The organism is Pseudonocardia hierapolitana (assembly GCF_007994075.1).
Taxonomy (GTDB): Bacteria; Actinomycetota; Actinomycetes; order Mycobacteriales; family Pseudonocardiaceae; genus Pseudonocardia; species Pseudonocardia hierapolitana.
Genome location: NZ_VIWU01000001.1, coordinates 340,167 through 397,837, shown reverse-complemented (window position 1 = coordinate 397,837; position 57,671 = coordinate 340,167). Strand labels below are relative to the sequence as shown.

Annotated in this window: 50 protein-coding genes (2 of these 50 cut by a window edge); 34 read left to right on the top strand and 16 right to left on the bottom strand. The window is 73.9% G+C overall.

Annotation, left to right across the window (positions count from 1 at the left end; genetic code table 11):
* The 3 genes in view from FHX44_RS01880 to FHX44_RS01870 are tightly spaced (at most 46 nt apart) and all read right to left on the bottom strand, a layout consistent with a single transcriptional unit that may run on beyond the window.
* A protein-coding gene (locus FHX44_RS01880; protein WP_147253861.1) for an acyl-CoA desaturase crosses the window boundary here: on the bottom strand, positions 1 to 856 show its 5' portion. 89 nt of this gene lie to the left of the window's left edge; 856 of the gene's 945 nt are visible here — the first part of the coding sequence; its start codon is at positions 854 to 856; its stop codon lies off the left edge, out of view.
* 46 nt (positions 857 to 902) lie between these two features.
* Positions 903 to 2,282, bottom strand: coding sequence for a mycothione reductase (locus FHX44_RS01875; protein ID WP_147253860.1), 1,380 nt, complete (start codon positions 2,280 to 2,282; stop codon positions 903 to 905).
* Positions 2,283 to 2,292: 10 nt separating this feature from the next.
* Complete coding sequence (locus FHX44_RS01870; protein ID WP_246170895.1) at positions 2,293 to 3,021, bottom strand: M15 family metallopeptidase; 729 nt, start codon at positions 3,019 to 3,021, stop codon at positions 2,293 to 2,295.
* Between the two features lie 99 nt (positions 3,022 to 3,120).
* Between FHX44_RS01870 and FHX44_RS01865 the strand changes: the two genes are divergently transcribed.
* Both FHX44_RS01865 and FHX44_RS01860 read left to right on the top strand, forming a co-directional pair.
* Complete coding sequence (locus FHX44_RS01865; protein WP_147253859.1) at positions 3,121 to 3,579, top strand: GNAT family N-acetyltransferase; 459 nt, start codon at positions 3,121 to 3,123, stop codon at positions 3,577 to 3,579.
* A gap of 103 nt (positions 3,580 to 3,682) precedes the next feature.
* A complete protein-coding gene (locus tag FHX44_RS01860) occupies positions 3,683 to 4,105 on the top strand; it encodes a lipopolysaccharide assembly protein LapA domain-containing protein (RefSeq protein ID WP_246170156.1) in 423 nt (140 codons plus the stop codon).
* 50 nt (positions 4,106 to 4,155) lie between these two features.
* On the opposite strand, the gene FHX44_RS01855 is transcribed toward FHX44_RS01860, so the two are convergent.
* From FHX44_RS01855 to yaaA, 4 genes are all read right to left on the bottom strand, one after another.
* Positions 4,156 to 5,511: a glycoside hydrolase family protein gene (locus FHX44_RS01855; protein WP_147253858.1), complete on the bottom strand. Its 1,356-nt coding sequence runs from the start codon at positions 5,509 to 5,511 to the stop codon at positions 4,156 to 4,158.
* Between the two features lie 106 nt (positions 5,512 to 5,617).
* On the bottom strand, positions 5,618 to 6,910 hold the full coding sequence (locus tag FHX44_RS01850) for a DEAD/DEAH box helicase (RefSeq protein WP_147260859.1): 1,293 nt from the start codon (positions 6,908 to 6,910) through the stop codon (positions 5,618 to 5,620).
* A 396-nt stretch (positions 6,911 to 7,306) separates the two neighbouring features.
* Complete coding sequence (locus tag FHX44_RS01845) at positions 7,307 to 8,269, bottom strand: serine protein kinase RIO (protein ID WP_212612294.1); 963 nt, start codon at positions 8,267 to 8,269, stop codon at positions 7,307 to 7,309.
* A gap of 179 nt (positions 8,270 to 8,448) precedes the next feature.
* On the bottom strand, positions 8,449 to 9,195 hold the full coding sequence (gene yaaA / locus FHX44_RS01840) for a peroxide stress protein YaaA (RefSeq protein WP_147253857.1): 747 nt from the start codon (positions 9,193 to 9,195) through the stop codon (positions 8,449 to 8,451).
* 87 nt (positions 9,196 to 9,282) lie between these two features.
* Between yaaA and metX the strand changes: the two genes are divergently transcribed.
* Positions 9,283 to 10,425, top strand: a complete 1,143-nt coding sequence (metX, locus tag FHX44_RS01835; RefSeq protein WP_147253856.1) for a homoserine O-acetyltransferase MetX — start codon at positions 9,283 to 9,285, stop codon at positions 10,423 to 10,425.
* Here metX and FHX44_RS01830 read toward each other — a convergent pair.
* Positions 10,403 to 10,789 (bottom strand): VOC family protein, encoded by a 387-nt coding sequence (locus FHX44_RS01830; RefSeq protein ID WP_147253855.1) that lies wholly within the window; start codon positions 10,787 to 10,789, stop codon positions 10,403 to 10,405. The genes metX and FHX44_RS01830 overlap by 23 nt on opposite strands.
* Positions 10,790 to 11,536: 747 nt before the next feature.
* Here FHX44_RS01830 and FHX44_RS43020 point away from each other — a divergent pair.
* The 5 genes from FHX44_RS43020 (at position 11,537) to FHX44_RS01805 (ending at position 17,643) form a co-directional block, all read left to right on the top strand.
* Entirely contained in the window at positions 11,537 to 12,223 is a 687-nt protein-coding gene (locus FHX44_RS43020; RefSeq protein WP_147253854.1) for a RibD family protein, read from the top strand.
* Entirely contained in the window at positions 12,216 to 12,665 is a 450-nt protein-coding gene (locus FHX44_RS43015; RefSeq protein ID WP_246170155.1) for a cytidine/deoxycytidylate deaminase family protein, read from the top strand. Before FHX44_RS43020 ends, FHX44_RS43015 begins: the two co-directional genes overlap by 8 nt.
* Before the next feature lie 119 nt (positions 12,666 to 12,784).
* Positions 12,785 to 14,536 (top strand): proline--tRNA ligase, encoded by a 1,752-nt coding sequence (locus tag FHX44_RS01815; protein ID WP_147253852.1) that lies wholly within the window; start codon positions 12,785 to 12,787, stop codon positions 14,534 to 14,536.
* A 272-nt stretch (positions 14,537 to 14,808) separates the two neighbouring features.
* Positions 14,809 to 16,794 (top strand): FHA domain-containing protein, encoded by a 1,986-nt coding sequence (locus FHX44_RS01810; protein ID WP_147253851.1) that lies wholly within the window; start codon positions 14,809 to 14,811, stop codon positions 16,792 to 16,794.
* A 15-nt stretch (positions 16,795 to 16,809) separates the two neighbouring features.
* Positions 16,810 to 17,643: a protein kinase domain-containing protein gene (locus FHX44_RS01805; RefSeq protein WP_212612293.1), complete on the top strand. Its 834-nt coding sequence runs from the start codon at positions 16,810 to 16,812 to the stop codon at positions 17,641 to 17,643.
* A 190-nt stretch (positions 17,644 to 17,833) separates the two neighbouring features.
* Here the strand turns inward: FHX44_RS01805 and FHX44_RS01800 are convergent, their stop codons facing one another.
* Complete coding sequence (locus FHX44_RS01800; protein WP_147253850.1) at positions 17,834 to 18,244, bottom strand: secondary thiamine-phosphate synthase enzyme YjbQ; 411 nt, start codon at positions 18,242 to 18,244, stop codon at positions 17,834 to 17,836.
* An 18-nt stretch (positions 18,245 to 18,262) separates the two neighbouring features.
* Between FHX44_RS01800 and FHX44_RS01795 the strand changes: the two genes are divergently transcribed.
* Positions 18,263 to 19,282 carry an aminotransferase class V-fold PLP-dependent enzyme gene (locus FHX44_RS01795; protein ID WP_147253849.1) on the top strand — a complete coding sequence of 340 codons (1,020 nt, stop codon included), beginning with the start codon at positions 18,263 to 18,265 and terminating at the stop codon, positions 19,280 to 19,282.
* Between the two features lie 6 nt (positions 19,283 to 19,288).
* Here FHX44_RS01795 and FHX44_RS01790 read toward each other — a convergent pair whose 3' ends face one another.
* Both FHX44_RS01790 and FHX44_RS01785 read right to left on the bottom strand, forming a co-directional pair.
* Complete coding sequence (locus tag FHX44_RS01790) at positions 19,289 to 19,744, bottom strand: ferritin-like domain-containing protein (RefSeq protein WP_147253848.1); 456 nt, start codon at positions 19,742 to 19,744, stop codon at positions 19,289 to 19,291.
* Positions 19,741 to 20,199, bottom strand: a complete 459-nt coding sequence (locus tag FHX44_RS01785; RefSeq protein ID WP_147253847.1) for a hypothetical protein — start codon at positions 20,197 to 20,199, stop codon at positions 19,741 to 19,743. The genes FHX44_RS01790 and FHX44_RS01785 overlap by 4 nt, the downstream gene beginning before the upstream one ends.
* A gap of 237 nt (positions 20,200 to 20,436) precedes the next feature.
* On the opposite strand from FHX44_RS01785, the gene rimP reads away from it, so the two are divergent.
* The 11 genes from rimP to FHX44_RS01730 all read left to right on the top strand — a co-directional run bounded on the left by rimP (position 20,437) and on the right by FHX44_RS01730 (position 32,638).
* A complete protein-coding gene (rimP, locus tag FHX44_RS01780) occupies positions 20,437 to 20,961 on the top strand; it encodes a ribosome maturation factor RimP (RefSeq protein WP_147253846.1) in 525 nt (174 codons plus the stop codon).
* Positions 20,958 to 21,977: a transcription termination factor NusA gene (nusA, locus tag FHX44_RS01775; protein ID WP_147253845.1), complete on the top strand. Its 1,020-nt coding sequence runs from the start codon at positions 20,958 to 20,960 to the stop codon at positions 21,975 to 21,977. The genes rimP and nusA overlap by 4 nt, the downstream gene beginning before the upstream one ends.
* Positions 21,978 to 22,138: 161 nt before the next feature.
* A complete protein-coding gene (locus FHX44_RS44110; protein WP_425469102.1) occupies positions 22,139 to 22,408 on the top strand; it encodes a YlxR family protein in 270 nt (89 codons plus the stop codon).
* A gap of 93 nt (positions 22,409 to 22,501) precedes the next feature.
* Positions 22,502 to 25,657, top strand: a complete 3,156-nt coding sequence (infB, locus tag FHX44_RS01765) for a translation initiation factor IF-2 (RefSeq protein ID WP_147253844.1) — start codon at positions 22,502 to 22,504, stop codon at positions 25,655 to 25,657.
* Between the two features lie 51 nt (positions 25,658 to 25,708).
* A complete protein-coding gene (locus tag FHX44_RS01760; RefSeq protein ID WP_147253843.1) occupies positions 25,709 to 26,002 on the top strand; it encodes a DUF503 domain-containing protein in 294 nt (97 codons plus the stop codon).
* A 24-nt stretch (positions 26,003 to 26,026) separates the two neighbouring features.
* Entirely contained in the window at positions 26,027 to 26,479 is a 453-nt protein-coding gene (gene rbfA, locus FHX44_RS01755; RefSeq protein WP_147253842.1) for a 30S ribosome-binding factor RbfA, read from the top strand.
* Positions 26,480 to 26,555: 76 nt separating this feature from the next.
* Positions 26,556 to 27,524, top strand: coding sequence for a DHH family phosphoesterase (locus FHX44_RS01750; RefSeq protein ID WP_246170153.1), 969 nt, complete (start codon positions 26,556 to 26,558; stop codon positions 27,522 to 27,524).
* Between the two features lie 1,430 nt (positions 27,525 to 28,954).
* On the top strand, positions 28,955 to 29,581 hold the full coding sequence (locus FHX44_RS01745; RefSeq protein ID WP_212612292.1) for a class I SAM-dependent methyltransferase: 627 nt from the start codon (positions 28,955 to 28,957) through the stop codon (positions 29,579 to 29,581).
* The gene (locus tag FHX44_RS01740; RefSeq protein WP_147253841.1) at positions 29,578 to 30,921 is read left to right on the top strand and encodes an MATE family efflux transporter; all 1,344 of its coding nucleotides are present in this window, start codon (positions 29,578 to 29,580) and stop codon (positions 30,919 to 30,921) included. The genes FHX44_RS01745 and FHX44_RS01740 overlap by 4 nt, the downstream gene beginning before the upstream one ends.
* 82 nt (positions 30,922 to 31,003) lie before the next feature.
* The gene (locus tag FHX44_RS01735) at positions 31,004 to 31,156 is read left to right on the top strand and encodes a hypothetical protein (protein ID WP_246170152.1); all 153 of its coding nucleotides are present in this window, start codon (positions 31,004 to 31,006) and stop codon (positions 31,154 to 31,156) included.
* Positions 31,157 to 31,225: 69 nt separating this feature from the next.
* Complete coding sequence (locus tag FHX44_RS01730) at positions 31,226 to 32,638, top strand: MFS transporter (RefSeq protein WP_147253839.1); 1,413 nt, start codon at positions 31,226 to 31,228, stop codon at positions 32,636 to 32,638.
* 3 nt (positions 32,639 to 32,641) lie between these two features.
* Here FHX44_RS01730 and FHX44_RS01725 read toward each other — a convergent pair whose 3' ends face one another.
* Complete coding sequence (locus FHX44_RS01725) at positions 32,642 to 34,375, bottom strand: ABC-F family ATP-binding cassette domain-containing protein (protein WP_147253838.1); 1,734 nt, start codon at positions 34,373 to 34,375, stop codon at positions 32,642 to 32,644.
* A 56-nt stretch (positions 34,376 to 34,431) separates the two neighbouring features.
* Positions 34,432 to 35,217: a DUF5995 family protein gene (locus tag FHX44_RS01720; RefSeq protein ID WP_147253837.1), complete on the bottom strand. Its 786-nt coding sequence runs from the start codon at positions 35,215 to 35,217 to the stop codon at positions 34,432 to 34,434.
* A gap of 138 nt (positions 35,218 to 35,355) precedes the next feature.
* On the opposite strand from FHX44_RS01720, the gene FHX44_RS43735 reads away from it, so the two are divergent.
* Positions 35,356 to 38,322: a helix-turn-helix transcriptional regulator gene (locus FHX44_RS43735; RefSeq protein WP_170308731.1), complete on the top strand. Its 2,967-nt coding sequence runs from the start codon at positions 35,356 to 35,358 to the stop codon at positions 38,320 to 38,322.
* Positions 38,323 to 38,332: 10 nt separating this feature from the next.
* On the opposite strand, the gene FHX44_RS01710 is transcribed toward FHX44_RS43735, so the two are convergent.
* The gene (locus tag FHX44_RS01710; RefSeq protein ID WP_147253835.1) at positions 38,333 to 38,914 is read right to left on the bottom strand and encodes an RNA polymerase sigma factor; all 582 of its coding nucleotides are present in this window, start codon (positions 38,912 to 38,914) and stop codon (positions 38,333 to 38,335) included.
* Between the two features lie 215 nt (positions 38,915 to 39,129).
* On the opposite strand from FHX44_RS01710, the gene FHX44_RS01705 reads away from it, so the two are divergent.
* The gene (locus tag FHX44_RS01705; protein ID WP_147253834.1) at positions 39,130 to 39,795 is read left to right on the top strand and encodes a DUF5995 family protein; all 666 of its coding nucleotides are present in this window, start codon (positions 39,130 to 39,132) and stop codon (positions 39,793 to 39,795) included.
* Between the two features lie 49 nt (positions 39,796 to 39,844).
* On the opposite strand, the gene FHX44_RS01700 is transcribed toward FHX44_RS01705, so the two are convergent.
* A complete protein-coding gene (locus tag FHX44_RS01700; protein ID WP_147253833.1) occupies positions 39,845 to 41,569 on the bottom strand; it encodes an ABC transporter ATP-binding protein in 1,725 nt (574 codons plus the stop codon).
* A complete protein-coding gene (locus FHX44_RS01695) occupies positions 41,566 to 43,197 on the bottom strand; it encodes an ABC transporter transmembrane domain-containing protein (protein ID WP_147253832.1) in 1,632 nt (543 codons plus the stop codon). Before FHX44_RS01695 ends, FHX44_RS01700 begins: the two co-directional genes overlap by 4 nt.
* An 82-nt stretch (positions 43,198 to 43,279) precedes the next feature.
* On the opposite strand from FHX44_RS01695, the gene truB reads away from it, so the two are divergent.
* The 12 genes from truB to FHX44_RS01635 form a co-directional block, all read left to right on the top strand.
* Positions 43,280 to 44,155: a tRNA pseudouridine(55) synthase TruB gene (gene truB / locus FHX44_RS01690; RefSeq protein ID WP_147253831.1), complete on the top strand. Its 876-nt coding sequence runs from the start codon at positions 43,280 to 43,282 to the stop codon at positions 44,153 to 44,155.
* 324 nt (positions 44,156 to 44,479) lie between these two features.
* On the top strand, positions 44,480 to 44,917 hold the full coding sequence (locus FHX44_RS01685) for an IS110 family transposase (protein ID WP_147253724.1): 438 nt from the start codon (positions 44,480 to 44,482) through the stop codon (positions 44,915 to 44,917).
* Positions 44,918 to 44,933: 16 nt separating this feature from the next.
* Positions 44,934 to 45,614, top strand: coding sequence for a transposase (locus FHX44_RS01680; protein ID WP_147253830.1), 681 nt, complete (start codon positions 44,934 to 44,936; stop codon positions 45,612 to 45,614).
* A gap of 986 nt (positions 45,615 to 46,600) precedes the next feature.
* Positions 46,601 to 47,524 (top strand): bifunctional riboflavin kinase/FAD synthetase, encoded by a 924-nt coding sequence (locus tag FHX44_RS01675; RefSeq protein ID WP_147253829.1) that lies wholly within the window; start codon positions 46,601 to 46,603, stop codon positions 47,522 to 47,524.
* An 81-nt stretch (positions 47,525 to 47,605) separates the two neighbouring features.
* Positions 47,606 to 48,145 (top strand): helix-turn-helix domain-containing protein, encoded by a 540-nt coding sequence (locus FHX44_RS01670; protein ID WP_147253828.1) that lies wholly within the window; start codon positions 47,606 to 47,608, stop codon positions 48,143 to 48,145.
* A gap of 133 nt (positions 48,146 to 48,278) precedes the next feature.
* On the top strand, positions 48,279 to 48,548 hold the full coding sequence (gene rpsO / locus FHX44_RS01665) for a 30S ribosomal protein S15 (protein WP_075942153.1): 270 nt from the start codon (positions 48,279 to 48,281) through the stop codon (positions 48,546 to 48,548).
* A gap of 200 nt (positions 48,549 to 48,748) precedes the next feature.
* Complete coding sequence (locus FHX44_RS01660; protein WP_147253827.1) at positions 48,749 to 51,037, top strand: polyribonucleotide nucleotidyltransferase; 2,289 nt, start codon at positions 48,749 to 48,751, stop codon at positions 51,035 to 51,037.
* A 73-nt stretch (positions 51,038 to 51,110) separates the two neighbouring features.
* A complete protein-coding gene (locus FHX44_RS01655; RefSeq protein ID WP_147253826.1) occupies positions 51,111 to 52,448 on the top strand; it encodes a M16 family metallopeptidase in 1,338 nt (445 codons plus the stop codon).
* A gap of 128 nt (positions 52,449 to 52,576) precedes the next feature.
* Positions 52,577 to 53,806 carry a hypothetical protein gene (locus FHX44_RS01650; RefSeq protein ID WP_147253825.1) on the top strand — a complete coding sequence of 410 codons (1,230 nt, stop codon included), beginning with the start codon at positions 52,577 to 52,579 and terminating at the stop codon, positions 53,804 to 53,806.
* Positions 53,803 to 54,945: a hypothetical protein gene (locus tag FHX44_RS01645; protein WP_147253824.1), complete on the top strand. Its 1,143-nt coding sequence runs from the start codon at positions 53,803 to 53,805 to the stop codon at positions 54,943 to 54,945. Before FHX44_RS01650 ends, FHX44_RS01645 begins: the two co-directional genes overlap by 4 nt.
* Positions 54,942 to 56,366, top strand: a complete 1,425-nt coding sequence (locus tag FHX44_RS01640; RefSeq protein ID WP_147253823.1) for a hypothetical protein — start codon at positions 54,942 to 54,944, stop codon at positions 56,364 to 56,366. Before FHX44_RS01645 ends, FHX44_RS01640 begins: the two co-directional genes overlap by 4 nt.
* On the top strand, positions 56,366 to 57,671 hold the 5' portion of the coding sequence (locus tag FHX44_RS01635) for a tetratricopeptide repeat protein (protein ID WP_147253822.1). Its footprint extends 1,877 nt past the window's final position; 1,306 of the gene's 3,183 nt are visible here — the first part of the coding sequence; its start codon is at positions 56,366 to 56,368; its stop codon lies beyond the right edge, outside the window. The genes FHX44_RS01640 and FHX44_RS01635 overlap by 1 nt, the downstream gene beginning before the upstream one ends.

Genomic DNA, 57,671 nt, shown 5'->3' with positions numbered 1-57,671 from the left:
CCCGGGCGGAGATGTCGACCTGTCCGCGCTGGACGCCGTGGCGGGCGCAGGTGGGGTCGGCGTGGTGCAGGTTGTGCCAGGACTCACCGAAGCTGAGCACGGCGAGCGGCCAGACGTTGCGGGAGTGGTCGCGGGCGGCGAACGGCTGGTCGCCGATCATGTGGCAGATCGAGTTGATCGACCACGTGACGTGGTGCAGCAGGCCCACGCGCACCAGCCCGGCCCAGAAGAACGCGGTGAGGGCGCCCCACCACGACAGGGTCAGCAGCCCGCCGAGCGCGGCCGGCACGATCAGCGTGAGCACGGACCAGAGCACGAAGAGGCGGTCGACGCGCCGGATGTCGGTGTCGGCGAGCAGGTCGGGGGTGAAGCGCTCGCGGTTGGTCGTGTCGCGGTCGAACAGCCAGCCCATGTGGGAGTGCCAGAAGCCTTTGGCGAGCGCCACGGGTCCGGTGCCGAACAGCCAGGGCGAGTGCGGGTCGCCCTCCTTGTCGGAGAAGGCGTGATGACGGCGGTGGTCGGCGACCCACGTGATGACCGGCCCCTGCATGGCGAGGCTGCCGGCCAGCGCGAGCGCGATCCGCAGCGGCCGCTTCGCCTTGAACGAGCCGTGCGTGAAGTAGCGGTGGTAGCCGACCGTGATGCCGAGCCCGCTCGCGACGTAGAAGACCAGGGCGATCGCGACGTCGGTCCAGGCGAGACCCCAACCCCAGGCGAAGGGGATCGCGGCGACGAGCGCGACGAGGGGGAGGATCACGAAGACGTAGACGCCGATCTGCGGCGCGATCCCCCGCCGGCCGTCGAGGATCGGCTTGGCCGACCCGGCCGGGCGGGTGGGGTGTTCGGCAACGGTCATGGGCATGCTCCAAGGAGACGGCGGACTTAGGATTACCTTACTCACATCAGATCTCAAGGTCGAGACCGAGCAGGGCGTTCTCCACCACCTCGGCCAGGGCCGGGTGGATCCAGTACTGGCCGGTGGCCATCTCCCGCGCCCCCAGCCCGAACGACATCGCCTGGATCAGCGGCTGGATCACCGTCGACGCCTGCGCGCCCATCACGTGCGCGCCGATGATCCGACCGGTCCCGCGTTCGGCGATCACCTTGCAGAACCCCGTCGTGTCCTCCATCGCCCACCCGTAGGCGACGTCGCCGTACTCCTGCACGGCGGCGGTGTAGTCGAGGTGGCCTGCGCGGCACTCGGCCTCGGTGAGCCCGACGGCGGCTATCTGCGGCTCGGTGAAGACGGCCGCCGGTACGAACCGGTGATCGCTGCGCCGCGGTGCGTCAGGGTGCAGGAGGTTGTGCGCCACGACCTTCGCCTCGTGGTTGGCCACGTGCTTGAGCTGGTACGCCGAGCTCACGTCGCCGAGGGCGAAGATCCCGTCGACGGTGGTGCGTTGCTGGTCGTCGACGACGATGCGGCCGTCGGGGTGGGTCGCCACACCGGTTCGGTCGAGGTCGAGGCGGTCGCTGTTGGGTCGGCGGCCGGTGGCGACGAGCAGCAGGTCGCCGTGGACGGACGAGCCGTCGGCCAGCTCCAGGGTGACGTCACCACGGCTCCCGCGGACGCCCGTGACCTCGTTGCCGAGGTGCACGTCCCAGCGCCGGTGGACGATCTCGGTGAAGCGCTCGCACACGGTCTCGTCCTGGCGGCGCAGGATGCTGCTGCGCCCGACGATCGTCACCCGTGCCCCGAGCGCGGAGAAGACGTGCGCGAACTCGACGCCGATGTACCCGCTGCCGAGGATCACCAGGTGCTCGGGGAGCGCGTCGATCCGCATGACGGTGTCGGACGTCTCGTAGGGCACGCCCGACTCCGTGACGACGTCGGGGATCACGGGCCGGCTTCCGGCAGCCAGCACGATGCGATCGGCACTGAACGCATCGGCTCCGGAGCCGTCGGTGCGGGCCACCGCGAGCTCCTTGTGACCGGTGAAGCGTGCGTGGCCCTCGTAGACGGTGACGTTCGGGGAGCGGTCCACGCGGTACTCGCGCCCGCCCGCCGAGATCGGGTCGATCCGGCCGAAGACGCGGTCCCGGATGTCGGTCCAGCGGACCTTGTCGACGGTGGCGTCCACGCCGTAGCGGCCGGCGTGCCGGACCACCTGTGCCACGTCGGCGGCGTAGACGTACATCTTCGTCGGGATGCAGCCGACGTTCAGGCACGTGCCACCGAAGACGCCGTGCTCGACCAGTGCGACGTCGAGATGGGCGATCCGCTCGTCGACGATCGAGTTGCCGGAGCCGGTTCCGATGACGACGAGGTCGTGGTGCCGCACGAATCACACGCTACGTGCCCGTCCGGGAGAAGTGATGCCGGTCCACTGGGGACGTCCAGCGCCCGCCCCACTTCCAGCCGATGCGCTCGAACGCGGTGACGACCGGCCCGCCGTCCTTGATCATGCCGGGCAGATCGCGCTCGCGGTCCAGGTAGGCGGAGGCGAGCTCGGGCAGCACGAGGTCGCCCTTGCTGTAGGGGTTCTGGAACGGGTTGACGTCCACGGCGAGACCGAGCGCGTGCGCCGACCAGCGCGTGAGGCCCACCGCAGGCCGGCAGACGAACGCGGTGGTGTTGTTGTCGTCGCCGGTGGGCGGGGCGGTCAGCTCGGCAGGCTCGACGACGCGCATCTCCTCGATCGGGAAGTCGGCCGCGTAGAGGTCGCCGAACACGGCCGCGACGTCGTCGGCCACCTGGGCGGCGACGATCAGCTCACCGGTGTGCGCGGTCCCGTCGAAGCCGCGGAAGGAGACGGTGACGTAGCGCAGGTCGGCCGGTGGCACCGGGCACTCCGGCTTCCAGGTCGAGCGGGCGAGGACGTCGTCGGGCACCGGTCCGACCGTGGACGCGAACCTCCCGTCCGCGGGCGGAGGGAGGATGTCGCGGGTGGGGAGCCTGCGGTCCAGCAAGTCGGGCGGGGTCGGCTGAGCGACCCCGTATCCGTCGGGGCGCAGGGGGAGCGGGGGTCGCTCGGCGGCTGCCGCCTGCGTGCCGGCCAGCGCGAGCCCGGCGGCCACCAGCGCAGGGCCGACAACGGCGATGGTCAGGGGTCGGCGCACCCAGCGAGCCTCGCACGGGCGCGGGCGGCGCGCGCTCACCCGATCTGGTAGGCAATCGGGATGAGCAGCGAGACGGAGACGGCCACGGTGCACCGCGCGTGGGCGGCGGACCTGCCGCCGAGCACTCTCTACGAGCTGCTGCGGCTGCGGGTCGATGTGTTCGTCGTCGAGCAGGCCTGCCCGTACGCGGAGCTCGACGGGCGCGACCTCGAGGACGGCGCGCGGCACTTCTGGCTGGGCGGCGACGGCAAGCCCGAGCCCGTCCTCGGATGCCTGCGGTTGCTGCGCGAGCCGGGGGGAGAGTTCCGGATCGGCAGGCTGTGCACCGCCCGCTCCGTGCGCGGCCGCGGGCTGGGTCGGCAGTTGATGGAGGCGGCGCTGGCCGAGGTCGGCGACCGGGTGTGCCTGTTGGACGCGCAGGAGCACCTCGCGGGCTTCTACCGGGAGTTCGGCTTCGGCCAGGTCGGCGAGGCCTACGACTGGGATGGCGTTGCGCACGTCCCGATGCGGCGGCATTGACCTCCGAGATCGACGTCCAAGATCACGGAACGTCGCGTGAAGGACGCCGTTGCGGGATACTCACGGGTGGTCACGAACGGTGTCGAGCGAGCGAGGTGCGCGCATGACCGACGACCCGACGCGGGCGATGAACCTGCACTCGCCCACCTACGGCAGCGTCGGGCCGGCTGATCCGCACGCCGACCCGGCCACGCAGCCGACGATGCGGCCGGTCGTCGCCGATGGCCCCACCGTCCCGACGCCGAGCGAGCCCACGCCACGGGCGGGCTGGCCCGCGGAGCCGGTGCGGCGCTCGCGCAGTGGCGTCCTGTGGGCGGGCCTGGTCCTGTCCGCGCTGGTCCTGCTGGTCCTGCTGATCTTCATCCTGCAGAACAGCACGCCGGTGCAGATCAACTTCCTGGGAGCGTCGGGCACCCTGCCCGTCGGGGTGGCGCTGCTGCTCGCCGCCATCGCGGGGCTGCTGCTCGTCGCGATTCCGGGCGGCCTGCGCATCTTCCAGCTGCGCCGGGCCGCCCGCCGCCGCTGAAACGGCCGTGAGCGGGTACGGGTGCTCCAGCACCCGTACCCGCTCACGGGTCAGGACTCGCGGCCGCCCACCTGGATCTGCCAGGGGGTGAGCGGCTTGCCCGGGGCGAGCTCGACCTGGTCGCCGCTCAGGTTGACCACCACCACGCCGTCGTTCGCGCGGAAGGCGAGCAGGTGGGGCCGGGACGGGGAGCGTCCGATCTCGACGTCGCCCGCGGCCAGCCGCGGCACCAGGAACTGCCATGCCTGGGTGAGGGGGAGCGGCTGCCCGCCGCCCTCCCTGGTGGCGTCGGTCCAGAGCGCGGGGGAGCCCAGGTCGTGCTCCTGCGGGCCCCACAACAGCGCACCCGCGGTGCCGGACTCGGCCATGGCGGCGATCGCGGCCAGGTTCACCGCGGCGTTGACGGGGCTCGTGGGCTCGTCGTCCTCGCCCGCGGGAACCTCCGGGTAGTACTCGGCCCACCAGATCGGCAGGTCGCTGCGCTCCTGGAGCCAGCGGGCGAGGTCGGCGAACTTGCGGGCGCCGTCGACGGGGGCGGGGCCGTCCTGGTCCCGCTTGTTGGTCGCGGTGTCGACGGCGAGGAAGTCGGCGCCCACGTTGTTCTGCAGCCAGTAGTCGACGACGTCGAGCGTGCGCTGGTCGGCCGCGCCCCACGGTCCGGCGACCGTGGTGGAGGTGTCGCGGGCGCCCTGGTCGAGACCGATCAGCACCACGTACGGACCGCCGACCTGCACGTCCGGCCGGACCTCCTTCACGGCCCGGTACACCTGGTTGTAGAGCTCGGTGTAGCCCTCGTAGTCCCAGCGGCCCTTGGCCTCGTCCCAGAAGCCCTTGAGCTCGTTCCACACCATCACCCGCTCGACCTGCGGGTAGCGCTTCACGGCCTCGGCGGAGAGCCGGGCGAAGTCGGCGAAGTGCTCGGGCCGGGGCGCTTCCTCGAGCTCGTCCCAGTCGGTCTCGCCCTCCTCGCCGCCCTTCATCCAGTCCGGGGAGCAGCACAGCGTGAGCATCGTGCGCTGGCCGGTCTCCTCGGTGATCTTCATGCGCCGGTCGAGGGTCTCCCAGTCGTACTCACCCGGCTCGGGCTCGGGGTTGTCGGTGCCGAAGCCCATCAGGTGGTGGTTCTGCCAGATCGCGCTGTCGCCGGCGAGGATGTCCATCCCGCGCCGGCGGGCATCGGGGTCGCTGTCGCTCTCGTCGAGGCTCTTCTGGGTGTGGGTGACGCCCAGCTCGAGCGCGGCCTCCTGCTTGGTCCACGTCCAGTCGCCCTCGAGCTCGATGGGCGGCAGCGGCGCGCCCGGGGCGGCAGAAGGTGACCCGGTCGAGCCGGTCGAGCAGGCGGCCAACGCCGCGGTGAGCGCCACCAGCACGGCGGCGAGACGGCCTCGGGGACGGGGAGCGCGCACAGGTACCTCGGTGTCCGATTCGGGAGACTTCTCCCTGACCGTGGCAGGGCGACCCTGTGGCTCTGCTGAGAATCCCCCCGACCCGGACACGAGCGGGTAACGGTCCTCAGGCCGCCGCGTCACGCCTGCGCCTCCCGCCGCGCGCGGCGCGGCTGCTCCCGGTGCGCCCGCTCCCGGTGCGGGGGCGGCGCGGACCCTGCGCGGGCTTGGGCGGGGTGGCGATCGGCACCCCCGACGGCTGCCGCGCGCCCGTGATCCGGGCGAGCTCGCCGTCGCCGGTCGTCACCTGGGTCTGGGCGGCACGCACCCCGGCCAGCCGCATCATCCGCTCGACGTCGCGCCGTTCGTCGGGCGTGACGAGCGTGACGACGGTGCCGGAGTCGCCCGCCCGGGCGGTGCGCCCGGCCCGGTGCAGGTAGTCCTTCGGGTCGGCGGGCGGGTCGACGTGCACGACGAGGCTCACGTCGTCGATGTGGATGCCGCGCGCGGCCACGTCGGTGGCGACGAGCACCGGGGTGCGGCCGTCCTTGAACTCGGCGATCGCCCGGTTGCGGGCGTTCTGCGCCTTGCCGCCGTGCAGCGCGCCCGCTGCCACGCCCGCGCGCCGCAGCACCTTCACGAGCCGGTCGACGCCGTGCTTGGTGCGGGCGAACAGGATCGTGCGCCCGTCGCGGGCTGCGACCTCCGTGACGATCCCCGGCTTGGCCGCCGGGTCGACGAGCAGGACGTGGTGCTCCATGGTCGCCACCTGCGCCGTGGCCGAGGCGACGGCGCGCGTGACCGGGTCGGTGAGGTACTGGCGGACCAGCGCGCCCACCTCGCCGTCGAGCGTCGCGGAGAACAGCAGCCGCTGGCCGCGGGCGGGGGTCAGGTTCAGGATCGCCCTGACCTGCGGCAGGAAGCCCATGTCCGACATGCGGTCGGCCTCGTCGAGCACCGTGATCTCGACCTGCGAGAGGTCGCACGTGCGCTGGTTGGTGTGGTCGGTGAGCCGGCCGGGGGTGGCGACGACAAGGTCGACGCCGCGCGCCAGCTCGGCGGCCTGCCGGTTGAACGACAACCCGCCCACGACGACGGCGGTGGACAGGCGCAGCGCCCGCGCGAACGGGGCGAGAGCGTCCTCGACCTGCTGGGCCAGCTCGCGGGTGGGGACGAGCACGAGCCCGCGGGGCTGCCGCGGCCGGGGCCGTCCCGTGGTGCGCTCGCCGAGCCGGGAGAGCAGCGCGAGGCCGAAGGCGAGGGTCTTGCCGGAGCCGGTCTGGCCGCGGCCGAGCAGGTCGCGGCCCGCGAGGGTGTCGGGGAGCGTCGCGGCCTGGATCGGGAACGGCTCGGAGAAGCCGCCATCGGCGAGCGCGCGGACGACGGGTTCGGGCAGGCCCAGCTCGGCGAACGAGGGCATGCCGGCCTCGGGCACGGTCCACAGCTCCTCGACCGGTGCGACCGGGGTGAGCTGGGGACGGTTCTGCGGCGCGCCGGAGCGGCCGCGGGGGGAGCGGGAGCGGCCGCCGTCGGATCGACGGCTCCGCGGGCTCGCCGAGAACTCCGAGCGAGCCTGCGAGCGGGCAGGCGACACGGCACGGCGAGGGGACGGGGATGACAAGTAGAACCTCCGGGACGCGGCACGTCGCTCGGAGAGCAGCGCCGAGATGGCGGCGGCTGGGATCTCGGGACGAGCCCGGGCGCGATCGGTGCGCGCCCTGATGGGTGGTGCGGGCTGCGCCCGATTCAGGGCCGTTGCGGCCGGGCGCTCCCCATCAGAGTAGAGCGCCCGGCCGTCGAGGGTTCCGTCGGCGGGCTACCCCTGTGACACCGCGCCGCCCCCGGGCATTCCCACCTCCACCCGCAGCTCCTCGAGCAGGGCCTCCGGGGTGCCGACCTCGACCGGTAGGCCGCGGGCGGTGAACCACTCGCCGATCCGGCGGACGTCGCGGGCCAGGTACTCGGGCCCCTGCGGGTTGCCCACGACGTCCACGACCTGCGGAAGGTCGATCAGCACCAGCCGCCCGTCGTGCACCAGGAGGTTGTAGGCGGACAGGTCGCCGTGGGTGAGTCCGTGCCGGGCCAGCCCGACCAGGGCGTCGACCAGCTGGTGCCAGAGATCACACAGCTGATCTCCGTCGGGCCGCAGCTGGGCGAGGCGCGGGGCGGCCGTGCCGTCGTCGCCGCCGACGAACTCCAGCAGGAGCTCGGTGCCGCTGCACTGCACGGGGTAGGGCACCGCGACGCCGTCGGCCCAGAGGCGCGACAGCGCGGCGAACTCCGCGCTCGCCCACTGCCCGGCGAGGATGTCGCGGCCGAACGCCGTGCGGTTCGCCATCGCCCGCGTCTCCCGGGACCGGCGGACCCGCCGACCCTCGAGGTAGCCGGCGTCGCGGTGGAACATGCGGTGCTCGGAGGTGCGGTAGCGCTTCGCGGCCATCAGGGCGCGCCTCTCGGTGCCCGGCACGGCGCGCTCGACGAGGTGGACGTCGGCCTCCTTGCCGGTCTTGATCACGCCGAGCTCGGTGTCGACCGCGGCGTGCTCGGTGACCACCCACGCCGGGCGCGGGTGCGGGCCGTGCTCGGCGCCGTCCCACGTGGACCAGCGGTCGCCCTCGGGCGGGCCGTCGGGGTCGACGCCGAGCCGCTCGTCGAGAGCGGACAGGTCGGGCTCCCGGTGCTGGGAGCGTGCCGGGGCCTCGTCGTCGAAACGACGACGGCGGCGGGGCTTGCGGGAGGACTTGATGTACAACTCGGAGTACGACTCGTAGTCGTGCAACGCGGGGCTCCAGGGGAGTGTTCGCCCCGCGGATCGTCGTCAGCGCGGGGCGGGGATCGGACGAGGGCATGCCACGTCACGGACAGGCCTAGCCATGTGGCACCTCCTCGCGATCACGCCGGACCCCGGCGACCTGATGGGGGCACCCTGCCGGACACCGGGAGCCCGCCACAACCCATTTACGCGGGGATCACGATCTCCAGGGCGTTGCTCTTGCGTTCCACGCGCATCCCCGCCCTGCGGGCGACCGCCGCGACGCCCGCCGCGTCCGTCGGCTCGGCGCGGGTGCTCGCGAGCACGCGGGCGAGCCTGCCCTTGTGCGCCTTGTTGAAATGGCTCACGACGCTGCGGGTGCCGCCGGGCCGCTCGGCGAGGACGTTCACCGTGACCGCGCCCGGCACCCGGCCCAGCGCGGCGTAGGAGCCCGACCGCAGGTCCACCACCAGTTCCGTGGCGGCGAGGGCGGCCAGCTCGGGTTCGAGCACCGGCTTCCACCGGGCCGCGAGCGCGCCACCCGACGGGAGCGCGGAGCCCGCGGAGAGCCGGTAGGCCGGAACCGGGTCGTCGGCGCGCAGCAGCCCGAACAGCGCCGACCCGACGGCCAGCCGCGCACGTGCCCGCCCGGCCGCGGCCCCGGAGAGCGAACCGACGTCGAGCGAGTCGTAGAGCACACCCGTGTAGCGGTGGAGTGCGGGCAGGGTGGGCGAGGTCCACAGCGCCGCGTTGCGGGCGATCTCGGCGTCCTGCGCCGGGGAGAGCCCGAGCGCGGCGCGGCACGCCTGCGCGTCGCCGGCCAGGTCGACGAGCTCCTCGACGAGCGCCTTGCGCACCGCGTCCAGCGCGGGATGCGACAGCGCGTCGAGCCGCAGCGGTGGGCCCTCGCCACCGTCGCGCTTGGTCTCCGACGGGGGAAGCAGGACGAGCACGTGGTGGAGCCTATGTTGTGCGGCCGTCGACCAGCGGATTAACGTCCTCGACGTGATCGGGCTCGGAACGGTTGGTGAGGCGGGCCCGTGACCGCGGTCGACACCGAGCTCCCGCCCGCAACCGGAGCATGGCGGGAGGGCGACGACCCCGGACGCAGGCAGTGGCTCACGCTGCCCGACCCGCTGCCCCTCGAGGGCGGGGGCACCCTGCCCGGCGTCCGGATCGCCTACGAGACGTGGGGCACGCTCGACGCGAACGCCTCCAACGCCGTGCTCGTGCTGCACGCGCTCACGGGTGACAGCCACGTGAGCGGCCCCGCCGGGCCGGGACATCCCACCCCCGGCTGGTGGGAGGCGCTGATCGGGCCGGGCCGGGCGCTCGACCCGGCCCACTGGTTCGTGGTGGCCCCGAACATCGTGGGCGGCTGCCAGGGCAGCACCGGCCCGGCCTCACCCGCCTCGGACGGCAGACCGTGGGGGAGCCGCTTCCCGCTCGTCACCGCGCGGGACGCGGTGACCGCCGAGCGGGTGCTGGCCGACGCGCTCGGCGTGGACGCGTGGGCGCTGGTGATCGGCGGCTCCATGGGCGGCATGCGGGCCCTCGAATGGGCGGCCACCGAGCCCGACCGCGTCACCCGGTTGTGCCTGCTCGCCTGCCCGGCCGCCACCACGGCCGACCAGATCGGCTGGGCCGCCCCGCAGCTCGCCGCGATCCGCGACGACCCCGGCTGGCAGGGCGGCGACTACCACGACGCCCCACCGGGACACGGGCCGCACCGCGGCCTCGGCGTGGCCCGGCGCATCGCGCACCTGAGCTACCGCAGCGCGTTCGAGCTGGACGAGCGGTTCGGCCGCGATGCCCAGGACGGCGAGGACCCGTGGCGCGGCGGGCGGTACGCGGTGGAGTCCTACCTCGACCACCACGCCCGCAAGCTGGTGCGCCGGTTCGACGCCATGTCCTACGTGCGCTTGACCGAGCTGATGAACGCCCACGACGTCGGCCGCGGGCGCGGCGGGGTGGCGGCCGGGCTCGCCCGCGTGACGGCGCGGACGCTCGTGGCGGGCGTGACCTCCGACCGGCTCTACCCGCTCGAGCAGCAGGCGGAGCTGGTGGCGGGCATCCCCGGCGCCGGCCCGCTGCGCACGATCGACTCGCCGTACGGGCACGACGGGTTCCTCATCGAGGCCGCCACCGTCGGCGCCCTCGTCACGGAGCTTCTGGAGAGCTGATCCCCTCCTTCTCGCCGATGCAGAACTCGTTGCCCTCGGGGTCGGTGAGCGTGGTCCAGGCGAACACCGCGGGGTCCCCGCGCTCGCCGAGCACGGTGGCCCCGAGCTGGACCAGGCGCTCCACCTCGGCCTGCCGTCCACCGGCCGGTGCGCCCAGGTCGAGGTGCAGGCGGTTCTTGCCGGACCGCGGCTCCGGCACGAGCTGGAAGGCCAGCAACGGCCCACCCCGTGGGGGCGGGGCCAGCATGATGAACGCGTCGTCGTAGTTCTGCAGGACGGCGGTGTCGAGCGCGGCCGACCAGAAGCCGGACAGTGCCGCCGGGTCTGCGCAGTCGACGGTGACCATGCCGATCGAAAGTCCCATGGGCGCGGACGCTAGTGCTTCCCGCCGGAGGTTCGTCGGGGGTATCGGTGGATCCAGCTTCTCGCTGGGCGTGGCGGCGAGCAGCCCTCGTACCGGGCGTACTCGGGCTGTTCGCCGCTGCGTCCAGCGGGGAGCTGGGCCGCCGATACCCTTGGCGAACCTCCGGCGGGGAGCACTAGCGAGGAGGTCCGACACCGGAGGCCGCGACGCGGGAACCACGTGTCCGCTCGCGCGACCCGTCCCTGCCGGCGCGACCCGTATCGGATGATCGAGCTCGCTCGTCGCGTCCGGCGAGCGGTCCCGAGCGGGCCGCCTACCTCCTGGGCCTCCGGTGGCGCCGCGCCTTGTGCGGGCCGCCCCTCACGCGGCAAGGGCGCCTCCGGCGTCGCTCCGCGATCGCGACCCTTGACCCATGAGCCTCTGCGGCCCCTCCGGGCAGCACTACGCGGGCAGGCCGGGGGCCTGCCCGGTGGGCGCGCGGCGCCACCGGAGGCGCTGTCGCGGCCCATGGTCGGCGTTTCGGAGCGACAACGGGCGGATCCGAGGGCGTGACAGCCCTTGATCCACCCGGACAGCACGCAGCGGTCCCTGCCACAGCAACGAGGTGCGGCTCGGGCGGATCATGCCCCGTTGGTCACGGTGAGCAGTACGCGAGTGCGGATCCGGCGGCCGTCAGGTACTGCCCGGAACGACCACGATGGTGCCGGCCGTGCATCCGGCCGTCCTGCGATGCGGGAGGATCGGGCCGTGCCCGAACGCCCCTACGTGCTGCTCTCCGCCGCGATGTCGGTGGACGGCCACATCGACGACAGCGGGCCGGAGCCGCTGCTGCTCTCGGACGCCGCGGACCTCGACCGGGTCGACGCGGTGCGGGCGGGGGTCGACGCGATCCTGGTCGGGGCCACCACGCTGCGCCGGGACAACCCGCGGCTCCTGGTGCGCTCGGCGCAGCGGCGGGCTGCTCGGGTGACCGCGGGTCGCGAGCCGCACCCGATCAAGGTCACGGTCACCGGCTCGGGGGACCTCGATCCCACGGCGCGCTTCTTCACCACCGGCGACGCGCCCAAGATCGTCTACGTGGCCGGCCCGGGGGTGGGCACGGCGCGGAAGGCCGTGGGCGCGGTCGCCGATGTCGTGGACGCAGGCCACCCGGTCGACCTGCACCGGCTGCTCGCCGATCTCGCGGCCCGCGGCGTGCAACGGCTGATGGTGGAGGGCGGCACGGCGATGCACACGCTGTTCCTCACCGCGGGCGTCGCCGACGAGCTGCAGCTGGTCGTCGCCCCGTTCTTCGTCGGGGACGCGCAGGCACCGCGGTTCGTCGGGCCGGGCCGCTTCCCGCACGACGCCGCGCACCGCATGCGCTTGGCCGAGGCCCGCCCGATCGGCGACCTCGTGCTCCTGCGCTACCTCCTGGACGGTGGACGTGACTGACGATCGCGACCTGCTCGCCCGCGCGGTGGAGCTCGCGCGGCGGTGCCCGCCGTCGCGGACGGCCTTCTCGGTGGGCGCCCTCGTCGTCGACGCAGGCGGCGTCGTGCTGGCGGAGGGCTGGTCGCGCCGCCGCGACCCGCACGACCACGCGGAGGAGTCCGCGCTCGCCGACCTGGGCCGGGGCTGGCGCGCCCCGCCCTGCACCACGGTGTACAGCTCCCTCGAACCGTGCAGCGCGCGCTCGTCCCGTCCGCTGACCTGCACGGAGCTGATCCTCGCCGCCGGCGTCGACCGGGTGGTGTTCGCGTGGCGCGAGCCGAGCGTGTTCGTCGACGGGGAGGGCGCGGAGCTGCTGCGGGCACGCGGCGTCGAGGTGGTGGAGCTGCCGGAGCTCGCCGCGGCCGCGCGCGGGCCGAACGCGCACCTCCTCGAAGCGCGCTGACGGCAGCGGCGCACCGGCACCGGCGCCGGCACAGGAACTGCGGTTCGGGTGCGAGCGCCTCCCGGTGGGGCCCCGCACCGGCGCAACCGCCGTCGCGGGGCGTCGCTACCCTTTCCCAGGTGTTGACCCGGATGTCGTCGCTGTTCCTGCGGACCCTGCGCGAGGACCCGGCCGACGCGGAGGTACCGAGCCACAAGCTGCTCGTCCGCGCCGGCTACGTCCGCCGCGTCGCACCGGGGATCTACTCCTGGCTCCCGCTGGGCCTGCGGGTGTTGCGCAACATCGAGCAGATCGTGCGCGAGGAGATGGACGCCATCGGCGCCCAGGAGATCCAGTTCCCCGCGCTGCTGCCGAAGGAGCCCTACGAGGCCACCGGGCGCTGGACCGAGTACGGCCCCAACCTCTTCCGGCTGAAGGACCGCCGCGGTGGGGACTACCTGCTCGGCCCCACCCACGAGGAGCTGTTCACGCTCGTGGTGAAGGGCGAGTACTCGTCCTACAAGGACTACCCGGTCATGCTGTACCAGATCCAGACCAAGTACCGGGACGAGGCGCGGCCCCGCGCCGGGATCCTGCGCGGCCGCGAGTTCCTCATGAAGGACTCCTACTCCTTCGACCTCACCGACGACGGGCTCTCCGAGTCCTACGAGCTGCACCGCGACGCCTACGTCCGGATCTTCGACCGGCTCGGCCTGGAGTACGTCGTCGTCAAGGCGACGTCCGGTGCGATGGGCGGGTCGGCATCCGAGGAGTTCCTCGCGGTCGCGCCCACCGGTGAGGACACATACGTCCGCAGCCCCGGCGGGTACGCGGCCAACGTCGAGGCGGTCACCACGCCTGCGCCGCCGGCGAAGGCGACCGACGGGCTGCCGCCCGCGCAGGCACACCACACGCCCGACACCCCGACGATCGAGTCGCTCGTCGACTTCCTCAACGACGAGGCGGACCTGGGCCGCACGTTCACCGCGGCCGACACGCTGAAGAACGTGCTGGTCAAGACCCGGCAGCCGGGCACGGCGGAGTGGACGCTGCTGGGGATCGGCGTGCCCGGCGACCGCGAGGTCGACATGAAGCGCCTCGAGGCCGCGCTCGAACCCGCCGAGGTCGCGCTGCTCGACGAGGCCGACTTCGCGGCGCACCCGTTCCTCGTGAAGGGCTACATCGGGCCCGCCGCCCTGGCCGCCAACGGCGTGCGCTACCTCGTCGACCCGCGGATCGTGCCCGGCACGGCGTGGGTCACCGGCGCCGACAAGCCCGACCACCACGTCGTCGACCTCGTCTGCGGGCGCGACTTCACCCCCGACGGCACGATCGAGGCCGCGGAGGTGCGCGAGGGCGACCCCGCGCCCGACGGCTCCGGTCCCCTCGAGTCCGCGCGCGGCATCGAGATCGGGCACGTGTTCCAGCTCGGCCGCAAGTACGCGGACGCGATGCAGCTCGACGCGCTCGGCGCCGACGGCAAGCCGGTGCGGATCACGATGGGCTCCTACGGCATCGGGGTGTCCCGGCTCGTCGCCGTGATCGCCGAGCAGAGCCACGACGGATCGGGCCTGATCTGGCCGCGGTGCGTCGCGCCCGCCGACGTCCACGTCGTGATCGCCGGCAAGACCGACGAGATCGCGGCCGGGGGCGAGCGGCTCGCCGCCGATCTCGACGCGGCGGGCGTCCGTGTTCTCCTCGACGACCGCAAGGCGACACCGGGCGTCAAGTTCGCCGACGCCGAGTTGATCGGTGTACCGACGATCGTGGTGGTCGGGCGGGGTCTGGCGAACGGTGTGGTCGAGGTGAAGGACCGCCGGAGCGGTGAACGGCAGGAGATCGCGGTCGAATCCGTCGTCGCCCACCTGGCCGAACTGACCGGCGCGCGCTGACCTGCACCCGCTGAGCGGCGACCGGTCTGGTCGGGTGTCACCCGTTCGTGGTCGACTGAGCCCGTGCAACGGTGGGTCGAGTCCGGTTACACATCAGGCTCACACCATCACCACCTGCAACGATGGAGGTGCGGCGGCGACCGTGGATCACACGCCCCGTACCGTTCCCGTCATTCGTCCGCAGTAATGCACGACCGTGACCGTCACCTGGCCGGTGGCGGACTGGCCGTACCGCCGGTCCGCTTGCGGCCGCCGCGGGGGAGGTAGACCCAGTGGACTTCGACGCGCTGCGCGCCGCAGTCGTGCCCGGTGCCGGCGTCGTGGGGCGGTGGCCCGGCGTGGTCTGCGTGGCCGAGTGCGCCGATCGCAACGTGCTGCGCCAGCTCCTCGACGTGTGCGCCACCGCTGCCGGCCACGAGCCGGGCCGGGCGCTGGCCCGCAGGCTCGCGATGTGGCTCGGCGGCGCCGACGCACCCGGCGACGGCCTGCGCTTCGGCACCGTGGCCGTCACGGGCTCCGACCCGCGTTCGGGCTCGCAGCGCGGCGAGCAGTGGGCCGTTTTCCTGTACGGGCCGGTCGGGCTGGTCGTGCCGGACCGGCAGGTGGCGCTCTCGGGCGCCCAGTCGGTGGCGTGGACCGACCGGCTGCTGCCGCGTCCCGACGCGCCGGTGGTGCTGGCGCTCGAAGGCGGACCGATCCCGCCCGGCCTCGTCGACGGCGTGCACGACCTGCGGGCAGGCGTCGTACCCGGCGCGGGCGCGGTCCTCGTGCCGAGCGGGGACCACGGTTCCGCCGAGGTCGCCGACGAGGCGGCGCGCACCCGGCAGGCCGACTCCCGGTGGCTCGACGTCGCAGGCGGAGACCGCCAATGGGGGGCCGACCCCGCGCCCACCCCGTCCGCCGAAGCCGCCTACCCCGCCGAAGGTGCGGGCAACGGGCTGCCGTCGCGGGGCCTGGGGTCCCTCGAGAGCTATCACCCCGGCGACCCGGGCAACGGCGCCGAGCGGCCCGTCGGCCGGGCCCACCTGCGCCCGGTGCCGTCGGGCTCGAACGGCGTCGCGCACCGCGGGTGGGTTCCGCGACGCGGCTCGGTGAGCGACCTCGGGCGGGTGTCCGACACCGACCACGACCAGGTCGCCGCGACGCACGACGACGGTCCCGTCGAGACCGACGGCCCGGACGACCTGCGCGAGCCCGAGGTCGAGAAGACCACCGACAACGGCCGCAACGGCGTCCGCAGCGGTGGTGGCGTCCTCAACGGCGCGGCGTACGACCTGCTCGGCGGGCCGGAGGCGCCGGCGCAGGAGACCGAGCGCAGCCCGTGGAGCGACGACCGCGGTCGTGACACGGGGCGCCCGGAACGGATCGAGGGCTGGTTCGCCGCCCCGGAGGGCGGCACCGAGGCCGGGATGACCGCGATCGGGCCGTCCGATCGCCGCCGCCGCCGTCACCGCCTGCCCGACGACGACCCGTCCGCCGGGAGCGAGGCCGGGAACAGCCGGCCGGAGGCGCCCGCGGACGAGCGCGGGGACATCGGTGACGAGCGCGGTTCGGACGAGTACGCGAGCGCCGACATCGGGGCCGACCCGGCCGCCTTCGGCTCGGGTTCGGTGGACGAGACCAGGATCGGGTCGATTCCTCCCATCGCCGCCGAACCCGCCGGGCCGCCTGCCGACGGCGAGTCCCCCGACGGTGACGGCACCCCCCGGTTGGGTGTGCCGGCCCAGGCTCCACCGGTCCACCCGCTGGCCGATGCGGGGGCCGCCGCGGACGGGGAGACGCCGCACACCACCGCGCTGCGGTCCGAACGGATCCTGGGTGCGCCCGACGAGCAGGAGCTGGAGGACGGCACCGTCACCGGCGGGCTGGCCGTCGACGACCGGCCGGAGGACCCCGCCCCTCGACCGCCCGTCGGCCTGCTCGTGTTCGACGACGGCGCCACCTACACCGTCGACGCGGAGTACCTGATGGGCAGGATGCCGGAGGCCGACCCGCGGGTCGCGTCGGGCGCACTGCGCTCGCTCGCCCTCGAGGACCCGTCTGGAGCGGTGTCCCGCGTGCACGCGCAGATCGTCCTGAACGGGTGGGAGGCGTTGCTCGTCGACGTCGGCTCCCGCAACGGCACGTTCGTGTCGCCACCGGGGGAGCAGGGGTGGACACAGCTGCCCGCAGGGGAGACACACCTGCTGGTGCCGGGCACCCGGGTGCGGATCGGGGGTCGCAGCTTCCAGTTCGAGGCGCCGTCCGGCACGCGGTAGAAGAGGACGCCCGGATTGGATCCGCCCGCGACACTGACGTCGACGCCGACGCCCGCGTCGATCGCCGACTACGAGGTCCTGGGCCTGCTGGGTGAGGGGCCGCACGGGCGCTGCTACCTCGCCCGGCCGCCGGCCCACCCCGGCGAGGGTGTCGTGGTGAAGGTGTTCACCGAGCGCGTGAGCGAGCCGGCGTTCGACCGGGCCGTGCGGCAGCTGCGGGCGGTGGCGGCGGTCGCGTCGCGGCACGTCGTGCGCGTGTTCGACGCCGTGCTGGGCGAGAACTTCGCGTACGCGATGGAGTACCTCCCGCTCGGCTCGATCGCGGCGCCGGCCCGCCCGCCTGCCCGGCCGGAGGTCCTCACGGCCCTCGAACACGCCGCCCGCGGCGCGCACGCGCTGCACGAGGCCGGGATCGTCCACGGCGGGATCCACCCCGGCAACGTCATGCTCCTCGAGGAGGTGGACGGCACGCTCGGCGGGCGGCTGGCCGAGCCGGGCCTGTCCCGGGTGCTGACGCCCGGGGCGGTGGTGCCGGGTGCGGGCCGCGGCGGGTTGCTGGAGTTCCGCGACCCCGACCTGCTGGCCGGGGCGAGCCCGTCGAGGCGCACCGAGGTGTGGGCGCTCGGCGCCACGATCCACCGCGTGCTGTCCGGGGTGGGCCTCTACGGGGAGCTGCCCGGGCACCCGCTCGGCGCGATCCGCGAGCTCCACTCCACACGTCCGCAGGTGCGCCCCGGCCTCGAACCGGAGGAGGTCGCGCTGGTGCGCGACTGCATCGCCGAGGGCCCCGATCGTCTCCGCACCGCCGCCGAGGTGGCCGACCGCATCGCCGCCCTCCGCCTGCCGTAGCGACGGCCGAACGCGGCACTCGCCGAGCCCGAGCGCCCGACTCGCCGTGTCGAGATGTCGGACTCGCCGTGTGGAGATGTCGGACTCGCTGTGCCGGAACGCACGACTCGCGGGGCTGGCGCGAGTCGTGCGATCGGGCGCGGTGAGTCCGGCGTCAGGGTGGGGTGAGTCGGGCGTGCGGGCGCGGCGGTCAGCCCGGGAGGTAGGAGAGGCGGACGGAGCGGACGGGGTTGTCGCCGTTGGTGTCCACGAGGCAGACCGACTGCCAGGTGCCCAGCGCCGTGCTCCCGTCCACCACCGGCACGGACATCGACGGCGCGATCAGCGCGGGAAGCACGTGGTCGCGGCCGTGACCGGGGCTGCCGTGCCGGTGGGTCCAGCGGTCGTCGGCGGGGAGCAGGTCGCGCAGGGCGGCGAGGAGGTCGGTGTCGCTCCCGGCTCCGGTCTCGATGACCGCGAGGCCTGCGGTGGCGTGCGGGACCCACACGTTGAGCAGACCGTCGCGGGCGCCGGCGGAGCGCAGGAACGCGGCGATCTCGTCGGTGAGGTCGACGACGGCCTCTCGGCCGCCGGTCCGGATCTCGATCAGCTGGCTGTCCACGGCCGTAGTGTCCCTCCCGTGCGCAAGGCATTCGGTACGGAGTTCGACGTTCCCGACGGCTACCTGAACACGGCGAGCATCGGCATCCCGTCGGTCCCCGTCGGTGAGGCGGTAGCCGACGCGGTCGCCGGGTGGCGGGCGGGAGCAGGTCGGGCGGGGGAGTTCGACGAGCCGGTCGCGCGGGCCCGGGCGGGGTTCGCCGACCTGGTCGGGGTCGACGTGGACCGGGTGACGATCGGGCCCGCGGTGTCCGCGCTCGTCGGGTTGGTCGCGGCCGCCCTGCCCGGCCGCGCGCGGGTGCTCGTCGCGGGTGGCGAGTTCACAAGCGTGACGTGGCCGTTCGCGGCGCACGCCGGCCGCGGTGTCGAGGTCACCGAGGTCGACCTCGCCGACGTCGGGCAGCGGGCGGGGGAATTCGACCTCGTCGCGGTGAGCACGGTCCAGTCCGCGGACGGCCGGCTGGCCGATCTGGACGCCCTGCGCGCGGCGCGGGCCGGCGGTGCCCGCGTGCTGCTCGACGCCACCCAGTCGCTCGGCTGGCTGGACGCCGACCTGTCCTGGGCCGACGCCGTCGTGGCCGCTGGGTACAAGTGGCTGCTCAGCCCGCGCGGGGTGGCGTGGATGGCGATCCGGCCGGAGCTGGCCGCCGTCCCGGTCGCGGCGGGGTGGTACGCGAGCGCCGACCGCTGGTCGGACGTGTACGGCCTTCCGATGACCCTCGCGCCGGACGCGCGTGCGCTCGACACGTCGCCCGCCTGGTACTGCCACGTCGGTGCGGCGGTGGCGTTGCCGTGGCTCGCCGGCCTCGACCGCGCCGCGGTACACGCCCACTGCGTGGGTCTCGCCGAGACCTTCCGCGCGCGGTTGGGGATGGAGCCGTCGGGGTCGGCGATCGTGTCGGTGCGCCGCGAGGGCGCGCGGGAGCGGCTGGCCGCGGCGGGCGTCGTGAGTGCGGCCAGGGCCGGCGGCGCGCGCCTGGCGTTCCACCTCTACAACACCGAGGCGGACGTCGCCCGTGCCCTCGACGCCCTCGCCTGAGCGCAGTCAGGGCCTGCCGGGGAAGACCGGGATCGTGGGTGACTCGCCGACGGCGGCGCGCCAGCGAGCGCACCGCAGCGTTGCGGCGCTCAGGGTGTCCAGGGCGGCCTGGCGCAGCGCCCGGTCGCGGGAGCGTTCGAGCACCGACCGCCACGCGGCGAGCGCGTCGGTCTCGGCGACGACCGCGAGCCGGGCGGCCGACGCGGAGTCGGTCACCGGTCGCGGCGTCGCGTACGCGGGCTGGGCGGAGACCGGAGGTGCCCCGAGCTGGGTGAGGGTCTCCTCGACCTGGTTGCGCAGCTCGCGGTGTGCGTTCTCGTCCTCCCGGGCCCGCGTCGCATCGGCGCCGGAGAGGAAGGCGACGGCCAGCGCGTAGCACCAGATGGCCGCGTGCTCGGCCGCGAGCGCGTTCTGGAGCGCGGCGACGGCGGTCTCGTCGATCCGGGGATCGTCCGACGTCACGCGAGCACCTCGGCGTAGGTGTTGCAGCACGCGGCCACCGACGCGACGAGCCCGACCCGATCGGGCGGCATGCCGAGCGCGACCTGACCGGCGGCCCGCCCGGACGCCAGCACCGCCCGCTGCACCTCCGCGCGGCCCGGACGGCCGGTGGGCGCGGGAGGGGGCGTGGGGGTCGGGGTGGGCCGTTCCGGGCTCAGCCGGGCGATCTCTCCGTCGAGGGCGTCGGCGTGCTGTGTGCGCGCCTCGACGAGCGGCTGCAGCGCCGCGGCGAGGCCCTGGTCGGCCGCCACGGCGGCGGCCGCGAGCGCGGCGTCGGCGCGGGCGGCGTCGGCGAGTGCGATCAGCGGGTCGGGCTCGGTCGGCCCGGCCGCGCGGCCCAGCGCGCACCCGGCCACCGCAGGCGGGAGGAGCAGTAGACCGGCGAGCACGCGCCGCCGGCTCCACGGTGTGTCCATCTGCCTCCGCTCCGCTCCGGCGGGCTCGCGGGCCGCAGACCTCTCCGGCGGCTCACCCGCAGGATGGCGCCGGCACCGCTCCGCGTTCTCGTGCTGCGCTCGCCGGCCGCACATCCTGCCACCCGGTCCCGGGAACGCGGCCGGGTGCTGGGGGTGCACGCGGGGTAACGGCCCGCGTGGGTCCGTTCGGGGGCGCGATACCCTGACAGACCCACCCCGTTCGTAGGAGTAGACGCGATGCCCTCCCCCCGCCCCGCGCAGGATGCCGGGCCTCAGCCCGGCGATCTGCACGGCGTGCTGGCACCCCTCGTCGCGGACGCCGGGTTCGAGCTCGACCAGCTCGATGTCCGGGCCGCGGGCCGCCGCCACACCGTCAAGGTGGTGGTCGACTCCGACACGGGCGTCGGCCTGGACGACATCGCCGCCGTCTCCCGGGCGATCTCCGCCGAGCTGGACCGCCAGGAGCACCTCATCGGTGGCTCGTACACGCTGGAGGTCACCTCTCCGGGGGTCGACCGCCCGCTCACCGGGCCGCGGCACTGGCGGCGGGCCCACCTGCGCCAGGTGGCGGTCCGGCTGCACGACGGCACGTCGTTCACCGGTCGCGTGGGTGCGGCGGGCGAGGAGGCCGTCACGGTGCTCGTGGACGGGCGGCGGCGCGAGGTGCGCTACGCCGACGTTGCCCACGCGGGCGTGCAGGTGGAGTTCCGGCCTGCGCCGGAGCACGAGGTGGCGCTGCTGCAAGAGGAGGGGACGGCGTGAACGTCGACATCGCGGCGCTGCGCACCATCGAGCGCGAGAAGGACATCCCGTTCGAGACGGTCATCGAGGCCATCGAGACCGCGCTGCTCACGGCGTACAAGCACACCGACGGTCATCAGCCGCACGCGCGGATCGACATCGATCGCAAGACCGGTGCGGTGCGGGTGCTCGCCCAGGAGCTGGGTCCCGATGGCACCGTCGACACCGAGTGGGACGACACCCCCGAGGGCTTCGGGCGGATCGCTGCCACCACCGCGCGCCAGGTGATCGTGCAGCGGTTGCGCGACGCCGAGCACGAGCGCACCTACGGCGAGTTCGCGGCGAAGGAGGGTGAGGTCGTCGCCGGTGTCATCCAGCGCGACGCGCGCGCCAACGCCCGCGGCGTGGTGATCGTCCAGCTCTCCGGCGGCACCGAGGGTGTGCTCCCGCAGGCCGAGCAGGTGCCCGGCGAGCGGTACGAGCACGGCGAGCGGATCCGCTGCTACGTCGTGGGCGTCAGCCGGGGAATGCGCGGGACGCAGATCACGTTGAGCCGGACGCATCCCAACCTCGTGCGCAAGCTCTTCGCGCTCGAGGTCCCCGAGGTCGTCGACGGCTCGGTGGAGATCGTCGCGGTGGCGCGGGAGGCAGGACACCGCTCCAAGATCGCCGTCCGGTCCACCGTGCCCGGCGTCAACCCGAAGGGCGCGTGCATCGGCCCGGTGGGCGCCCGTGTACGCGGCGTGATGAGCGAGCTGGCCGGGGAGAAGATCGACATCATCGACTGGTCCGATGACCCGGCCACGTTCGTCGGGAACGCCCTCTCACCGTCGAAGGTGGTTTCGGTCACGGTGCTGGACGCGCGCACGAAGACCGCCCGGGTGGTCGTGCCGGACTTCCAGCTCTCGCTCGCCATCGGCAAGGAAGGGCAGAACGCCCGGTTGGCGGCCCGGCTCACCGGCTGGCGCATCGACATCCGCAGCGACGCCGACCCCCGCGGGGCCCTCGACGCGCCCGAGTCGGAGTCGGTCGGCTGAGGGGTCGAGCTGTTGGCGATGCAGGAGCGGGCGCAGGTGCTGCGCTACACTCCACACCGGCCCACCAACCGGGTCCGGCCCCCGCACGACCGGCCCCCGCACCGGATCAGCGATCCGTCGCGGGACCTGTCCGGACATGCATAGGTTGCCGGCGCCGGGATGTGGCCGACGGTCTGTTGAGGGTCGTCGTGGTGGACGGGGTGCTCATCCCGGACCCGCGGCGCAGGCTCCCCGGGCGTGGTGCATGGCTGCATCTCGCGTCGGAGTGCCTGGACCGTGCCGAGCGGCGCTCGGCGTTCCCGCGGGCGCTTCGCGTCCCGGGTCCGCTGGACCCCGCGCCGGTACGGGCCCACATCAGGGCGGTGTGCACGAACGGGGCTCGGGAGACACCCGAGTCCGACACGTCAGGAAGCAAGGTCGACCCGTCATGAGCCAGTCGTGAAGATCGCACCATGAACGTGCTTCGACACTAGGTTCGAGGTCGAGCGGGACAAGCCGCCCGGCCTCCGGAAACAAGGAGTGCAGTGGCAGGCAAGGCCCGCGTGCACGAGCTCGCCAAGGAGCTCGGAGTCAGCAGCAAGCAGGTCCTGAGCAAGTTGCAGGACCTCGGGGAGTACGTGAAGTCCCCGTCCTCGACCGTGGAGGCCCCGGTCGCCCGCAAGCTTCGTGAGTCGCTCGCCGGTGGCGGCGACTCCGGCGACCGTCGTCGCGGCGGCGGTGGCCGCCCGCGCCCGGGTGCCGGCGGCCCCACCCCCGGCAACGTCCCGCCCCGGTCCGGCGGCGGCCCGGTTCCCGGCCCGCCCCGCCCGCAGGAGCGCCCGGGTGCGCAGGGCCCGGCGCCGTCCTCCGAGCGGTCAACCGGCCCGCGTCCGGGACCCCGTCCCGGCCCGCCGCCCGCGGTGCCTCAGCCGGAGGCCCCGCGCAGCGAGCCCCAGATCCCGGCGCCCCAGAGCCCGGCAGCCCAGCAGCCGGAGACCCAGCGTCCCGAGACCCAGCGTCCCGAGACCCAGCGTCCCGAGACCCAGCGTCCCGAGACACAGCGTCCCGAGACACAGCGTCCCGAGACACAGCGTCCCGAGACACTGCGTCCGGCAGCCGCGGCGGGAGCGCCCACGGCGCCCGCGCCGGGGCAGCAGCGTCCGGGCCCCCGGCCCGGTCCGCGTCCCGGCCAGGCGCCCGGTCAGGAGCAGCGCCCCGCCGCCGCGGCCGACGCCCCCGGCGTCGTCCCGCCGCGCCCGGCCGCGCCGCGTCCCGGTCCGCGCACGCCGCGGGTCGGCAACAACCCGTTCGGCGTCGGCTCGGGCGCCCCGCCGCGTCCGCAGGCGCCGCGTCCCGGCCCGCCCGGTGGTGGGCAGGCCCCGAACCAGGGCGGCCAGGGGCAGGGCCAGGGCCAGGGCGGCCCGCGTCCCGGCGGTCCGCGTCCGCAGGGCCCGCGTAGCGGTGAGCCGGGTCGCGCCGGCCCGCGCCCGCCCTCGCCGGGCAACATGCCGCCGCGGCCCAACCCCGGCATGATGCCGGCTCGTCCGGCCGGCGGCCGCCCTGGTGGCGGTCCCGGCGGCGGTCGTGGTGGCCCTGGGGGCGGAGGTCGTCCCGGTGGTCCGGGCGGTCGTCCCGGTGGTGGCGGTCGTCCCGGTGGTGGCGGCGGCTTCCGGCCCGGTGGCGGCGGTCCCGGTGGCGGCGGAGCTCCCGCCGGTGGCGGCTTCCGCGGTGGTCCCGGTGGCGGTGGTCGTCCCGGTGGTGGCGGTCGCGGTCGCGGCGGTGCCGCGGGTGCGTTCGGCCGTCCCGGTGGTCCGGCGCGCAAGGGTCGCAAGTCGAAGCGGCAGAAGCGCCAGGAGTTCGACTCGATGCAGGCGCCGTCGGTCGGCGGCGTCCGCCTGCCCAAGGGCGACGGCCAGACCATCCGCCTGCCCCGCGGCGCGTCGCTCACCGACTTCGCCGAGAAGATCAACGCCAACCCGGCTTCGCTGGTGCAGGTGCTGTTCCACCTCGGTGAGATGGTGACGGCCACCCAGTCGGTCTCCGACGAGGTGCTCGAGCTGCTCGGCACCGAGATGAACTACGACGTCCAGGTCGTCAGCCCCGAGGAGGAGGACCGCGAGCTCCTCGACTCCTTCGACATCTCCTACGGCGAGAACGCCGGCACGGAGGAGGACCTGGAGTTCCGGCCGCCGGTCGTCACGATCATGGGTCACGTCGACCACGGCAAGACGCGCCTGCTGGACACGATCCGCAAGACCAACGTCCGCGAGGGCGAGGCCGGCGGCATCACCCAGCACATCGGCGCGTACCAGGTCGCCACGGAGCTCGACGGCAACGAGCGGTTGATCACCTTCATCGACACCCCGGGTCACGAGGCGTTCACCGCCATGCGTGCCCGCGGTGCGAAGTCCACGGACATCGCGGTGATCGTGGTCGCCGCCGACGACGGCGTGATGCCGCAGACGGTCGAGGCGATCAACCACGCCCAGGCCGCCGACGTGCCGATCGTCGTCGCGGTGAACAAGATCGACCTCGAGGGTGCCAACCCGGCGAAGATCCGCCAGCAGCTCACCGAGTACGGGCTGGTCGCGGAGGAGTACGGCGGCGACACGATGTTCGTCGACATCTCCGCGAGGCAGGGCACCAACATCGAGCAGCTGCTCGAGGCGATCCTGCTCACCGCCGACGCGGCGCTGGACCTGCGGGCCAACCCGAACATGGAGGCGCAGGGCGTCGCGATCGAGGCACACCTCGACCGCGGCCGCGGCCCGGTGGCCACCGTCCTGGTGCAGCGCGGCACGCTGCGCGTCGGCGACTCGATCGTCGCGGGCGACGCCTCCGGGCGCGTCCGGCGCATGCTCGACGAGTACGGCGACGACGTGACCGAGGCGCTGCCGTCTCGGCCGGTGCAGGTCATCGGGTTCACCTCGGTGGCAGGCGCGGGCGACACGTTCCTCGTCGTCGACGAGGACCGGGTGGCCCGCCAGATCGCCGACCGGCGCCGCGCCCGCGAGCGCAACGCCGAGCTGGCGAGCCGGCGCAAGCGCGTCAGCCTGGAGGACCTGGACGCCGCGCTCAAGGAGACCAGCCAGCTCAACCTGATCATCAAGGGTGACAACTCGGGTACCGTCGAGGCCCTCGAGGACGCGCTCCTGAAGATCGACGTGGGCGAGGAGGTCGAGCTCCGGGTGATCCACCGCGGTGTCGGTGGCATCACCGAGGGCGACGTCAACCTGGCCACGGCGTCCGACGCCATCGTCCTGGGCTTCAACGTCCGGGCCGAGGGCAAGGCCACCGAGCTCGCCAACCGCGAGGGCGTGGAGATCCGCTACTACACGGTGATCTACCAGGCCATCGAGGAGATCGAGCAGGCGCTCAAGGGCATGCTCAAGCCGGAGTACGAGGAGGTCGAGCTGGGCCGCGCCGAGGTCCGCGAGGTCTTCAAGTCCTCCCGGTTCGGCACGATCGCCGGTTCGCTGGTGATGTCCGGCGAGATCCGCCGCAACGCCCGCGGTCGCCTGCTGCGCGACAACGTCGTGATCGCCGAGAACCTGCCGATCAGCTCGCTGCGGCGGTTCAAGGACGACGTGGTCGAGGTCCGCGAGGGCTTCGAGTGCGGTTTCACGCTCGGCAACTACAGCGACATCAAGGTCGGCGACGTCGTCGAGACCTTCGAGATGCGCGAGAAGCCGAGGAGCTGACGGGACGCGGGGACCGGCCGGGTGCGGCCGGTCCCCGCTCGTCGGAGAACCATGTTCGTCGGAGCACTGGAGCTGGACGTCCTCCTCGGGGACGTCCATTCGCTCAAGCAGAAACGGTCGGTCATCCGGCCGGTGCTGGCAGAGCTGCGCCGCAAGTTCGAGGTGGCCGTCGCCGAGGCGGGCCATCTCGACCTGCACCGGCGTGCGCTGCTCGGCGTCAGCTGTGTCGCGGCCGAGTCCGGACACGTCACCGAGGTACTCGAGCGGTGCGAGCGGCTGGTCGCCGCCCGTCCCGAGCTCGAACTGCTCTCGGCCCGGCAGCGCATGCTGGGCCCTGAGGACTAGCACGATCCTGGGAGGGCTGTAGTTGTGGTGGACCACGCCCGCGCGCGGCGGCTGTCCAAGCGGATCACGCAGATCGTCGCGGCCGCTCTCGAGCACGAGGTCAAGGACCCGCGGCTGAAGATGGTGACCATCACCGACACCCGGGTCACGGGAGACCTCCGCGAAGCCACCGTGTACTACACGGTGCTCGGGGAGCGGGTGGACGACGACCCGGACACGGCAGGCGCCGCCGCGGCGCTCGCCAGCGCCACCGGCGTGCTGCGCTCGATGGTGGGCGCAGGCACCGGGATCCGGCACACCCCCTCGCTGGTGTTCGTGCCCGACCAGGTGCCGGAAACGGCACGCCACATGGAGGAGCTGCTCGCCCGCACCCGCGAGTCCGACGCCGAGGTCGCCCGGCTGGCGGCGTCGGCCCGCCCGGCGGGCGACCCGGACCCGTACCGGGTGCCACGGGAGCGCGACGGGGCAGACGAGTAGTGAGCGAGCTCGCGAGCGAACCAATAGGCACAGCAGCGCCGCGAACGCGGCCGACGAGCGGCGGCGAGGAGGACTCGTGAGCGGCGTCGCCACCGTGGGCGCTGCCGTGGCCGAGGCCGCGGCCGTCCTCGGCGAAGCGCGCGAGGTCACGCTCCTGGCCCACGTCGACCCGGACGCCGATGCACTCGGCAGCGCGTTGGCGCTCGGTATCGCGCTGCGCCGGCGGGGTGCCCGGGTGCAGGTGGCGTTCGCGTCGCCGGACCGGGTGCCCGAGTCCCTCCGACCGCTCGATGCGCTGGGACTCCTGGTCGCCCCGGCGGAGGTGAGCGGGGCGCCGGAGGTGCTCGTCAGCTGCGACGCCGCCGAGCCGCGGCGGCTCGGCTCGCTCGGCCGGTTGCTCGACACGGCAGCCTGCACGGTGATGCTCGACCACCACGCCACCAACCCCGGATTCGGCGACGTCCAGGTGCTCGATCCGGGCGCGGAGGCAACCGTGGTGATCGTGCACCGGGTGCTCGTCGAGATGGGCGCGCCGATCGACGCCGACGTCGCCCGGTGCCTCTACGCCGGGCTGGTCACCGACACCCGCGGCTTCCGGACCGCCGGACCCGCGGCGTACCGGCTCGCCGCCGAGCTGGTGGAGGCGGGCGCCGACCCGGCGACCCTCACCAGGTCGCTGATGGACTGCCACCCCTTCGCCTGGTTCGGCGGGCTCGCCGGCGCCCTCGGACGCGCGGTGCTCGAGCCGTCCGGGCTGCTGCACACCACGATCCCGCTCGCCGACGTGCGGCGGTACCGGTCCGAGGAGATCGACAGCGTCGTGGACGTGCTCCGCACGGCCGTGGAGGCCGAGGTGGTCGCCTCCGTCATGCAGATCGAGGAGCGGCGGTGGCGGGTGTCGCTCCGCTCCGCGGGCAGGGTCGACGTCGCCGTCGTCGCCACCGCGCTCGGCGGCGGCGGCCACGCGATGGCGGCCGGGTTCACCCGCGACGGCACCGAGCAGGAAGTCCTGGCGGCGATCCGCGCCGCGCTGACGACCGAGTAGTGCTCCGGCTGTCGATCGTTGTGCCCGTGTGTGCAGGGCTTCCGGCGCTGGCGTCGTCGCGCTGGGCGGGTTGTCGGGAGGATCTGACCTCCGGTTTGCGCGCCGAGCCGTTCACGGCCGGATCCGGGTGCGTTCCGCGGAACTCATCCGGTGGCGCCGTGCGGCCGAGCCGTCTCGTGGGCGCGCCGTTCCCGGCTCGGGCCGCACTGCCCTGCGCGCCGGCTGGGGGCTGCTGTCGCATCGATCCGGTTCGCCCCGAGCCCTCACCTGTGCGAGGTGATCGGGTTGGGTTCACTACCGAGCCCCGGGGTTGCGTGGGTGGCCGTCCCCGACCCGGGGGCACGCCCGTTCGGGGACGAGATCGCTGCGGTCGGGTGCCACGCGACTGGCTGTGGTCCCGTTCCCACACCGGCCGTTCCCAGGAACTCGGGTGCATGATCGGCCGGATCGGGACGTGAGCTGCAGATCGAGCTGCGCTCGACCCCGGGCACCTGTCGTGATGGTCCGCCTGGTCGGTTTTCCGCTGGCTGCAGTGACGGCCATGTGCGACCGAAACGAGGGGTCAGCCGGGTCCCGAGGGTGGCGATCAAGGGCGGATGGTCGCTCTCGAAGATCAACTGGCCACCATCTCGCCTTGATCGCTGACGGCTCCTCGCGCCGATCAGGCAACGGCCTCCCGGTGCAGCCGATGTCCCGTTTCCGCTGCTCATGAGGGCCGGCCGCGGCCCGGATCCGGGGTGATCTCGCCGTGACTCGCCAGGGAAGGACCGGGGTGAGGGGTCGGGACCACCGCCGGTCGCGTCGCACCCGGCAGCGACGGTCTCGTCGCGAACGGGCGTGCCCCCAGGTCGGGGACGGCCGCCCACGCACCCCGGAGGTCGGTGGTGAACCCAACCCGATCACCTCGCACAGGTGAGGGGTGTGACACGAACCGCGGGACCACGCGAGAGACCCAGATGGTGGGCGAGCGCCGCGTGGCCCGGGCCGGGGACGGCGCGCCCACCGGAACCCCGCCGGACCAGGCCGACTCGATGGGGCCCGATCGACGGGCTGACCGCGCTCAGGCCCGGTGGGTGACCGGATGGCGCAATGGCCTCACCGGCCCAGGCGCGCATGATCCGAACTGTCGGTTGTCCATTGCTGCGCCCACGACCATGAGCACCCGCCACCGCGGATCATGAGCGCCAAGATCGCGAGCATCGGTTGCCCATGGCTGCCGCCACAGCCATAGCCAACCGATACTGCGGATCTTGGGGCTCGACCACTCCACACGAGGCTCGGCAGCAGCACCGACCGCCATCGCGTCCAGCCGCGGCGGGCGACGAACATCGTGCATGGTCACGTCGACGCCATCGGAACCGATCCGACGGACGCGCCGCTCGTCGAGGTGTCTACGGTGAGCAGAGCGATCGAACCGGAGGAAGGCCTGCATGACGTCCGACACCAGCCGCGCCGCCGGTGAGCGGTCCGCCCGCCGCGCGTTCATCGCCGCGGCGCTGCGCCGCCCGGCGACGATGGGCGCGATCGCGCCGAGCTCCCCGCGGCTCGGCGCCGTGCTCGCGTCGGTCGTGCCCCGCACCGGCGCGCCGGTGGTCGTCGAGCTGGGGCCGGGCACCGGCGCGGTGAGCGCGGTGATCGCGCAGAAGCTGCCGGAGGGCGCCCGGCACCTCGCCGTGGAGCTGGATCCCGACATGGTCGAGTTCCTGCGCCGCACCCACCCCGGCCTCGACGTCGTCCAGGGCAACGCCGCCGACCTCGGCAAGCTCCTGGCCGAGCGCGGGATCACAGAGGTCGACGCCGTCATCTGCGGGCTCCCGTGGGCGCTGTTCGACGACGCCACCCAGACCGCGCTGCTCGGTGAGATCAGCCGCGTGATCGGCGACCACGGCGCCTTCACCACGTTCGCCTACCTGCACGGGATGACGCTCGGGGCCGCCCGCCGGTTCCGGCGGCGCCTGCGCGACACCTTCGACGAGGTGCTGGTGAGCGCCACGGTCTGGCGCAACCTGCCCCCGGCGTTCGTCTACGTGTGTCGCCGTCCCCACCACGAGGGATGACCGGCGGGCCGGATCGCGTCCCTGCGCGGGAGGTGCTGCGGCTCGCCGCTCCCGCGCTCCCGGTGCTCGCCGCCGAACCGCTGTACCTGCTCGTCGACACCGCGGTGGTCGGTCGGCTCGGAGCGGTCGCCCTGGCGGGGCTCGCCGTGGCCGGGGTGGTGTTCGCCCAGGTCACGACCCAGATGAACTTCCTGTCGTACGGCACCACCTCGCGTACGGCCCGCCTCTACGGCGCCGGCCGGTCCGGCGAGGCCGTCGGGGAGGGGGTGCAGGCCACGTGGCTCGCGCTCGCCGTCGGGCTGCTGGTGCTCGGGGTCGGCCAGCTGGTCGCCCGGCCCGTCGCCGAGGCGCTGGGTGACGGCGGCGCGATCGCCGACGCCGCCACCTCGTGGCTGCGCGTGGCGTTGTGGGGGGCTCCGATGGTGCTCGTCACGCTCGCCGGCAACGGCTGGATGCGCGGCGTGCAGGACACCGTCCGCCCGCTGCGCTACGTGCTCGCGGGCAACGGGCTGTCGGCGGTGCTGTGCCCGCTGCTGGTGCACGGGGTAGGCGGGTGGGGAGGGCTCGGACTGGCCGGATCCGCGCTCGCGAACGTCACGGGCCAGGCGGTGGGGGCGACGCTGTTCCTGGTGGCGCTGGTGCGGGCGGCCCGGGCGGGCTCGGTGTCGCTGCGCCCCGCGCCCGCGGTGCTGCGCGCCCAGCTGGCCCTCGGGCGCGACCTGCTCGCCCGCAGCCTCGCGTTCCAGGCGTGCTTCCTGTCCGCCGCCGCCGTGGCCACCCGGTTCGGGGCCGCCACCGTCGCCGCCCACCAGATCGTGCTGCAGCTGTGGTTCTTCCAGGCGCTCGTGCTCGACGCGGTGGCGATCGCCGCCCAGGCGCTGGTCGGCGCCGCCCTCGGTTCGCCCGAGCGCGGCGCCGAGCGGGCCAGGGCGCTCGCCGGCCAGGTGACCCGCTACGGGATCGTGCTCGGGGTCGGCTTCGGAGTGCTGTTCGCGGCGCTGGCCGGAGTGCTGCCGCCGCTGTTCACGCCGGACCCCGCGGTGCTGGCGGCCGTGCCGGTGCCGTGGTGGTTCTTCACGGCGATGCAGCCGATCGCGGGCGTCGTGTTCGCCCTCGACGGCGTGCTCCTCGGTGCAGGCGACGCGGCGTTCCTGCGGACGTCCACGATCGTCGCTGCCGTGGTCGGGTTCCTCCCACTGATCTGGGCCTCGCTGGCGTTCGGCTGGGGGCTGGCCGGCATCTGGTCCGGACTGGCGCTCTTCATGGTGATCCGACTCGTCGCGGTGGGCCTGCGCGCCGGCGGGGGTCACTGGGCCGTGACGGGTGCGGTTCGCTCCTGAGTGTCGCTATGCCCGAAGGCGTCACGTGCGGTAGACAATGCAGCGCACGTCGTCATCCCTGCGGGCCACGGATCGGGTTTACGTGAAGAGAATCGTTGGACTCCTCGTGATCGCGCTGCTCGTGTTCTGGGTGTTCGTCGACCCGGACAGCGCGGCCGACACCGTGCAGGACATCGGCGCGCTCCTTCGCGAGGGGGCCGAGTCGGTGATCACGTTCTTCACCTCACTGGTCTGAGCGTCCGCAGCCGGCGTGCCCGGCGTCACCGTTGACCTGAACCGGGCTTCAACTCCTAGCGTCAGGGCCATGGACAGGACATCGGAGGCGGTTCCCGGCACCTGGCGCGAGCTGCTCGGCCCGCGCTACGTGCCCGTCGCCACCGTGCTCGCGGGTGGGGTGCTGCTCGAGGCGAGCAACGTCTACCTCACGACGAGCCTGCTCCCCACGATCGTCGCCGACATCGGTGGAGCCGAGTTCTACTCGTGGACGATGACGACCTTCCTCGTCGCGTCGGTCATCACGTCGATGCTGGTCAGCCGGACCCTCATGGCGCGCGGCGCCGTGGCCGCGTACGTCCTCGCGTTCGGCCTCTTCGCGGCGGGCTCCCTGATCAGCGCCGCCAGCCCGGTGATGGCAGGGCTCCTCATCGGGCGCGCCGTGCAGGGGCTGGGCGGCGGCCTGCTCGCCGGGCTCGGCTACGCGATGATCCAGCGCGCGCTGCCCGAGCGCCTGTGGGCCCGTGCGGCCGCGCTCGTGTCCGCGATGTGGGGTGTCGGGAACATCCTCGGCCCGACCGTCGGCGGGCTGTTCGGACAGCTGGACGCGTGGCGCGCCGCGTTCGTCGTGCTCGTCGTGGTGTCGGGGCTGCTGATCCTGCTGGTCAGCAGGGCGATTCCGGCCACCGGCCGGACGAAGGTGGAGGCTCCCGTGCCGGCCGGGTCGCTGGCGCTGCTCACGGCCTCGGTCGCCGCGGTGAGCCTGGCGAGCGTCGTGCCCGCCGGGGCGGCCACCGCGATCGCGCTGGCCGTCGGGGTCGGGCTCGGCGGGTGGTTCCTGCGCCACGAGCGGACCGCGCGGGTGCGGGTACTGCCCGAGGTCACCTACCGGGGCCGTTCGCGGCTGCGCTGGGTGTACGTGAGCGTCGGCGTGCTGGCGTTCGGCATCGGCACCGAGGCGTTCATCCCGCTGTTCGGGCAGGAGCTCGGCGGCATGGCCCCGCTGGCCGCGGGCTTCCTCGGCGCCGCACTCTCGCTGGGGTGGTCCGTGACGCAGATGGTCACCGCGAACGCCACCCGCCCGCGCGTCGTCCGCGCCCTGATCGTCGGCGGCCCGCTGCTGCTCGCGGCGGGGCTCGCCGGCTACGCCGTGGCGCAGCGGGAGCTGCCCGGGGGCGGCGTGATCGCGGTCTGGGTCGTCGCCCTGTTCGCCGCCGGCGCGGGGATCGGGCTGGCCTTCCCGCACCTCACGGTCGCCGCGATGGGCAGCAGCGACGACGAGGAGGAGGCCGCCAAGGCCTCCGCCGGGATCAACACCGTCTTCATCATCGCGAACGCCTTCAGCGCGGCCCTGGCCGGTGTGCTCGTGAACCTCGGTGCGCCGTCGCTGGTCACCTCGGCGCACTACCTGCTGTTCGGGTTCGCGGCCGTCGTCGTGCTGGGGGTGGCGCCGGCCCGGCTCGCGGCACGAGCGGTCCCGTCCGCCACGTCGACGCCGGTGTGAGCCCTACGGTGCGGGAGCCGCGGCGCGCTGCAGCGGCTCCCACACCGGTTCCGGCGTCTCCCGGACCTCACCGTCGCCCGTGAACAGCAGGAAGCGGTCGAATCCGCGGGTGAACCAGCGGTCGTGGGTGACCGCCAGCACGGTGCCCTCGAACACGGCGAGCGCCTGTTCGAGCGCCTCGGCCGAGGCGAGGTCGAGGTTGTCGGTGGGCTCGTCGAGCAGCAGCAGGGTGGCCCCCGACAGCTCCAGCAGCAGCACGAGGACCCGCGCCTGCTGGCCCCCGGAGAGGGTCTCGAACCGCTGCTCGGCCTGGCCGGCGAGCTCGTAGCGGGCGAGCGCCTTCATCGCGTCGCCGCGGGTCATGCCCGGGCGGTCGGCGTCGCCGCCGACGAGGACGTCGATCGGGGTGCACGCGGCGAGCTCGGGGCGGTCGTGGGTCTGGGAGAAGTGCCCGGGACGCACCCGGGCCCCGAGCCGGGCCACGCCCTCGTGCGCCACCGGCGCGAGCGCGAGCCCGCTGGCCGGAACGGTCCCCGGTTCCGGGTCCGTGCCCCCGCGGGCGAGCAGGCGCAGGAAGTGCGACTTGCCCGTGCCGTTGCCGCCCAGCACCGCCACCCGGTCGCCGAACCAGACCTCGAGGTCGAACGGGTACGTCAGCCCGTCGAGCTCGAGCTGCTCGCACACCACGGCGCGCTTGCCGGTGCGGGCCCCGCGCAGCCGCATCCGCACGTTCTGGTCGCGCGGTTTCTCCGGCGGTGGACCCGCCTCGAGGAACCTGGCGAGCCGGGTGCGCGCGGCCTGCAGCCGGGAGGACATGCCGTCGTTGTAGGCCGCCTTGGCCTTGTAGTACACGACGAGCCGCTCCAGCTTGGCCCGCTCCTCGTCCCAGCGGCGGCGCAGCTCGTCGAGCCGGTCGTGGCGGGCGACGCGGGCCGCGTGCCACGAGGCGAACCCGCCCGGGTGCACCCATGCTGTCCCCGGCGAGGCCCCACCTTGCTTCGCTGCGGCGGTGGCTCCCCGGAAGTGCGTTTGGGCCGAACCCGCCTCCACCGTGACCACCCGCTCCGCGGTGCGGGCCAGGAGCTCGCGGTCGTGGCTCACGTACAGCACGCTCTTGGGCGACTCGGCGAGGCGCTCCTCCAGCCAGCGCTTGCCGGGCACGTCGAGGAAGTTGTCCGGCTCGTCGAGCAGCAGGACCTCGTCCGGGCCGCGCAGCAGGAGCTCGAGGGCGAACCGCTTCTGCTCGCCGCCCGACAGCGTGGCGACGGGCCGGTCGCGCACCCGGTCCCACGGCAGGCCGAGCGCCGCGACGGCCGCCGTGTCGAACTCCACCTCGGCGCCGTACCCGCCGGCCTCGCCCCATGCGGCGAGCGCCTCGGCGTAACGCAGCTGGGAGCGTTCGCGCTCGTCCAGGGCGCGCTCGGCGGCGCGCAGCCGCTCACCGGCGGCGCGGATCGCCTGCGGGGCCAGCGACAGCGCGAGGTCGGTGAGGCTGCTCTCGTCGCTGATCGAGCCGATGAACTGGCGCATGACGCCGAGCCCGCCGCTGCGGGCGATGCTGCCGGATGTGGGGGTCAGCTCACCCGCGACCATCCGCAGCAGGGTGGTCTTGCCGGCGCCGTTCGGCCCGACGAGCGCGACCTTCGCCCCGTCCCCCACGCGGAAGGAGACGTCGGAGAAGAGCGTGCGCCCGTCGGGCAACCGGTGCTCGACGGCCATCGCCTCGATGTGACCCACCGGGCCATGGTGCTGGGGCGGGGCCGGCGGGTCGACCGGTTATCAGAACGGCTGTGTCAGAACGGGAGCGGCAGCCGGAGCACGCCTTCTCCCAGGAACGTCGCCATGGCGTCGAGCCTGCGCTCGGACGCCCTGCAGGCCTCCGGGGAGGCGCCCGCCTGCCACACCCGCCTCGCCTCGTCCCAGGCGAGATCGCGGGTGAACGTGACGACGAGGTCGGCGAGCCAGTTGGCCCCGACGTCCCACGGGGCGCCGTCCGGGCCTGCCGAGAATATCGAGTCCAGCTCCTCGCGCAGCCCGTCCATCTCGATCTCGAACACCCTGTTGATGAGGCGGTAGTCGTGGTACTGCTCGCTGTCCGGGGCGTCGCCGTCCGGCTCCACGTGCCGCCAGGCCGCGATGAGCGCGTGCGCGAGGTCGTAGTTGATGTGGGCGTTGACGCCGAGCACCGCGAAGTTCACCGGGGGCACCTTCGGGTCGCTGCGGTTGTCGAACAGCACCCGCCACACCCCGGGTGTGGTGTGGATGTCGGCGGCGTAGCGGCGCAGCGCCTGGAAGAACCGTTCGGCGAACTCGATGTCGAGCCGCACGAGGAACGGCGAGGACTTGAACTCGCCGCTGTCGACCATGTCGCCGACCCGGCGCGTGATGATGTGGTAGAGCTTCGTGAAGGCGGCGATGCCGTCGTTCTCGCCGAGCAGCGAGGTGCTCGCCGCGTAGTCCCGGATCTCCGCGAGCCGCTTGACCACCTCGGGGATCGACGTCGGCGGCGAGTCACCGGCCAGCTCGGCCAGGCGCTGCGTGCTCCCCGTCGACGCCGGCTCGTGGGCGATCTCTCCCATGGGCTACTCCTTTCGTCCCGGTCGAGGAGCACCTGCAGGCGCGCCTGATACGTCCTTCGATCATGTTCGTCGGTGGCCCGGCGAGCGTCACGGGGTGGCTTGGTCACGGAATCGACGGGGGCAGTAGCGTCACAGGACGTGACCGAGCGATGGCCCCAGCGCCCCTTGGTCGGCCGGGAGGAGGACCTCGGCGAGCTGCTGGCCGCGCTGGAAGCGGTGCGGCAGGGCCGGATGGCCACCGTCTTCCTCAGCGGAGACGCCGGGATCGGCAAGACCCGCCTCGTCCAGGAGCTCGTCGTCCGGGCGGAGCACGCCGGGGCGACCGTGCTCCTCGGCGCCGCCACCGACATCGCGGAGAGCCCGCCGTTCTGGCCAGTGGCCTCGGCGCTGCGCGCGCTGCTGCGGTCACCGCGGGGCGAGGACGTGCGCCGGCTGCTCGCCCCGTGGTCGGACCAACTGGACGAGCTGCTCGTGCTGCGCTCGGCGGTGCCCGCCCCGCTGGCGCGGGTGCAGACCCTGGAACTGCTGCATCGCGTCGTCCTGCGGCTGGCGCTCGAGTCGGTCCTGGTGCTCGTCGTCGAGGACGTGCAGTGGGCGGACCGCTCCACCCTCGACCTCATCGCCTACCTCGTGGCGAATCTCGCCGACGAGCGGCTGCTGCTCGTGGGGACCTACCGCGCGGAGCCGGGCGCGGAGGTCTCGGCACCCACCGCCGCCGCCCGCACGGTGATCCGCGAGCTCGCGCGGCACCGGCAGGTGCGCAGCGTCGAGCTGCCGCCGTTGCGCCGTGACGCCGTGGCCGAGCTGGTCGCCGCCGCGGAGCCCGGCCGCCCCGATCTCGTCGAGCTGGTGTGGATGCGATCGGCGGGTAACGCGTTCATCGCCGAGGAGACGCTGCGCGCCGCGGTCGACGGCGACCCCACCGCGCTGCCCACCACGCTGCGCGAGCTCGTGCTCTCGCGCCTCGGGCGGCTGTCCGCGCCTGCGTTGCGGACGGTGCGCGCGGTGGCGCTGGCCGACGGGCCGCTGCCGCACCGGCTGCTCGAGGCCGTGCTGGGTGGTGAACCGTGGCTGCTCGACGCCCTCCGCGAGGGGGTGGACGCCGGAGTTGTGGTCGTGGACGCCGCGGCCGACGGCTACCGGCTGCGGCACGGCCTGCTCACCGACGTGGTGGTGGGCGAGCTCCTGCCGGGGGAGCGGATGGACCTGCACCGCCGCTACGCCACCGCCCTGGAGACCGCATGGGCCCGCGAGCTGCCCGGCGTCGACGCCCGCCTGGCGCACCACTGGCACGGGGCGGGCGACCGGGAACGCGCCGCCGTCGCCGCGGTGGCGGCGGCCGCGGCGGCCGACCGGGTGCGCGGCTACGCGGAGGCGCACCGGCACTGGCTGCACGCCGCCCGGCTCGCCGGCGAGCTGGCCACCCCGCCCGTCCCACGGGTGGGCTGCCTGGAGCGCGCCGCCGAGGCCGCGCACCTGGCCGGGGACGCCGACCAGGCCGTCGCGCTGCTGGCCGAACGGCTCGACCTCCTCGAACCACCCGACGACCCGGGCGCCCACGACCTCGAGGCCGCCCTGCTCCACGCCCGCACGGGGCAGTACCTCGTGGCGGCGGGGCGCGGTGCGGAGGCCGCGGAGGCGTTCGGCCGGGCGACGGCCGCGCTCCCCGCGGATGGCGCTGAGCGGGAGCGGGCCGAGGTGCTCGGCGGCCACGCGTCGGCGCTGTGGACGGCGGGCGACTACGCCGCGGCACACGAGACCGCGGGGCGCGCCCTCGCACTCGCCCGCCGGATCGGCCTCGCCGTGCAGCAGGCGCGGGCGCTCGCGATGCTCGGCTTCGGCCTGGCCTACCTGCAGGATCCGGTGGCGGGCGAGGCGGCGCTGCGGGAGTCGATCGCGGTTGCCGAGCGGGCGGGCGAGCCCCTGGAGATCGCACGGGCCCACCGCAGCCTCGCCGAGCTGCTGTCCGGTCCGCTGAACGAGCTGGACCGGGGCATCGCGATCGCCAGGGCCGGCGCCGCCCGGGCCCGGGAGCTGGGGCTCGCGCGCAGCGCGGGAGCGGGCATGCTCGCCGTGGCCGCCAACGGCCTGTTCCGCATCGGGCGCTGGGACGAGGCCGACGAGACGATCGCCGAGGCCTGGGAGCTCGCCCCGGCCGGCGCCGAGGCGCTCGAGCTGCGCCTGGCGCGGGCCCGCCTGCACACCGGGCGCGGCCGTTTCGACGCGGCCGAGGACGACCTCGAGGCGGTGGACGCGCTGTCGGCCGCCACCGTGGGGCCGCGGTACCGGCTCCCGCTGCTGACGTTGTGGGCCGGGCTCGCGATGTGGAGGGAGCGACCCGACCGCGCGCTCGACCACGTCGCCGCCGGGCTCGACGTCGTGGAGCAGGGCTCCGACGACGTCTGGCTGGTGGCGCCGCTGGTCTGGCACGGTGCCCGCGCCCGTGCGGAGTGCACCCGGCTCGGGATGCAGCGGACCGACGACGGCACGGACGCCCGGCTGCGCCGGCACGCCGCCGACCTCGCGCGGATCGCGGCGTCGTCCGTGCCCGCGGTGCGCGAGCTCGTGCTCGGGTTCGTGGAGATGTGCACCGCCGAGGACGGGCGCGCCGCGGGGCGCTCCGACCCGCAGGCGTGGGAACGCGTGGCGGAGACCTGGCGGGCGAGCCTTCAGCCCTACCCGGCGACCTACGCCCACCTGCGGCGGGCGGAGGCACTGCTCGCCACGCGGGCGAACTCGGCCGAGGCGACCGACTCGCTGCGTCGCGCCGCGCAGACCGCGCGCGAGCTCGGCGCCATCCCGCTCCTCGCCGAGATCGCGGACCTGGCGGACCGGGCGCGGGTGCGCATCGACCCGCCGCAACCCGTGCCCGAACCGGCCCGGCCGGCCCTACCCGACGACGAGCTCGCCGCCCTCACCGCCCGCGAGCTGGAGGTGCTCACCGAGCTGGCCTGCGGCCGCACCAACCGGGAGATCGCGCAGCGGTTGTTCATCAGCGAGAAGACCGTCGGGGTCCACGTCAGCCGCATCTACGCGAAGCTCGACGTGCACAGCCGGGTGCAGGCCAGCGCCGTGCTGCTGCGCGCACGTCCACAGCTGCACTAGGAGGGCGCTCCTAGACACCCACGACGACGCCGGAGTCGAACGAGCGGCGTACGCGCTCGACGAGGCGGGCGCGGCTGGGGCCGAGGCTCCCGATCGGGATGCCGGTGGCTCGGGCGACCTCGGCGTAGGGGCGCGGCTCCTCGGCGAAGAGCTCCATCATGATCGTGCGCCCGCGCGGCGGGAGCGCCGCGACGATCCCCCAGAGCCGGGACACGGTGTCGGCGTCCACCACGCGGTCCTCCACGGCGCGGTTCGGGTCCGGCACCGCGTCCAGCTCGTCGGTGACGACCGCACGGCTCTCCCGCAGCATCCGCAGGCACTCCCGCGACGCCGTCGTGGCCAGCCAGCCGCCCAGCCTCTCCGGGTCGCGCAGCGAGTCCCGGTGCTCCACCAGCCGCAGCCACGTGCGCTGCTCGGCGTCGTGCGCGTCGGCGTCCTGCAGCCGGTAGGAGCGGACCACCGCGCTCACCAGACCCCGGTAGCGCTCGACGATCTCGGCCCAGGCCCGCTCGTCACCGCCGCCCGCCGACCGCAACAACTGCTCGTTGCCGGTGGCGGCGGTGGTGGACGGAACGGTCATCGGCGGGGTCATCGCGAACTCCTCGCAGTGGGCGGGGCGACGTGCCGCACCAGCCTCGGGGGAGCGTCGGGCCGTGTCGTCAGGTCAATGCCTTACGGCGCGCAGAAAACACGCTCTATATCGCGCGCCCGGGTATCTACGCGGGCGCGGGATGACTCTCCCCGTCGCCGGCGCCCACGCCGGAGGACCGGAGGCCGTCCGCGACGAGGCCTCGACGAGGAGGAACGGTGTTGGTGGCGATCGAGTCGGGGGCGGCCGAGTCGGGGGACCCGGACCGCCCGGGCGTCGTCGAGGCCGTGGCGCGGCTGCAGGAACGCGCCGACGCCGGTGTGCGCGGCCACGGGGCCGGCCCGGTGGGCAGGCTCCTGACCGCCGTCGCGGTCTGCGACGAGGCGCCCGCGCAGGACACCGAGTTCCGGGCCGTCCTCGTGGCGGAGCTGGCGCGGCGCTACCTGCGGGCCGTCCGCGCACATGCCAGGGGGAGCGGGACGCCACGGGTGTGGCACGTCCTGCTGGGCCGGTGGGAGGGCGGGTCGGGTGATCCGGCGCGCACCACGCTCGCGGGCGCCCACGCGCTCGTCTGCTTCGACCTCCCACCGGCCGTCGTAAGCGCCTGCACGCTGCTCGGCCGCGGTCCCGGGCCCGTCGAGCAGGCGGTGGTGCAGGCGGTGACCGCACAGATCGCGCGGCTCGCCAACGAGGCGGCTGCCTCCGACTCCCGTTCCGACGACGACGCCAGCGGCCTCGCCCTGCTGCTGTCGCGAAGCGAGTGCTGGCGCCAGGCCGAGCACCTGTGGACGCTGCGCGGCCGCCCGTCGGAGGCGGAGAAGGAACGTGCGGCGATGGACTGGCGCGCCGCGCTCGTGGCGCGGGCCCTGCTGGGAAGTCCCTGACCGACGAGGGGTCGTGAGCGGATGCGGGTGCCCGGGCACCCGCATCCGCTCACGGGGTGGTGCGGGGGGCGGCCCAGGCGGCCCAGAGCGCGGCGTAGCTGCCGCCCGCGGCGACGAGCTCGTCGTGCGGGCCGGACTCGACGATGCGGCCCTTGTCCAGCACGACCACGCGGTCGGCCGTGGCGGCCTGCGTGAGGCGGTGGGCGATCACCACGGCCGTGCGCCCGGCCAGCGCGGCCGCGGCGGCCCGTTCGAGCGTGCGGGCGCCCGCACTCCCGGCCTCGGCCGTGGCCTCGTCGAGCACGGCGACGGCCGGGTCGGCGAGCACCAGCCGGGCCAGCGCGAGCTGCTGGGCCCGGGTCGCGGAGAGCTCGTCGCCGCCGTCGCCCACCACGTCGGTGAGCCGCATCGGCGCCTCGACGGTCCTCAGCGCAGCCGCCAGCTCGTCGTCGGTCGCGTCCGGGCGGGCCATGCGCAGGTTGTCGGCCACCGTGCCGGCGAACACGTGCACCTCCTGCGTGACGAGGGCGACGTGCCGGCGCACGTCCGCGATGTCCCCGAGCGGCACGTCGCCGATCTCGACGGTGCCCGCGATGGGCCTGTGCACTCCGGCGAGGACCGCGCCGAGCGTGGTCTTGCCGGCACCGCTCGCGCCGACCACGGCCACCCGCTCCCCGGGCGCGACGTCGAGGTCCACACCGTGCAGCACCTCGGGGCCGCTGTCGTAGGCGTGCCGGATGCCGGTGAGCCGCACCCCTGCGTGCGCGGGGGTGCGCGGCTGCCGTGGGGCGGGCGGGGCCGGCATGTCGGCGACGCCGACCAGCCGGGCCAGCGCCGCGCCCGCCGACTGCGCCTCGTCGAGCAGGTAGAGCATGATCCCGATGGGGTCGAACAGCCGCAGGAAGTACAGGGCGGCGGCCGTGGCGGCGCCGACGGTGACGGTGTCGGCCCGGACCAGCCAGAAGCCGGTGACGAGGATGGCGAGCACGCCGAGCAGCTCGGCTCCGTTCATGGCGAGGCCGAACCGCCGCTCGGCGTCGGACGCGCGCATGGCCGCGTCGACGGCGGCGCGGGAGTGCCGGTCGATGCGGGCGAGCTGGGCCCCGCGGCGCCGGAAGGCGCGCACGGTGGCCGCGCCGCCGACGCCTGCCAGCAGCGACTGGGTGCGTTCGCCCTCGGCCCGCCGCTCCGCCGCGTAGAGCGGCCCCGACGCGCGCACGTACCAGCGCGAGATCAGGATCCAGATCGGCAGCGGCGTGAGCCCGGCGAGCGCGAGGCGCCAGTCGAGCACGGTGAGTCCGACGAGTGTGAGGCCCACGTCGAGCAGCGAGATCACGACCGTGGGGATCGCCCTGCGGATGCCCTCGGAGATCACCGAGATGTCCCCGCCGACGCGTTGCAGCAGGTCGCCGGTGCCGGCCCGCTCGACGTCGGCCAGCGGAACGTCGAGCGCGCGGCGCACGACGCGCTCGCGCAGCGTGGCGAGCACCTGTTCGCCCAGGCGCGCCACCAGGACCGAGCCGAGCGCCGAGAACACCGCGCGCGCGACGAGTGCGGCGAGGATGCCGAGCGCGAGGCCGTCGACCAGGCCCGTCGCGCCGCGGGCGATCACGGCGTCGACGATCCGGCCGAGCAGCGGCGGCACGACCAGCATCGCCACCGAGGCCGCGACCAGCGTGACGACGGTGCCGGCCAGCAGCACGCGGTGGGGCCTGACGAGGTCACCGAGTGCGCCTCGGGTGCGGGCGGGTGTCGCGATGGGGAGCACGGTCACGCGAGCACCGCCTGCCGGTAGCGCGCGTCGGCCACGAGCTCGGCGTGCGAGCCGGACGCGACGACGGCGCCGCGGTCCACCAGCAGCACGCGGTCGCAGCGGGCGAGCAGCGCGGGGCTGGACGCCACGACCACCGTGGTGCGCCCGGCCCGCAGGGTGGACACGCCCATGGCGATGCGGTGCTCCGTGGCGGCGTCGACGGCGGTGGTGGGGTCGTGCAGCACGAGCACGGGCGGGTGTTCGGCGAGCGCCCTGGCCAGCCCGATGCGCTGGCGTTGCCCGCCCGACAGCGTGCGCCCGCGCTCGCCCACGTCGCTGTCGAGCCCCTCCGGCAGCGTCTCCACCACCTCGTCGGCGGCCGCGGCGGCCAGCGCCGCGGGGTCGCGCCCGGTGTTGTCGGCCACCGTGCCCTCGAACAGCGTGGCCTCGTGCCGGGCGACGAGCACGGCCCGGCGGGCCTCGTCGAGCTCGACGTCCCGCAGGTCGGTGCCGTCCAGCCGCACGGGTGCATCGGCGTCGCGGGCGAGCGCGTCGAGCAGCGCGGCCGCGTCGGCCGCCTGCAGCGCGACGACGCCGACGTGCTCGCCCGGCGCGACGTCGACGGCGAGGCCGTCCAGCCGGACGCGCAGCGCGCCCTCCGGCCGGCTGGGAAGCGTGCCCGTGCCGTCCGTGACGGCGGGCGGTGCGGCCAGCACCGCGGCCACGCGGCGGGCCGAGCCGCGGGCGCGCGCGAGGATCGGGCCCAGCTCGGTGAGCCGTTCGAGCGGCCCGATCAGGAACTGCGCCAGCCCGACCCCGGCCACGAGCTCACCGATGCTGATGCTGCCCTCCAGCGCGAGTCGGCCGCCGACCCATGCCACGACCACGAGGAAGAGCCCGGTGATCACGTTGGTGGCCCCGAGGTAGCCGCCGGTCAGGTCGGCGGCGGCGAGCCGGGCGCGCAGCGCGGCGCGGCTCGCCGTGCGGTACGACTCGGCCGCGGCGTGCTCCGCGCCGATCCCCTTGATCACGCGCAGACCCGTGATCACGTCGGTGGCCACCGCGGTGGCCGCGGCGAGCGACTCCTGCTCGGCCTCGGCGCGTCCCACGAGCGGCCGGGCCAGCAGGCGCGAGGACAGCAGCACCAGCGGCACCCCGCCGAGCACCACGAGCCCCAGCACGACGGACGCGTCGAGCAGCACGACCGCCCCGCCCACGAGCGCGGCGAGCGTGGCGATGCCGCCCCAGACCACCCGGCACACCTCGCCCGCGCGGTCGGCGTCGGACCCGGCGGTGCTGACCAGCTCCCCGGATCGTCCCGGAGCCCCGCCCGCCGGGTGCAGCACCCTCGTGGCCATGTCCATCCGGACGCGGTGGGCCGCCATCCGCTCGGTGTACGCGCCCAGCCAGTAGCCCACGAACGCGCTCGAGGCGAGCACAACGAAGACCACCCCGACGACCACGAGCCACCGCAGCAGCGCGCCGGAATCGCGGCTCACGACCGCGAGATCGATCACCCAGCCGACCGTGACCGGCACCGCGGCCTCCGCGAGCTGGTGCAGCGACACGAGCAACGCCGCAGCGGCCAGCTCGCGCGGCCGGGCGCCCGCTCCGCGGCGCAGCACGTCGCCCGCCGTGGCTCGTTCCATGTGAGGCCCCCCTGACCTGCAGTCGGCGCCGACCGTATCCGGTGGTTCCGGGTGTGGGCGCGAGGATTGCGAGAATCACGCGGTGGACGCCCCAGCCCCCGGCCTCGTGATCGTCGACAAGCCCGCAGGGCTGACGTCGCACGACGTCGTCGCCCGCCTGCGCCGGATCCTGCGCACCCGCAAGGTCGGCCACGCCGGCACGCTCGACCCGATGGCAACCGGCGTGCTCGTCTGCGGGGTCGCCCGCGGCACCAAGCTGCTCGGTCACCTGGCCCTCGACACGAAGGCCTACACCGCCACGATCCGCCTCGGCGTCGCCACCCGCACCGACGACGCGGAGGGCGAGGTGCTCGCCACCGCCGACGCGAGCGACGTCACCGACGCCGCGATCGCGGCCGGCATCGCCGCGCTGACCGGGGCGATCGAGCAGGTGCCCAGCTCGGTCAGCGCGATCAAGGTGAACGGGCAGCGCGCCTACGCGCGCGTTCGGTCCGGCGAGGAGGTCGTGCTCGCCGCCCGGCCGGTCACCGTCTCGGAATTCACGCTGCTCGCCCGCCGCGGCACCGACCTCGATGTCGCCGTCGAGTGCTCATCGGGCACCTACGTGCGCGCGCTCGCCCGTGACCTGGGCGCCACGCTCGGGGTGGGCGGGCACCTCACGGCGCTGCGCCGCACCCGCGTCGGCCCCTTCACCCTCGACCGGGCCAACACCCTCGAGGCCCTCGAAGCCGACCCGTCCGCGGTGGTGCCGCTGGACTCGGCCGTCGCACTGGCCTTCCCGCGCCGCGACCTCGACGCCGCCCAGGCCGCCGACATCTCCCACGGCCGCCCCCTCCCGGCGACCGGCACCGCGGGCACGTACGGCGTCTTCGCCCCCGACGGCCGAGCACTGGCCCTGGTGACGGACAAGGGCCCCCAGGCCCGCCCCCTGGTGGTCCTCGCCCCCGCGGCGACCTGACGGGTCGGGTCCCAGGCCGCCGGCCTCGACGCCCGGTGATCGATCTGTGAGTGTGTCGGTGCGGTGCTCCTGGGTGGAGAACCGTCAGGCTCGGTGCCGGTGACCCGATGTGACTCGTGATCGATCTGGCCGCTTCGGCGTGCCCTGTCTCGGACTTGTTCCGTCGTGGTCGCCGGCACCGGCCCGGTTCACCGGTTGGCCTGATCAGAAGCCTGTCCGCCGATTACGGCGTGACCCGTCACAGATGTGCCACGTGGTGACCCTCACCCGGGCCGGTGCCGCCTGTTGGACCCGTTCCCCGTCAGAAGGACCAGGCCCGTGCCCATGTTGGCAGAACGTGTCGACGCCGTCGTCGGTGTCGACACCCACCGTGACACCCACGACGACACCCACGACGCAGAAATCGCCCTCCCGACCGGAGCCCCGATCGCGACCTGCCAGGTCAGCAATGACTCCCGCGGCTACGCCGAGCTGCTGGCCTGGATCGGCGATCACGCTCCCGGGTCGCGGGTCGCCGTCGCGATCGAGGGCACCCGCAGCTACGGCATCGGACTAGCGCGCGCAGTCAGCGGTGCCGGTGTGATGGTGATCGAGTGCGAGCAGCCCAACCGCAAGTCCCGTCGCGGTCGGGGAAAGTCCGACGCGATCGACGCGCACCTGGCCGTGCTCACCGCGCTGCGGCTTGACGCCGACCAGCTCCCGAGCCCGCGCGCCGATGGTGACCGCGAAGCGCTCCGGATCCTGATGGACGCCGGATCCTGATGGACGCCGGATCCTGATGGACGCCCGCCACGAGCTCACCGACAGCTCGACCGCTCAGACCAACCGGCTACGCGCACTGCTGCTGGGCGGCGACGACCGCGACCGTGACTTCGCCCGTGACTTCGCCCGTGGCACGCTCACCGACACCAGGCTCGCTGCGCTGGCCCGCCACCGTCCGGCCCGCGATGCCAGCCGCGAGCAGGTCGTGCGCCAGGCCGAGATCCGGCGCCTCGCTCTCGCACTGCGAGGGTCTCACCGCGCACTACGGGCCAACAGCCGCGAACTCCAGCGCATCGTGGACGACCTCGCTCCCGGGCTGACCGACCGCCGCGGCATCGGCCCGATCAGCGCCGCCCAAGCGATCATCAGCTTCTCCCACCCCGGGCGCTGCCGCAACGAGGGCGCCTTCGCCGCGCTCGCCGGCGCCAGCCCGCTCGAGGCCAGCAGCGGCCACATCAAGCGGCACCGGCTCAACCGCGGCGGTGACCGCGCCCTCAACAGCGCACTGCACACCATCGCGATGGTCCGCATGCGCAGCTGCCCCACGACCAAGGCCTACCTCGCCCGCCGCACCGCCGAAGGGAAGACCACCCGAGAGATCCGACGCTGCCTCAAGCGCTACATCGCGCGCGAGCTCTACCGCTTCCTCACCGCGACCATCACGACCACAAGCAGCAACGCGTCCTCAGCCGCTTGACAGATATAGAAGCGTCCGAGTTTGGGTGGAACGCCCCGGCGAGGGCCCTGAGCCGCACTTCGGAACGATCACGCGGGTGTGTGCATGATCATGTCGACACCACGGGTGTTCGATCTCGATCCGACCCCCGTGGTGTCGACCTGATCATGGGATGCGCGGCTTGGGCGCGCCGTTCCCGACACCCCGCGCCGGACGCTGGTCGCGCACCGCTCCCGGCTGCCCGTGCAGCCCGCCCCGTTCGCCTCGCCGCGCACGCGCCGCCGTGGCCGGGTTGGGGAGAACTACCGAACCCCGTGGTTGCGTGGGCGGCCGTCCCCGACCGGAGGGCACGGCGGTTCACGACGAGCCCGTCTCCGCCGGGTGCCTACGCAACTATCCGGTGGTCCGGATCATCCCTGGCAGGGTGACCACGGGACAGTTGCCCCGCTACCAGCGGGACGGGCTCGCACCCAGGTCCGGGAGGCCGGGGCGAGCATCTCGCAGAGCGCCCACGGGATCGGTGTTCTCCAACCCGGCCACCCCCCACCGCATCGGCGCAACGCGCGTCGCGCCCACTCGAGTCCCGGTGGTCGATCCCAGGATGGCGACAGCGGCCGAGAGTCGTGGATCTCCGACCGGTTAACGCGAGGGCCGTCGAGAATCGCGCCAATCCCACCAACTCGCGTCCAGCAGGTCAGGACCCGTGAGCCGCCCGAAGCAGCAGGTGGATGCTCACAGGCCGATTTCAGCTGCGTGCCCGACCCGCACGCCTTCCTGCGCGGGCGACCGGCCCGCGACGGTCCGGCCGCTCAACCCGTCGGGCGGCAGCTCTCGGCCGGTCGGGCCGGCGCAGCGGTGGCATGCACGGGCTCGTGGAGGCCGTGCTCCGACTGCAGGGCCGGTCGGGGGAGCGGCAGGTCGATCAGACGTGAGCGAGCACGGACCGTGCTGTGGGTGTCGGGGTGGCCTCTCGCGGGTGGGCCTCGGCGGTTCCGTAGGCTCACCCCGTGCAGCGCTGGCGGGGGCTGGAGGCCGTGCCGACCGGCTGGGGGCGCAGCGTCGTCACCGTCGGCGTGTTCGACGGGGTGCACCGCGGGCACCAGCAGCTCATCGGCCGTGCCGTCGAGCGGGCAAGGGAGCGCGGGCTCCCCGCGGTGCTGGTGACGTTCGACCCGCACCCGGCGGAGGTCGTGCGCCCAGGCAGCCATCCCGCCCGGCTCACCACCCTGCCGCGGCGGGCGGACCTGGTGGCAGCGCTCGGCATCGACGCGTTCTGCGTCCTCCCGTTCACCCCGGAGCTGGCCCGGACCGCGCCCGCGGAGTTCGCGCACGAGGTGCTCGTGGAGCGGCTGCACGCCGCCGCCGTCGTGGTCGGGCGCAACTTCACGTTCGGCCACCGGGCGGCAGGTGACGTGGCCCTCCTGACGCAGCTCGGCCAGCGGTTCGGCTTCGGTGTCGAGGGCCTCGAGCTGATCACCGACGACGGCATCACCTTCTCCTCCACCTACATCCGCGCCTGCATCGACGCGGGCGACGTCGAGGCGGCCGCGGCCGCGCTCGGCAGGCCGCACCGGGTGGAGGGCGTGGTGGTGCACGGCGACCGGCGCGGCCGCGACCTGGGCTTCCCCACGGCGAACCTGGCCACCGCCCCGTTCACCGCCCTGCCCGCCGACGGCGTGTACGCGGGCCTCTTCGAGATCAAGGACCGGGCGCTCCCGGCCGCGATCTCGGTGGGCACCAACCCCACGTTCTCCGGGAAGGTGCGCACCGTCGAGGCGTACGTGCTCGACGTGGACGAGGACTTCTACGGCTTCGAGGTGGCGCTCGACTTCGTGCACCGGCTGCGCGGACAGGAGCGGTACGCCGACGTGGCCGCGCTCGTCGAGCAGATGCACCGGGACGTGGCGCGCACCCGCGAGCTGCTCGGCTGAGCGGCGCTCGCGCAGCGAACACCGGCACCTGTTTCCCCGTTCGCCCACGGACGTGCCGGGGGATTTGCGAGCATCCTGGGCATGGCCGACACGGGCGGGGACGCGACGAGCTCCTGGCTCATCGAGAACCAGCAACGGCAGCGGGAGCTCTACGGGGCGCCGCTCGGTGAGCGGGTCCGCCGCCTCACCGGCGCACTCGGCATCTCCCAGGCCCGGCTCGCGCGCACGCTCGGCATGAGCCCGGCGATGCTCAGCCAGCTGGTGAGCGCGCGCCGGGTGAAGATCGGCGATCCCGCGGTGCTCGCCCGGATGCTGCTGCTCGACCAGCGCTGCCACGCGTTGCGCACCCCCGCCGACCGTCGAGCCGTCGACGCGCTGCTCGCCGAGATCGCCGAGGCCCGCTGGCACTGGAACGGGCAGCGGCCGAGCGGGCCGCGCAGGAACGGGCCGCGCACGGTCGGTCACCCCGTGCAGCGGACCGTCATCGACGGCACGGCGGCCGCGGTGCTGCGGGGCGTGTCCGACCCCGCGCGCCTGGCCGCCGCTGCGGCCGCGCTCGGCCCCACCTTCCCGGAGCTCGCCGAGGTACTGAGGCAGGCGGCGAGTCGCCCAGGGGCCTGACACCTGCTGGGCATCGTGCCTGGTAACGTGGCGTACCGGGTCCGGCTGCAGTCCGTGGCGGCCGTGCACCGTCTTCCGCCCCCGTCGCAGGGGATGCGGGCCTCACGGCACATCACGAAGGAAGAGGCACCACGTGGCACTCGACGCCGCACAGAAGAAGAGCATCCTGGACACCTACGGTGTCCACGAGGGCGACACCGGTTCGCCCGAGGCGCAGGTCGCGCTGCTCACCAAGCGGATCAGCGACCTCACCGAGCACCTGAAGCAGCACAAGCACGACCACCACTCCCGCCGCGGCCTGCTGCTGCTGGTGGGCCGTCGCCGCAGGCTGCTGAAGTACCTCGCTTCGGTCGACGTCGCGCGCTACCGGTCGCTGATCGAGCGTCTCGGCCTCCGCCGCTGACACCCCGCCGGCCCGGACCAGCTCCTCGGTCCGGGCCGGCACACATTTCGACAACTCCACGACGCCACGCCTCGCCGCAGACGATCCGCCGGTCCTCGGTAGTGGCTCCCGGGACACGAGTCCCGGGGGCTTCGATCGAAGACCGGCCAGGCCGAGGATCAGCCGGTGCGGCGTGGGGACGTCTCGAAGAGAAGGACCACATGACCGACCCCATGGACGACGTGCACGAGACGAGTGCCGTCATCGACAACGGGAGCTTCGGCACCCGCACCGTCCGGTTCGAGACCGGGCGCCTCGCGCGCCAGGCCGCCGGATCCGTCGTCGCCTACCTCGACGACGAGACCATGCTGCTGTCCGCCACCACGGCGTCCAAGCAGCCCAAGGAGCACTTCGACTTCTTCCCGCTCACGGTGGACGTCGAGGAGCGGATGTACGCCGTCGGCCGCATCCCCGGCTCGTTCTTCCGCCGGGAGGGCCGTCCGGGCACCGACGCGATCCTCACCTGTCGGCTGATCGACCGGCCGCTGCGCCCGTCGTTCGTCGACGGCCTGCGCAACGAGATCCAGATCGTCGTCACGGTCATGTCGCTCGACCCGCAGGACCCCTACGACGCGCTGGCCATCAACGCAGCGTCGGCGTCCACCCAGCTGGCGGGCCTGCCGTTCAGCGGCCCGATCGGCGGCGTGCGCGTCGCTCTGATCGACGGGCAGTGGGTGGCGTTCCCGCAGTACGAGGACCTGCAGCGGGCCGTGTTCGACATGGTCGTCGCGGGCCGGGTCGTCGGCGACGATGTCGCGATCATGATGGTGGAGGCCGAGGCCACCACCGAGACCGTCGAGCTGGTCGCCGGCGGCGCGCAGGCACCCACCGAGGACGTCGTGGCGGCCGGGCTGGAGGCGGCGAAGCCGTTCATCCGCAGCCTGTGCATCGCCCAGCAGCAGCTGGCCGACGTCGCGGCGAAGCCCACCGGCAACTTCCCGACCTACCCCGCGTACCAGCCCGACGCCTACGAGGCCGTCGAGGCGGCCGCGAGCGACGACCTCGCCGCCGCGCTCACCATCGCGGGCAAGCAGGAGCGCGAGGCCAAGCTCGACGAGGTCAAGCTCCAGGTGCTCGGCTCGCTGGGTGAGAAGTTCGAGGGCCGCGAGAAGGAGCTGGGCGCCGCGTTCCGGTCGCTCAACAAGAAGCTCGTGCGCCAGCGCATCCTGCGCGACCAGATCCGCATCGACGGGCGCGGCATCACCGACATCCGGCCGCTGTCGGCCGAGGTCGAGGTCGTGCCGCGGGCCCACGGCTCGGCGCTGTTCGAGCGCGGCGAGACCCAGATCATGGGCGTCACCACGCTGAACATGCTGCGCATGGAGCAGCAGATCGACTCGCTCGGGCCGGAGACGCACAAGCGCTACCTGCACCACTACAACTTCCCGCCCTACTCGACCGGTGAGACCGGCCGCGTGGGCTCGCCCAAGCGCCGCGAGATCGGCCACGGCGCGCTCGCCGAGCGGGCGCTGCTGCCGGTGCTGCCCACCCGCGAGGAGTTCCCGTACGCCATCCGGCAGGTGTCGGAGGCGCTCGGGTCCAACGGCTCCACGTCGATGGGCTCGGTCTGCGCGTCCACGATGTCGCTGCTCAACGCCGGTGTGCCGCTCAAGGCGCCGGTCGCGGGCATCGCGATGGGCCTGGTGAGCGACGAGGTGGAGGGCCAGACCCGCTACGTCGCCCTCACCGACATCCTCGGTGCCGAGGACGCCTTCGGCGACATGGACTTCAAGGTCGCAGGCACGTCCGAGTTCGTCACGGCGCTGCAGCTGGACACCAAGCTCGACGGCATCCCGTCCGAGGTGCTGGCCGCCGCGCTGAACCAGGCCAAGGACGCCCGCCTGACGATCCTCGAGGTCATCGGCGAGGCGATCGACCGGCCCGACGAGATGAGCCAGTTCGCCCCGCGCGTCACGGCTATCAAGGTGCCGGTCGACAAGATCGGCGAGGTCATCGGCCCGAAGGGCAAGATGATCAACTCGATCACCGAGCAGACCGGTGCCGACATCTCCATCGAGGACGACGGCACGATCTACGTGGGCGCGGCCGACGGCCCGTCCGCCGAGCAGGCGATCGGCATGATCAACGCCATCGCCAACCCGCAGCTGCCCAAGGTCGGCGAGCGGTTCCTCGGCACGGTCGTCAAGACCGCGGCGTTCGGTGCCTTCGTCTCGCTGGTGCCCGGCAAGGACGGCCTCGTCCACATCTCGAAGCTCGGGCAGGGCAAGCGGGTCGGCAAGGTGGAGGACGTCGTCAAGGTCGGCGACAAGATCCGCGTCGAGGTCACCGACATCGACAACCGCGGCAAGATCAGCCTGATCCCGGTCAGCGAGGAGTCGGCCAACGGCACCGCGCAGGCGCCCGACGCCGGCGGCGCTGCGGAGAACGGCGCTGCGGCGGAGAGCGGCGCTGCCGAGAACGACGAGGCAGAGGCGGTTTCGCCGAGTTGACCGAGCTTGCGAGGTCGACCAATGGGCACAGCGACGAAGTCACGCCGATGACGAGCGTCAGCGAGGATTCGGCGTGACGGATGTCCTGGTGACGCCGGGGGCGGGGGCGGTCGCTCCCGCCCCCGGCGGCGTTCTGCGTACCGAACTGCCCGGTGGACTGCGCGTCGTCACCGAGTCGGTGCCGGGCGTGCGCTCGGTCTCGCTCGGGATCTGGATCGGCATCGGTTCGCGCGACGAGTCGCCGCTGCAGGCAGGAGCCGCCCACTACCTCGAGCACCTGCTGTTCAAGGGCACCCATCGGCGCACCGCAGTGGAGATCGCGGAGCAGTTCGACGCGGTCGGTGGTGACCTGAACGCGTTCACCGCCAAGGAGCACACCTGCTACTACGCGCACGTGCTCGACACCGACCTGGCGCTCGCGGTGGACGTGCTCGCCGACGTCGTCACCGACGCCACCCTGGCGCCGCCGGACGTCGAGATCGAGCGCGGGGTGGTGCTCGAGGAGATCGCCATGCGCGACGACGACCCCGAGGACCTGCTCGGGGAGCTGTTCGACGAGGCGCTGTTCGGCGACCACCCGCTGGGGCGGCCGGTGATCGGCTCCGAGTACTCGATCCGGCGGATGAGCCGCGACACGCTGCACGAGTTCTGGAGCGGTGAGTACACCACGCCGCGGATGGTGGTGGCCGCGGCAGGCAACCTGGTGCACGCCGAGGTCGTCGAGCTCGTGTCGAGCGCGCTGGCCGCCGCGTCCGCGCGGGCCGGGGACGCCGTGCCGGTGCCCCCGCGCCACCCGGCACCCGCGCAGCTGGCGGCCGGTCCACGCCTCGTGCTGCGGCCCGACGACACCGAGCAGGTGCACCTCATGCTCGGCGTGCCCGGCCTCTCGCGCCACGACCCGCGCCGCTCCGCGCTCACCGTGCTCAACACGGCTCTGGGCGGCGGGCCGAGCTCCCGGCTCTTCCAGCAGGTTCGCGAGCAGCGCGGGCTCGCGTACTCGGTCTACTCGGCGCTCTCGGCCTACGCCGACGCGGGGAGCTTCTCGGTGTACGCCGGGTGCGCTCCCGAGCGCGTCGACGAGGTCGCGACGGTCGTGCGGGCCGTCCTCGCCGAGGTGGCCGCCGACGGCCTCACCCCCGCCGAGCTCGTCCGCGCCCAGGGCAACCTGCGCGGCGGCCTCGTGCTGGGGCTGGAAGACACCCCGTCCCGGATGAACCGGATCGGGCGGTCCGAGCTCGACCACGGCCGCCAGCGCACGATCACCGAGAGCCTCGACCGCATCAGCGCCGTCACGATCGACGACGTGGCCGCGCTGGCGGCGGAGCTGCTCGCCGCGCCGTTGACGGCCGCGGTCGTCGGTCCTTACGCCGAGGAGGCCGAGCTGCCGGCATCGCTCCGGGCGCTCGAGTAACGGAGCGCCCCGGCCGAGACCGTCAGGGCACACGTTCGACCACCGGCAGCGGGCCGCGATCGGACAGCACCCCGCCCGAGAGGCGGAGATGGCACTCAGCGCTGTTCGGCTCGCCCTGACGACGCCGGTTGCCCGCCCGCCGCGGCCACGTCGGACCGGACGAGCTTCGCCGATGCCTGGGATGTATCTGGCGTACGGCGATGCGCCTCCTCGGGTCAACCCTCCGCAGGCGAGCGGTGGACTGCCGCTTCGCTGCGACCGGGCCGGCTCACCGGCGAGGCCGCAGCGAGGACGAGGAGGTGCCCGCCATGTCGGTGCTGATGGGCGAGGCAGCAAGGGCCGTCGACGACGCCCGCACGGTCGGAGCCGCAGCGCGGAGCGTGCTGCAGAGCATCCGGTCGGGCGCTGACGATCTCGATGTTGCGGTCGACTGGCTGGAGGCCAGCGCGCGTCGGACGGCCGGGGACCAGGTGAGCAGGTTCGACGCGCACGCTGCCGAGCCGACCGACGAGGAGCTGCTCGCCGTCGCTGCCGCGCAGCTGGGCATCGGCACGACGTTGCTCTCCGCGGAGGCGGCCGTCGAGTCGCCCTCGCGGGTCGGCCGGCTCGAGGCGGCGGTCCGCGACCTGGACGTAACGGCGGACTCGATCGAGCTGGAGGATGGCGGGACTGCGGCACGCCATCGGTTCGACGCGGGGCCGACCGGCACCTCGCCGAGCGTGCGTGAAGCCGCACACGCGACGCTCGACGAGATGGCGGACGCCGCCGCGGACGTCGCGACGGCGGTGCTGGACCGAACGCTGAAGCCGCTGGTCGCATGCGTTCCGGAGTCACTGCGCAACCTCGTCGCCGACCTCCGGCTGGACGTCGGCGCGCGGTTGACCCGGTGGGGTCTGCGTGCCGTGCGACGAGGCCTCGATCTCCTCCAGCACCTCGTCGACATCGATGCCGTCGAGCGCATCCGGGCCAGAATCGACGGCGTACTGGCGCGACTCGGCCAGGACGAGGACGCCGCGGTCCTCGCCGGCTGGGCGATCGGCGCCGACGCGGTCCGAGAGGAGCTCGGGAGCCGCGACCCGCACGACGAGCGGTCGCAGCTGGTCGCGGAGCTCGATGAGCTCACGAACCGCTTCGCGAAACTGTGCCGCATGCTTCGCCGGGTCGCCGTCGCGCTCACCGGCGCGGCCGCTGCCCTGGCGCTGCTGCAGATCACGGTCCCGCACGCCGCTTCGATCACGGCGGTCGGCCTGGTCCTGGTCCTCGGCGCGACGATCGTCATGGGCCGTGACTACACGGGCGCGTCCGACATCCCCGGGCGCGTGCGGGGTGTCCGCCTCGTTCTCGGAGTGGCGCCGTGAGGACCATGCCCGACAGCACGGGACTGCTTCGGATGCGGCTGGCAGGCGAGGCAGCGCGCATGTCGGACCTGCAACGACTGCTGCCGAGAGCGGCGGCGGCCGGCACCAACTCGCGGCGCGTCGGACTGGGGGACCGGCTCCTCCGACATCAGACCTGGGCGCAGGCGCTGGCCGCGTCCGAGGACGGATGGACGAGGTTGACCGACGAGCTGGCCAGGGCGGACGCACTCGTGGACGAGCTGGTGGCCCTGCTGATGACGCAGCTGCTGCGGGAGTCGGGGCTCGCCGAGGGCACCTTCGACGCGGCGGAGGCCTTCCTCGACGAACTCGTCGGACTGGCCGGGATACCCGGGCTGGTGCTCGGCCAGACCCAGGAGTTGGAGTCCGTCGACCACACCCGCGCGTCCGTGGCGATGCGGTTCCCCGGGGCGCGCGTCTGGGACCTCCCGTTCCTGGCGCACGAGTTCGGTCATCACGCGACGGCGACGCTGCGCAACCTCGATCCGGGTCTATCCGACAACCGGCCGCTCGCCGCGACGGTGACGGCGGTGGGAAAGGCACTGGCGGACGCGGGGACGTCCCCCGCACGAGCTGAGGCGCATGCGAGCGAGCTGGTGGCGGACGCCGTCGCAACCTTGTGCTGCGGGGCGACCTACCCCATCGCCTGCCTGTGCCTGCGGGTTCCGCCGGTCCCCGCCGCCACGCAGGCCAACCAGAGCCATCCGGCGTGGACCACCCGGATCGCGGTGACCCGGATAGTCCTGGACGCGCTGACCGAGGAGACGAAGCGGGCCGGCTACCGGCAGATGCGGGAGCGGGTGGTCGATCCGCTTGCCCGGACCCTGCTCGGCCGGGTGCCTGACGCGTCACCGGCGGCCCTCGAGGCAGCACGACGAACCGTCCGGACCGTGCGGCGGCATCGGCCGGGCCTGGTCTACGGCGACGTCGACGCCGCCATCGAGGTCGCCGGCTTCCTCGTGCGCCTCGATCCGGTCCCACCGCAGGACGCCACGGTCGCCGCCGTCGTGGACGGCGCGTGGCGGTGGCGTCTCGACCGCGTCGATCCCGCCGACGACGAGGCGGTCGGCCTGCTCGTCACCCGGTACTGCGCCGCGGTCGTCAAGAGGAGATCCCCATGAACACCGACCTGCTGATCCTTCGCCTCGAGGCGCTCCAACTCGATGTCAAGAAGGTCAGGGTCGCGGTCGACCACGCCAACAAGCGGGGGGAGTTCCTCGAGAACGCGAGGACCGCGATCCGCCCGTGCCGGAGCGAGCTGCGGGCGGTCCAGAACGACCTCGCCGCGCTGATCCAGGCGATGGAGGACGAGACGACCATCGTCAAGCTCCTCGACGACGCCCACCCGGGGCTCGACAGGCGGCTGTCCGATGCCCGCGGCCGGGTCGTCGCGCTCGTCGCGAGGGTCGCCGACACAGAGGGGTTCCTCAAGCAGGCGACCGAGACGGCGGTCCTGATCGCCGATCAGGCCGACACGCTCCGGAACAGCCTCGACCGGCGATGCAGCGAGGTGGAAGGCGACATCACGTCGCTCAAGGACAGGATCCGGGACGAGGAGCCTGCGCAGCGGCGGACCCAGTGGGTGGACTACCAGAGCCTGCTCGACGAGAAGGCCCGGCCGATCTTCGTCGAGTACGTCGACTTCCTCGGCGGGCTGACCCTGCGAGACACCGGCCTCGACGACCGGGTGTGTGAGATGACCGGCGTGCTGCTCACCCGGTTCAAGGGCGTGACGCCGCGGTCGTCGCTCCCGCTGCCGGCCCGGCATGCCGCACTGGGCAACGCGCTCGAGAGCGTCGTCCTCCTCGGGTTCCCGGAGTGGTCGATCTGGGGTATCCCGCTGGTGGGCCACGAGGTCGGGCTGGCCTACGCGAAGGACCAGAACGACGAGGACCTGGTGGCCCTCGTGCGGAGGTACGTGCGGGACGACCAGCAGACCGATCCGGATGACCGGCGCACGACCGAGTACGTCCACCAGCTCGTCGCCGATGCGTTCGCGGCCTACACGCTGGGGTTCGCCTACGCCTGCGCGGCTCTCCTGCTCCGACTGGGACCGGGCTACGACGTGCCACACTCCCCGACCGAGCCCCGGGACATCGACCGGGCCCGGGTGATCAAGATGGCGGTCGAGAGCGGCGCGGGGGCGGGAGGCACGTTCACGGACGAGCTCGTCCGCCTGTGGCGGATCTGGGAAGCCGCCGTCGCGGCGCACGCCGGCCCGGCGGAAGCGGCGGTCGCCCTGGAGGAGGCGGAGGGTCCTCCGCCCGAGCGGGACTGGTTGGACGACTTCTGCCGCGAGGCGGTCGATCACTTCGACACGCGGATGTTCATCCACCGCTCGGACGACAAGCGGTGGCGCGCGTCCCAGCACTGGCAGGACTTCCTGAAGGAGGGCAAGTCCGGTCCGGGCTGGAACTCGGAGGAGGACGCCGTCCTCGACCTGCTCACCGCCGCGTGGCGGTTGCGCCTCGACGGCAGCGCAGACCCGGAGCGGTTCGCAGCGAAGATCAAGAAGCTCTGGCCGAGCCGGGGGAGGACCTGATGACCGTGTCCCGAGAACCCGACAGCCCCATCCGCGACACCAGGCGCGCTCTGCATTCGCGCGACGAAGGGCGCACCGCGAACATGCTGATCGCGCAGGCCCTTATGGCTGCGAACGACGGCGACGTGGTCAGGGCGACCGAAGCGCTCGTGAAAGCGGCCACCAGCGTAGCGGTGGCCGCGCTACCGGAGCGGGGCGAGCGGAAGCTCGTCGAGCTCGCCATGAGCGAGACGGCCGACCGGGCGGTGCGGGCGCAGGCGTGGCGGGTCTATGCCCGTTCGCGGGAAGCGAGGGGCGCCGCGAATGATGCGAAGGACGCGCTGGAGCGCGCATACATCCTCGCCCCTGGCCCTGACCTGCTCCTCGAACTGGCCCGGTCGACATACCGCATCGAGGGAACCGAAGCGGCGGAGGGCCTTGCGCGAGACGGGCTCGCGCGATGGCCCGACGAACCCGGGGTGCGAGCGTTCGCGATCTCGCAAGCCACAGCCTCCGGTGACACGAGCCGGGCGCGGTCGCTGCTCGACGACGCCCTCCGCCGCGACCCGGTGCCGCCCGAGCTGCTGGGGGTGCTCGCACGACTGGAGCTGGCCGACGGGCATCCCGAGCGAGCCATCGAGCCGGCACGGCAGCTGGTGCCCAGCCGGCCGTCGATCGGTCGGGCGTTGCTGGTCATGGCTCTGCACGGCGCCGGTCGTCTGCACGAGGACCCCGCTCTGCTCGACGCGGTTCTCGCGGACCGCCCCGACGACGCGCGGTTGCTCACAGGCCTCGCTCGCGCCCTGATAGACGCCGACCGACCCGCCGAGGCGCGCGACGTCCTGGATCGCGCACACGAGCTGGACGACGACGACCTCGAGGTCTACCGGACGCGTGGGCTGGCGAACGCGTTACTCGCCGAGCACGCGGCCGCGAGCGCGGATCTGGACCAGGCTGCGGTCCGGGGTGGAAGCGACATCTGGCTCATTGCCCTCCGCGGTGACCTGGCCCGCGTGAGCGGAGACCCTCGCAGGGCACTGGCGGTGTTCGACAGCCTCGATCCGAGCGACGTGCCGTCGTGGGTGGAGGCGTCGCGCGGGGCGGCACTGGCCATGATCGGCGACTTCGCCGCGGCGCGGTCGGCGTACGAGGAGGCACTGGGCCGCGACGGCGACGACGTCGAGGCGCTGTGCGGGCTGGGTGAGATCGAGCTGGACCGCGGTGGGGAGGATGGCCTCGCGACCGCCGAGGACCTCCTGCGCCGGGCGGTCGAGTACGCACCCGGCAGCGCCCGGGCCCACGCGACGCTCGGCGAGGTCTTGCGGC

Bases quoted from the DNA above. Each gene is read 5' to 3' on its own strand.
- FHX44_RS01865 (WP_147253859.1), top strand. From the start codon at position 3,121: ATGAGCAGCGAGACGGAGACGGCCACGGTGCACCGCGCGTGGGCGGCG.
- FHX44_RS01860 (WP_246170156.1), top strand. From the start codon at position 3,683: ATGACCGACGACCCGACGCGGGCGATGAACCTGCACTCGCCCACCTAC.
- FHX44_RS01850 (WP_147260859.1), bottom strand. From the start codon at position 6,910: ATGCCCTCGTTCGCCGAGCTGGGCCTGCCCGAACCCGTCGTCCGCGCG.
- FHX44_RS01830 (WP_147253855.1), bottom strand. From the start codon at position 10,789: ATGGGACTTTCGATCGGCATGGTCACCGTCGACTGCGCAGACCCGGCG.
- FHX44_RS01785 (WP_147253847.1), bottom strand. From the start codon at position 20,199: ATGGACACACCGTGGAGCCGGCGGCGCGTGCTCGCCGGTCTACTGCTC.
- rimP (WP_147253846.1), top strand. From the start codon at position 20,437: ATGCCCTCCCCCCGCCCCGCGCAGGATGCCGGGCCTCAGCCCGGCGAT.
- FHX44_RS01760 (WP_147253843.1), top strand. From the start codon at position 25,709: ATGTTCGTCGGAGCACTGGAGCTGGACGTCCTCCTCGGGGACGTCCAT.
- FHX44_RS01745 (WP_212612292.1), top strand. From the start codon at position 28,955: ATGACGTCCGACACCAGCCGCGCCGCCGGTGAGCGGTCCGCCCGCCGC.
- FHX44_RS01740 (WP_147253841.1), top strand. From the start codon at position 29,578: ATGACCGGCGGGCCGGATCGCGTCCCTGCGCGGGAGGTGCTGCGGCTC.
- FHX44_RS01730 (WP_147253839.1), top strand. From the start codon at position 31,226: ATGGACAGGACATCGGAGGCGGTTCCCGGCACCTGGCGCGAGCTGCTC.
- FHX44_RS01720 (WP_147253837.1), bottom strand. From the start codon at position 35,217: ATGGGAGAGATCGCCCACGAGCCGGCGTCGACGGGGAGCACGCAGCGC.
- FHX44_RS01710 (WP_147253835.1), bottom strand. From the start codon at position 38,914: ATGACCCCGCCGATGACCGTTCCGTCCACCACCGCCGCCACCGGCAAC.
- FHX44_RS01695 (WP_147253832.1), bottom strand. From the start codon at position 43,197: ATGGAACGAGCCACGGCGGGCGACGTGCTGCGCCGCGGAGCGGGCGCC.
- FHX44_RS01685 (WP_147253724.1), top strand. From the start codon at position 44,480: ATGTTGGCAGAACGTGTCGACGCCGTCGTCGGTGTCGACACCCACCGT.
- FHX44_RS01680 (WP_147253830.1), top strand. From the start codon at position 44,934: ATGGACGCCCGCCACGAGCTCACCGACAGCTCGACCGCTCAGACCAAC.
- FHX44_RS01670 (WP_147253828.1), top strand. From the start codon at position 47,606: ATGGCCGACACGGGCGGGGACGCGACGAGCTCCTGGCTCATCGAGAAC.
- FHX44_RS01660 (WP_147253827.1), top strand. From the start codon at position 48,749: ATGACCGACCCCATGGACGACGTGCACGAGACGAGTGCCGTCATCGAC.
- FHX44_RS01640 (WP_147253823.1), top strand. From the start codon at position 54,942: ATGAACACCGACCTGCTGATCCTTCGCCTCGAGGCGCTCCAACTCGAT.